This is a genomic window from Croceitalea rosinachiae, assembly GCF_031846445.1.
Taxonomy (GTDB): Bacteria; Bacteroidota; Bacteroidia; order Flavobacteriales; family Flavobacteriaceae; genus Croceitalea; species Croceitalea rosinachiae.
The window spans coordinates 230,686-288,356 of record NZ_JAVRHR010000002.1 but is presented as its reverse complement, the minus strand read 5'-3'; the positions used below and the strand labels follow the sequence as shown (position 1 = coordinate 288,356).

At 37.3% G+C, this 57,671-nt stretch carries 42 protein-coding genes and 1 pseudogene (2 of these 43 only partly in view); 31 read left to right on the top strand and 12 right to left on the bottom strand.

Features of this window, described 5'->3' with window-relative positions:
- Positions 1-1,510, bottom strand: partial view of a zinc-binding metallopeptidase family protein gene (locus RM706_RS09005; protein ID WP_311350727.1) — the 5' portion only. It extends 83 nt beyond the left edge of the window; the window shows 1,510 of its 1,593 coding nt (coding positions 1-1,510); the start codon lies at positions 1,508-1,510; its stop codon lies beyond the left edge, outside the window.
- Positions 1,511-1,806: 296 nt separating this feature from the next.
- Here RM706_RS09005 and purL point away from each other — a divergent pair, with 296 nt between their 5' ends.
- From purL to RM706_RS08960, 9 genes are all read left to right on the top strand, one after another.
- On the top strand, positions 1,807-5,478 hold the full coding sequence (gene purL, locus RM706_RS09000; protein ID WP_311350726.1) for a phosphoribosylformylglycinamidine synthase: 3,672 nt from the start codon (positions 1,807-1,809) through the stop codon (positions 5,476-5,478).
- A 30-nt stretch (positions 5,479-5,508) separates the two neighbouring features.
- Complete coding sequence (locus RM706_RS08995) at positions 5,509-6,165, top strand: DinB family protein (protein WP_311350725.1); 657 nt, start codon at positions 5,509-5,511, stop codon at positions 6,163-6,165.
- A 3-nt stretch (positions 6,166-6,168) separates the two neighbouring features.
- Complete coding sequence (locus RM706_RS08990; protein WP_311350724.1) at positions 6,169-6,624, top strand: GNAT family N-acetyltransferase; 456 nt, start codon at positions 6,169-6,171, stop codon at positions 6,622-6,624.
- A gap of 91 nt (positions 6,625-6,715) precedes the next feature.
- Positions 6,716-8,485 carry an AMP-dependent synthetase/ligase gene (locus RM706_RS08985; protein WP_311350723.1) on the top strand — a complete coding sequence of 590 codons (1,770 nt, stop codon included), beginning with the start codon at positions 6,716-6,718 and terminating at the stop codon, positions 8,483-8,485.
- A gap of 229 nt (positions 8,486-8,714) precedes the next feature.
- Complete coding sequence (locus tag RM706_RS08980; RefSeq protein WP_311350722.1) at positions 8,715-9,164, top strand: MarR family winged helix-turn-helix transcriptional regulator; 450 nt, start codon at positions 8,715-8,717, stop codon at positions 9,162-9,164.
- A 14-nt stretch (positions 9,165-9,178) separates the two neighbouring features.
- A complete protein-coding gene (locus RM706_RS08975; protein WP_311350721.1) occupies positions 9,179-11,584 on the top strand; it encodes a 3-hydroxyacyl-CoA dehydrogenase/enoyl-CoA hydratase family protein in 2,406 nt (801 codons plus the stop codon).
- A gap of 4 nt (positions 11,585-11,588) precedes the next feature.
- Positions 11,589-12,779 (top strand): acetyl-CoA C-acyltransferase, encoded by a 1,191-nt coding sequence (locus tag RM706_RS08970; RefSeq protein ID WP_311350720.1) that lies wholly within the window; start codon positions 11,589-11,591, stop codon positions 12,777-12,779.
- A gap of 24 nt (positions 12,780-12,803) precedes the next feature.
- Positions 12,804-14,615: an acyl-CoA dehydrogenase FadE gene (locus RM706_RS08965; protein ID WP_311350719.1), complete on the top strand. Its 1,812-nt coding sequence runs from the start codon at positions 12,804-12,806 to the stop codon at positions 14,613-14,615.
- A gap of 109 nt (positions 14,616-14,724) precedes the next feature.
- The gene (locus RM706_RS08960) at positions 14,725-16,164 is read left to right on the top strand and encodes a pyridoxal phosphate-dependent decarboxylase family protein (RefSeq protein WP_311350718.1); all 1,440 of its coding nucleotides are present in this window, start codon (positions 14,725-14,727) and stop codon (positions 16,162-16,164) included.
- 1 nt (position 16,165) lies between these two features.
- On the opposite strand, the gene RM706_RS08955 is transcribed toward RM706_RS08960, so the two are convergent.
- Positions 16,166-17,965, bottom strand: coding sequence for a glycoside hydrolase family 15 protein (locus tag RM706_RS08955; RefSeq protein ID WP_311350717.1), 1,800 nt, complete (start codon positions 17,963-17,965; stop codon positions 16,166-16,168).
- A 99-nt stretch (positions 17,966-18,064) separates the two neighbouring features.
- Here RM706_RS08955 and RM706_RS08950 point away from each other — a divergent pair, with 99 nt between their 5' ends.
- From RM706_RS08950 to RM706_RS08900, 11 genes are read left to right on the top strand one after another with little or no spacing between them, the layout of a single operon-like run.
- Complete coding sequence (locus tag RM706_RS08950; RefSeq protein WP_311350716.1) at positions 18,065-20,275, top strand: bifunctional alpha,alpha-trehalose-phosphate synthase (UDP-forming)/trehalose-phosphatase; 2,211 nt, start codon at positions 18,065-18,067, stop codon at positions 20,273-20,275.
- A 4-nt stretch (positions 20,276-20,279) separates the two neighbouring features.
- Complete coding sequence (locus RM706_RS08945) at positions 20,280-21,797, top strand: nuclear transport factor 2 family protein (RefSeq protein ID WP_311350715.1); 1,518 nt, start codon at positions 20,280-20,282, stop codon at positions 21,795-21,797.
- A 9-nt stretch (positions 21,798-21,806) separates the two neighbouring features.
- Positions 21,807-22,433, top strand: coding sequence for a TMEM175 family protein (locus RM706_RS08940; RefSeq protein WP_311350714.1), 627 nt, complete (start codon positions 21,807-21,809; stop codon positions 22,431-22,433).
- Positions 22,430-23,758 (top strand): M28 family peptidase, encoded by a 1,329-nt coding sequence (locus RM706_RS08935; protein ID WP_311350713.1) that lies wholly within the window; start codon positions 22,430-22,432, stop codon positions 23,756-23,758. The genes RM706_RS08940 and RM706_RS08935 overlap by 4 nt, the downstream gene beginning before the upstream one ends.
- 14 nt (positions 23,759-23,772) lie before the next feature.
- Positions 23,773-25,395, top strand: coding sequence for a M1 family metallopeptidase (locus RM706_RS08930; protein WP_311350712.1), 1,623 nt, complete (start codon positions 23,773-23,775; stop codon positions 25,393-25,395).
- The gene (locus RM706_RS08925; RefSeq protein WP_311350711.1) at positions 25,392-26,198 is read left to right on the top strand and encodes an arginase family protein; all 807 of its coding nucleotides are present in this window, start codon (positions 25,392-25,394) and stop codon (positions 26,196-26,198) included. The genes RM706_RS08930 and RM706_RS08925 overlap by 4 nt, the downstream gene beginning before the upstream one ends.
- Positions 26,195-26,977: a hypothetical protein gene (locus tag RM706_RS08920; protein ID WP_311350710.1), complete on the top strand. Its 783-nt coding sequence runs from the start codon at positions 26,195-26,197 to the stop codon at positions 26,975-26,977. The genes RM706_RS08925 and RM706_RS08920 overlap by 4 nt, the downstream gene beginning before the upstream one ends.
- On the top strand, positions 26,974-27,903 hold the full coding sequence (locus RM706_RS08915) for a carbon-nitrogen hydrolase family protein (RefSeq protein WP_311350709.1): 930 nt from the start codon (positions 26,974-26,976) through the stop codon (positions 27,901-27,903). Before RM706_RS08920 ends, RM706_RS08915 begins: the two co-directional genes overlap by 4 nt.
- Complete coding sequence (locus RM706_RS08910; RefSeq protein ID WP_311350708.1) at positions 27,903-28,430, top strand: GNAT family N-acetyltransferase; 528 nt, start codon at positions 27,903-27,905, stop codon at positions 28,428-28,430. The genes RM706_RS08915 and RM706_RS08910 overlap by 1 nt, the downstream gene beginning before the upstream one ends.
- Before the next feature lie 27 nt (positions 28,431-28,457).
- The gene (locus RM706_RS08905; RefSeq protein ID WP_311350707.1) at positions 28,458-29,498 is read left to right on the top strand and encodes a zinc-dependent alcohol dehydrogenase family protein; all 1,041 of its coding nucleotides are present in this window, start codon (positions 28,458-28,460) and stop codon (positions 29,496-29,498) included.
- A gap of 58 nt (positions 29,499-29,556) precedes the next feature.
- Positions 29,557-31,089, top strand: a complete 1,533-nt coding sequence (locus RM706_RS08900; protein ID WP_311350706.1) for a M20/M25/M40 family metallo-hydrolase — start codon at positions 29,557-29,559, stop codon at positions 31,087-31,089.
- A 25-nt stretch (positions 31,090-31,114) separates the two neighbouring features.
- Here RM706_RS08900 and RM706_RS08895 read toward each other — a convergent pair whose 3' ends face one another.
- The gene (locus RM706_RS08895; protein WP_311350705.1) at positions 31,115-34,507 is read right to left on the bottom strand and encodes a ThuA domain-containing protein; all 3,393 of its coding nucleotides are present in this window, start codon (positions 34,505-34,507) and stop codon (positions 31,115-31,117) included.
- Positions 34,508-34,609: 102 nt separating this feature from the next.
- On the opposite strand from RM706_RS08895, the gene RM706_RS08890 reads away from it, so the two are divergent.
- Positions 34,610-35,185, top strand: coding sequence for a YdeI/OmpD-associated family protein (locus tag RM706_RS08890; protein WP_311350704.1), 576 nt, complete (start codon positions 34,610-34,612; stop codon positions 35,183-35,185).
- Here the strand turns inward: RM706_RS08890 and RM706_RS08885 are convergent.
- The 3 genes from RM706_RS08885 to RM706_RS08875 all read right to left on the bottom strand — a co-directional run bounded on the left by RM706_RS08885 (position 35,182) and on the right by RM706_RS08875 (position 40,033).
- Positions 35,182-38,421 (bottom strand): S41 family peptidase, encoded by a 3,240-nt coding sequence (locus tag RM706_RS08885; RefSeq protein WP_311350703.1) that lies wholly within the window; start codon positions 38,419-38,421, stop codon positions 35,182-35,184. The genes RM706_RS08890 and RM706_RS08885 overlap by 4 nt on opposite strands.
- A gap of 64 nt (positions 38,422-38,485) precedes the next feature.
- Positions 38,486-39,736, bottom strand: coding sequence for an MFS transporter (locus tag RM706_RS08880; RefSeq protein WP_311350702.1), 1,251 nt, complete (start codon positions 39,734-39,736; stop codon positions 38,486-38,488).
- 6 nt (positions 39,737-39,742) lie between these two features.
- Complete coding sequence (locus RM706_RS08875) at positions 39,743-40,033, bottom strand: DUF1272 domain-containing protein (protein ID WP_311350701.1); 291 nt, start codon at positions 40,031-40,033, stop codon at positions 39,743-39,745.
- Positions 40,034-40,199: 166 nt separating this feature from the next.
- Here RM706_RS08875 and RM706_RS08870 point away from each other — a divergent pair, with 166 nt between their 5' ends.
- The 5 genes from RM706_RS08870 (at position 40,200) to RM706_RS08850 (ending at position 46,187) form a co-directional block, all read left to right on the top strand.
- On the top strand, positions 40,200-41,438 hold the full coding sequence (locus RM706_RS08870) for a metal-dependent hydrolase family protein (RefSeq protein ID WP_311350700.1): 1,239 nt from the start codon (positions 40,200-40,202) through the stop codon (positions 41,436-41,438).
- A 552-nt stretch (positions 41,439-41,990) separates the two neighbouring features.
- Positions 41,991-43,031 (top strand): helix-turn-helix domain-containing protein, encoded by a 1,041-nt coding sequence (locus tag RM706_RS08865; RefSeq protein WP_311350699.1) that lies wholly within the window; start codon positions 41,991-41,993, stop codon positions 43,029-43,031.
- A 111-nt stretch (positions 43,032-43,142) separates the two neighbouring features.
- Positions 43,143-43,922 (top strand): type 1 glutamine amidotransferase domain-containing protein, encoded by a 780-nt coding sequence (locus tag RM706_RS08860; RefSeq protein WP_311350698.1) that lies wholly within the window; start codon positions 43,143-43,145, stop codon positions 43,920-43,922.
- 26 nt (positions 43,923-43,948) lie between these two features.
- Positions 43,949-45,652, top strand: a complete 1,704-nt coding sequence (locus RM706_RS08855) for a serine hydrolase domain-containing protein (RefSeq protein WP_311350697.1) — start codon at positions 43,949-43,951, stop codon at positions 45,650-45,652.
- A gap of 103 nt (positions 45,653-45,755) precedes the next feature.
- Complete coding sequence (locus RM706_RS08850; protein WP_311350696.1) at positions 45,756-46,187, top strand: nuclear transport factor 2 family protein; 432 nt, start codon at positions 45,756-45,758, stop codon at positions 46,185-46,187.
- Between the two features lie 59 nt (positions 46,188-46,246).
- Here RM706_RS08850 and RM706_RS08845 read toward each other — a convergent pair whose 3' ends face one another.
- From RM706_RS08845 to RM706_RS08820, 6 genes and pseudogenes are all read right to left on the bottom strand, one after another.
- On the bottom strand, positions 46,247-47,311 hold the full coding sequence (locus RM706_RS08845) for a dipeptidase (RefSeq protein ID WP_311350695.1): 1,065 nt from the start codon (positions 47,309-47,311) through the stop codon (positions 46,247-46,249).
- Positions 47,312-47,320: 9 nt separating this feature from the next.
- Entirely contained in the window at positions 47,321-48,433 is a 1,113-nt protein-coding gene (locus RM706_RS08840; protein WP_311350694.1) for a D-TA family PLP-dependent enzyme, read from the bottom strand.
- 1 nt (position 48,434) lies between these two features.
- Positions 48,435-48,896, bottom strand: a complete 462-nt coding sequence (locus RM706_RS08835) for a RidA family protein (protein ID WP_311350693.1) — start codon at positions 48,894-48,896, stop codon at positions 48,435-48,437.
- 10 nt (positions 48,897-48,906) lie between these two features.
- Complete coding sequence (locus RM706_RS08830; protein WP_311350692.1) at positions 48,907-50,220, bottom strand: gluconate:H+ symporter; 1,314 nt, start codon at positions 50,218-50,220, stop codon at positions 48,907-48,909.
- 129 nt (positions 50,221-50,349) lie between these two features.
- Positions 50,350-50,529 (bottom strand): annotated as a pseudogene (locus tag RM706_RS08825) (GNAT family N-acetyltransferase); the annotation flags it as partial.
- A 405-nt stretch (positions 50,530-50,934) separates the two neighbouring features.
- Positions 50,935-51,468 carry a hypothetical protein gene (locus tag RM706_RS08820; RefSeq protein ID WP_311350691.1) on the bottom strand — a complete coding sequence of 178 codons (534 nt, stop codon included), beginning with the start codon at positions 51,466-51,468 and terminating at the stop codon, positions 50,935-50,937.
- Positions 51,469-51,642: 174 nt separating this feature from the next.
- Between RM706_RS08820 and RM706_RS08815 the strand changes: the two genes are divergently transcribed.
- The 5 genes from RM706_RS08815 to RM706_RS08795 all read left to right on the top strand — a co-directional run.
- Positions 51,643-54,864, top strand: a complete 3,222-nt coding sequence (locus RM706_RS08815; RefSeq protein ID WP_311350690.1) for a WD40/YVTN/BNR-like repeat-containing protein — start codon at positions 51,643-51,645, stop codon at positions 54,862-54,864.
- On the top strand, positions 54,864-55,559 hold the full coding sequence (locus tag RM706_RS08810) for a DUF2490 domain-containing protein (protein ID WP_311350689.1): 696 nt from the start codon (positions 54,864-54,866) through the stop codon (positions 55,557-55,559). The genes RM706_RS08815 and RM706_RS08810 overlap by 1 nt, the downstream gene beginning before the upstream one ends.
- The gene (locus RM706_RS08805; protein WP_311350688.1) at positions 55,559-56,779 is read left to right on the top strand and encodes a bifunctional alpha/beta hydrolase/OsmC family protein; all 1,221 of its coding nucleotides are present in this window, start codon (positions 55,559-55,561) and stop codon (positions 56,777-56,779) included. The genes RM706_RS08810 and RM706_RS08805 overlap by 1 nt, the downstream gene beginning before the upstream one ends.
- 322 nt (positions 56,780-57,101) lie before the next feature.
- Positions 57,102-57,587: a YdeI/OmpD-associated family protein gene (locus tag RM706_RS08800; RefSeq protein WP_311350687.1), complete on the top strand. Its 486-nt coding sequence runs from the start codon at positions 57,102-57,104 to the stop codon at positions 57,585-57,587.
- A gap of 75 nt (positions 57,588-57,662) precedes the next feature.
- Positions 57,663-57,671, top strand: partial view of a superoxide dismutase family protein gene (locus RM706_RS08795; RefSeq protein ID WP_311350686.1) — the start only. It continues 576 nt past the right edge of the window; only the first 9 of its 585 coding nucleotides appear in the window; its start codon is at positions 57,663-57,665; its stop codon lies beyond the right edge, outside the window.

The following is a 57,671-nucleotide window of genomic DNA, read 5'->3' as shown; positions in this document are numbered from 1 at the left end:
TCTCAAGCTCAACACGAAACTCATCTTGCTTGTCTTTATTCAAATAAATAGGAGGTAAATCGTCTGCAGTAATCATAGGTTCGTAGGTGTCATCTTTGCTTTGAACTTCATTAAAATACGTCCAAGCGTCTTTTAAAAGTTGTGGTTTTAAAAGAAAATCTAAGATGGTCATGGCTTCGGCCTTGGCTCCTGCGGTTACTCCTTTATGAGCAATCGGTGTCGCCATGGTAATTGCATTGCTCCAATGATGCCCCTGTAGACCGGGAATATTAGAAGGAAAACGCATGGTAACCGTCGGTATCTTCCATGATATATCACCAATATCATCTGATCCACCACTAACTGGTCTTACCATGGGCAAGCCAAGCTCCATTAACTCAGTTGCCAAGCCTTCGGTTTTTAAAGAATTTACTTCGGTCTGTACCGCTTTGGCCAATATTTGGTCCGATTCCGACCATTTGGGTAAACCTACTTTTTTAATATTCTCATACATGGTCTCGGCAATCACCTTGTTGAAATGTCGAGGCCAGGCCGCCCCTAATACCCTAGAAGTTACTTTTGTACCTGTCATTAGGGCAGCACCTTTCGCTATATCATTGGCTTCGGCATACATTTTCATGATGCCTTTGTATTTGATATCGCGAAAATAAAACCAGATGGCCGCTTTCGAGGGCACCACATTAGGTTGGTCTCCTGCATCAGTAAAAATGGAATGTGAGCGCTTTAAAGGATGTAAATGCTCTCGTTTGTAGTTCCACCCAATATTCATTAGTTCTGCTGCATCTAGGGCACTTCTGCCCCGCCAAGGAGCGCCCGCAGAATGAGCCGCCTCACCTTCGAACATATACTCAACTGAGATTAACCCTGTACCCCTTGTAGGCCCGTAAGAAACGCCTAGATTACTACTGACATGAGTAAAAATGCACATATCGATTTTGTCGAATAGTCCATCTCGTACGTACCAAGCTTTGGAACCTAACAACTCTTCTGCAATACCGGGCCAAACCAAAAGCGTACCTCCAATATTTTCGCGTTCCATAATTTTCTTCACTGCAAGTACAGCCGAAATATTTAATGGAATACCCGAGTTGTGTCCTTCGCCATGTCCTGGTGCTCCTTCGACCATTGGTTTATGATAGGCAACTCCCGGATATTGAGAAGCTTTGGGTATACAATCTACATCACTACCAATAGCAATTATCGGTCCATCACCATTGCTCCATTCTGCAAACCAAGCTGTGGGAATTCCGGAAATTGAATTTTCAATTTTGAAACCATTTGATTCTAAGATTCCTGTAAGATATTTGGAACTCTCTATCTCTTGAAAACCGAGTTCAGCAAAACTGAATACTTTATCCACCATTACTTGGGCCAGTTTTTTATCTGCTTCGACCAAAGCGGCCACTTCAGTTTTTAATTTTGCAATTTGTTTTTTGGAATACGCTTTTTGAGCAGTGACGTTGGTCACAAAACTCACTGTTATTAAAAAAAATATATTAAATGTTCTCATGCGGTTGGTCCTTAAATTAGCTGGCTTAAGATAACAACTTAATTTCAGTTACTCAATTGACTTTTAAATATTTACTAGAATTTTAATTAAGATGCACTAGAATTCGGAAATTCTTATTTAAACAAAATCATTTCAAAATAAATGCAATTGTTTCGTGAAATAGAAATTTCAAAGGGGATATTTAGAGATAGAAAACTATCAACAATATCGGTTAAAAACTGTTTTCAACACCTACTCCAAAAGCATTAAAAAATCGTAAATTTGTTTTTTCCAATTTTGTAAAGCAACAGGTTCATATGATTCATTTCTTCGGGGATATGGCAACAAGGGTTTTTGCCGTCCAAACTGCTCAAGAAATCACGACTGAAAACGAAAAAAAACTGACATGGTTGTTCGGCAACCAACCTAAAATAAACACGGCGTCTCTTGACGCCTTTTTTGTTGGCCCACGTGCGGCTATGGTCACCCCCTGGAGCACTAATGCTACAGAAATTACCCAAAATATGGGTATTGAAGGTATTATTAGAATTGAAGAATTTAAAGCGGTTTCAAAAGACTTTAACGAGTTTGACCCGATGCTCTCACAAAAATATAGTGGTCTTGGACAAGAAATTTACAAAATAGATGTAACCCCTGAGGCTATTTTGCCTATTGAAGATATTGCTGCTTACAATCAACAAGAAGGTTTAGCCCTGAGTGATGATGAAGTAACGTATTTAGAGAATCTATCCAAAAAACTTGGGCGTAAACTCACGGATTCTGAAGTGTTTGGTTTTAGTCAGGTCAATTCAGAACATTGTCGTCACAAAATTTTTAATGGTACTTTTGTAATTGATGGTCAAGAGATGCCTACCTCACTCTTTAAACTCATTAAAAAAACCTCAGCGGAGCATCCAAATAATATCGTTTCAGCATATAAAGACAATGTGGCGTTTGTAAAAGGGCCAAGAGTAGTTCAATTTGCCCCAAAAACTGCAGACAAACCTGACTTTTATCAAGAAGAGGAATTTGATTCTGTCTTGTCATTAAAAGCAGAAACACACAACTTTCCAACTACCGTAGAACCTTTCAACGGCGCGGCGACCGGTTCTGGTGGGGAAATAAGGGATAGGCTTGCTGGTGGCAAAGGGTCTTTGCCTTTAGCTGGTACTGCAGTGTATATGACCTCGTATTCACGATTAGAAGAAAATAGGGATTGGGAAAAAGCATTTCCAGCGCGGCCCTGGCTATACCAAACCCCAATGGATATTCTTATAAAGGCTTCTAACGGAGCTTCTGACTTTGGCAACAAGTTTGGTCAACCATTAATTGCAGGCTCTGTTCTAACTTTTGAACACCAAGAAGGTGAAAAAAACCTAGGCTACGACAAAGTAATCATGCAAGCTGGCGGTATTGGTTATGGCAAAGCAGAGCAAGCCATAAAAGATACCCCAAACAAAGGCGATAAAATTGTAATTCTTGGGGGCGATAACTATCGTATTGGTATGGGTGGTGCCGCGGTTTCAAGTGCGGATACAGGAGAGTTTGAATCTGCTATAGAATTAAATGCCGTACAGCGTTCTAATCCCGAAATGCAAAAACGTGCCGCCAATGCTATTCGTGGAATGGTAGAAAGCCATGATAATCCTATCGTGTCAATTCATGACCATGGGGCTGGCGGACATTTAAATTGTCTTTCTGAACTTGTTGAAGACACAGGTGGATATATCGATTTGGATAAATTGCCCGTTGGGGACCCCACACTATCGGCTAAAGAAATTATTGGTAATGAAAGCCAAGAACGAATGGGTTTGGTCATTGGTCAACAAGACACTTCACTTTTAAAGCGTATTGCAGATCGAGAGCGTTCCCCAATGTATGAGGTAGGTGATGTTACTGCCGAACAGCGCTTCACCTTTGAATCTAGTACTACAAAACAAAAACCAATGGATTTAGCCCTTTCGGATATGTTCGGAAGCTCACCTAAAACCATTATGGAAGACTCGACCATAGAAACCCAATATAAAGATGCGGAATATTCGTTGGAGTATTTTCATGAGTATCTAGAACAAGTTTTACAACTAGAGGCAGTAGCCTGTAAAGACTGGCTTACCAATAAGGTAGACCGTTGCGTAGGTGGTAAGGTTGCGAAGCAACAATGTACAGGTCCACTACAGCTCCCTTTGAACAATGTTGGAGTAATGGCGCTAGATTTTAAAGGAAAAGAAGGAATTGCAACCAGTATTGGCCACTCCCCTATCTCAGGATTAATAGATCCTGTAGCTGGCAGTAGAAATAGTATTGCAGAAGCTTTAACGAATTTGGTTTGGGCACCCTTGAAAGACGGACTGCTATCGGTTTCATTATCCGCAAATTGGATGTGGCCTTGTAAAAACCAAGGCGAAGATGCGCGCTTATACAAAGCCGTGGAGGCTATTTCAGAATTCGCTATTGCCTTGGGTATTAATGTACCTACTGGAAAGGATTCGCTATCCATGAAACAGAAATACAAAGACCAAGAGGTAATTGCTCCAGGGACGGTGGTGATTTCTGCTGCTGGTAATTGTAATGATATTACAAAAGTGGTGGAACCTGTGCTGCAAAAAGATGGCGGTGATATCTACTACATCAATTTATCAAAAGATGATTTTAAGCTAGGTGGTTCTTCTTTTGGACAGATTTTAAATAGTATTGGCAGCGAAGCCCCAAGCATTACTGATGCTGCTTATTTTAAATCAGCATTTAACGCGTTACAACAATTAAATATTGATGGTCAAATTATTGCCGGGCATGATATTGGTTCTGGTGGATTGATAACTACCTTATTGGAACTTTGCTTTGCTGATAACAATTTAGGAGCTGAACTAGATTTGACCGCCTTCGGTGAACAGGATACCCTTAAAGTGCTATTTGCTGAAAACATCGGAGTGGTTATTCAAACTAAAGATACCGATGCTGAAACGGCTATGGAAGCGAAAGGAATCGAATTCCATAAGTTAGGAAAAGTAATTTCTGAAGGAGAACTACGCCTTAAAAATCATGGTGTTGAAGTTGGTTTAAATATTGCCTCACTACGCGATATTTGGTATAAGACTTCGTACTTACTAGACAATAAGCAAACAGCCAATGGTTTGGCTAAAGATCGTTATGAGAACTATAAAGTACAGTCTTTAAAATATTCGTTTCCGAAAAACGTCAGTTCAAGTGATTTGTCTTCAGCAAATCGTATCGAGAACAGACCAAAAGCAGCTATTTTAAGAGAGAAAGGCAGTAACTCAGAACGAGAAATGGCCAATGCCATGTTTTTGGCAGGTTTTGATGTCAAAGACGTTCACATGACTGATTTAATTTCTGGTCGTGAAGACTTAAAGGATATTCAGTTTTTAGGGGCTGTAGGTGGTTTTTCAAATTCTGATGTTCTAGGTAGTGCCAAAGGCTGGGCAGGAGCCATAAAATACAATGAACATGCCAATAAAGTTATCAAAGACTTTTTTGCAAGACCTAATACCCTTTCCGTTGGCATCTGTAATGGATGTCAGTTGTTCATGGAGTTGGATTTAATTAATCCCGAACACCAAACCCATGGTAAAGTGACCTACAACGATTCAGGCAAGCATGAGAGTAATTTTACTTCTGTCAAAATTCAAAAGAACAACTCCATCATGCTTTCTTCATTAGAAGGAACGACTCTCGGGGTTTGGATATCGCATGGTGAGGGTAAATTCAGCTTACCAAATTCAGAAGACCAATTCGATATTGTAGCCAAATATGGTTATGAGGGATATCCAGCAAATCCAAATGGAAGTGATTTTAATACTGCAATGCTTTGTGATAAAACTGGGCGACATTTAGTGACTATGCCGCATATTGAACGCTCTATTTTTCCGTGGAACTGGGCGTACTATCCAAAGGAAAGAAGCAATGATAAAGTTTCGCCGTGGATAGAAGCTTTTGTGAATGCAAGACAGTGGGTGGAAGAGAATTCGTAACTTCAAGGATTTAACGAACAAACTAGAACCATGAACGAGCATACACCATCAGTCAATAGAAGAAATTTTATAAAAAAAACATCATTACTGACCCTCGGAGCGTTGGGCGCTACAGGAGTAATGGCAGCACCCCATTTGCAACCTTTACCGAAGTTTAGTCAAGATAGCGACGTAAACATTTTTGGGCCAAAAGAAGGCTATACACCGCAAATAGGGACTTTAGTATCTATGATGAATTGGATGCGTATGGTTATCCTTTCTCCTGTAAAAGATATGAGCGTGTCCGACCTTGATTATTTGGTAGATGATGATGCCAATAGTATCGGTGCAATGCTGATGCATTTAGCAGCTACCGAACGCTTCTATCAAATTCACACCTTTGAAAACAAATCTTGGGGAGATTGGTCAAAAGAAGATTCTAAAAAGTGGTCCGTCGCATCAGGGCTTGGAGAGAAGGCGCGTAACGAAATTAAAGGGAGGCCTTTTGACTATTACCTAGAAGAAATGACCCAGGTCAGAGACTTCACATTGGCGGAGTTTAAAAATCGTGACGACGATTGGTTAATGTCTATTGATGCAAACTTTCCATGGGGACCAACCAATAATTATTGCAAGTGGTTTCATGTATGTGAACATGAGTCAAACCACAATGGTCAGTTTAAGTTTATCAAGTCAAGAATAGCATAAACTGTGATTATTCGACCTGCAAAAAAAGAAGATGTTGCATCAATAGTTAAAATAATTGCCAATGACAAACTTGGTAGCAAACGTGAAGACTATAAAATTCCGCTACCATATACTTATTGCAAGGCTTTTGAAAATATTTCAAACGACCCTAATCAAGAATTGATTGTGATTGAAAGTAAAGATGGTAACATTATTGGAACACTTCAATTATCATTCATTCAATATTTGACTTATCAAGGTGGCATTAGAGCACAAATAGAAGCTGTAAGGGTTCATGAGGACTGTCGTGGAAAAGGCATTGGTCAAAAACTTTTTGAATGGGCCATTTCAAGAGCAAAAGAAAAAGGCGCTCATGTAGTTCAATTAACAACTGATAAGAAAAGACCAGATGCCTTAGCTTTTTATGAAAAACTGGGGTTCGCTGCATCACATGAAGGCATGAAACTCCATTTACTATGAGATTATTAATTATTTAGCCTCTTTTTTAGAAATGTCATTTTAAAATTCCACTTCCTTTCCTTATTTTGCAATTACCAAATAGAAACTTAATATGCAAACGGTAACCAGACTTTTTGATTTTCCATACTATCAAAAAGAAAACCATAATCTCGAAAAGGCCTTTACAACTAAGAAAAATGGTAAGTGGGTAAGTACCTCAACCCAAGAATATATTGACCAAGCCAATACAATAAGTCGCGGTTTATTGCGAATGGGTGTAAAACCTAATGATAAGGTGGCTATCATATCAATGACCAATCGAACGGAATGGAATATTTGTGATATTGGAATCTTACAAATTGGCGCCCAAAATGTACCTATTTATCCAACAATTTCTGAAGAAGATTATGAGTATGTGCTTAATCATTCAGAAGCTAAATATTGCTTTGTTTCATGTGATGAAGTATTGCAAAAAGTGTTGAGCATCAGCAGTAAACTAAAAAAACTAAAGGATGTATATTCATTTGATGACCTAAAAAATTGTAAGAATTGGACAGAAGTTTTAGAAAAAGGGAAAGACAATTCCAATCAAGAAGAGGTTGAAGACAGAAAGTTAAAGGTCAAACCCGAAGATTTGGCCACCTTAATATATACCTCTGGTACTACAGGAAGGCCAAAAGGAGTAATGCTTTCACATAATAACATTGTTTCAAATGTAATTGCAAGTAAACTAAGGGTTCCTTTCGAACCAGGAGCAAGTTCTCTAAGCTTTCTGCCTGTTTGTCACATTTTCGAACGCATGATTTTGTACTTATACCAGTACTGTGGAATCAACATTTACTTTGCAGAAGGTTTGGACAAAATCAGTGATAACCTTAAGGAGGTAAAACCAGATGTCATGACAGTTGTTCCTCGTCTTTTGGAAAAAGTATATGATTCCATAATTGCTAAGGGTACCGCTCTGGAAGGAATAAAGAAAAAAATATTCTTCTGGGCTGTTGAACTGGGACTAAAGTTTGAACCATATGGTGTCAATGGGTGGTGGTATGAGAAGCAGTTAGGGCTTGCACGAAAATTAATTTTCAGTAAATGGCAAGAAGGTTTAGGCGGTAATTTAACTACAATGGTTTCTGGTAGTGCAGCATTACAACCGCGATTAGGTCGGATATTTGGTGCCGCCGGGATTCCGGTCATGGAAGGTTATGGGTTAACGGAAACTTCACCCGTCATCTCAGTAAATCAGGAGCTAGGTGGTGGTTGGAAAATCGGTTCGGTTGGACGAATCATTAATGATGTTGAAATCAAAATAGCCGATGATGGTGAAATCTTATGCAAAGGTCCAAATGTTATGATGGGCTATTACAAAGATCCGGATAAAACATCAGAAGTATTAAAAGATGGCTACTTTCATACGGGAGATATTGGAGAAATTGATTCGGATGGATTTTTGAGAATCACCGATCGCAAAAAGGAAATGTTCAAAACTTCTGGTGGTAAATATGTCGCTCCGCAATTACTGGAGAATCGCTTTAAACAATCACGATTTATTGAACAATTAATGGTCGTCGGCGAAGGTGAAAAAATGCCAGCGGCATTAATACAGCCTAATTTTGAGTTTTTATATGATTGGGCAGAACGCCATAAGGTTACTCTTGGTGAAAACTCCGATATCGTAATCAATGAAAAAGTAATCGCCAGAATTCAAGAAGAGATTGATATTGCAAATTCAGACTTTGCCAAATGGGAAAAGGTAAAACAGTTCCGCTTGACGCCAGATGTATGGAGTATTGATGAAGGGCATTTGACACCTACAATGAAACTAAGAAGAAAAATAGTCAAAGAAAAGTATATCAATCTATACAATGATATTTACGGGTATTAATTGTTTTTGAAAAAATACTGCTTAAGAACTAAAAAAATACCAGAAGATACTTCTAGTCGGCTCTGTGTTCTATTCTAACTTATTTGTTCGTTCTTACAAATAGCATTATATCACATAAATCAGAATAAAGAAAATTCGTAAACAATAAGCTCGTTTTTAGAATTTGACATTGAATTTATTATGCATGCATAATAAATTTTCACTATCTTTGAAGACGAATTTTTGTTCTATGAAGGATTTGACCATTGACTACGCTTTAAGAGCTACATGGCAGGCAGTAATAAAAATGTACAATGAAGAAGCTAAGAACTATGGTCTCACCATGGCAATAGGATTTACTTTGTTGAGTATTGACCCAAAAAAAGGTACTCCTAGTACAGCTCTAGGTCCAAAAATGGGAATGGAATCTACCAGCCTTTCAAGAATTCTTAAGAGTATTGAAGAAAAAGGGTACATCGTTCGCAAACCTAATCCAAACGACGGGCGTGGAGTTTTGATTCATCTTACGCAACTTGGTTTAGATAAAAGAAAGGATTCTAAAGAGGTAGTATTGCGATTTAATGAGGCGGTAAAAGAAGATATTAATGAAAACGATTTAGTTGGTTTTTTCAAAACTATATCTGTCATTAATAAACTGATTTTAGAAAAAAATATTTATACAAAAACAACAACTAATTAATCCATAACATATTCATGAAGCGACACATCAATAAAGTTGCCGTAATTGGTTCGGGTATCATGGGAAGTGGTATAGCATGCCATTTTGCTAATATCGGTGTTGAAGTTTTATTACTTGATATCGTTCCTAGAGAATTGAACGAAAAAGAGAAAGCAAAGGGACTTACGCTAGAGGATAAAGTAGTCAGAAATCGTTTGGTGAATGATTCATTGACTGCTGCTTTAAAATCCAAGCCCTCCCCTATTTATCATCAAAAATTTGCTAGTCGGATCGCTACTGGTAATTTAGAAGACGATATCGCAAAAGTTGCAAAAGTAGATTGGATTATTGAGGTCGTTGTAGAACGATTAGATATTAAAAAAATAGTTTTTGAGAATCTAGAAAAACATAGAACTCCTGGAACACTAATTACCTCAAACACTTCAGGAATTCCTATCAATTTTATGAGTGAAGGAAGAAGTGACGATTTTCAAGAACACTTCTGCGGAACACACTTCTTTAACCCTGCGAGATACCTAAAGCTATTTGAAATTATTCCTGGACCAAAAACTGATACTTCTGTTCTAGAGTTTTTAAACGGATATGGAGAGCAATTTTTGGGCAAAACTTCGGTTGTAGCCAAAGACACTCCTGCTTTTATTGGCAATAGAATTGGAATTTTTAGTATTCAAAGTCTTTTTCATGCAGTAAAGGAAATGGGCATGACTGTGGAAGAGGTTGATAAACTAACTGGACCGGTTATTGGTCGTCCAAAGTCAGCCACTTTTAGAACGGTTGATGTGGTTGGCCTTGATACTCTGGTACATGTTGCCAATGGTATAGCAGAAAATTGTAAAGAAGACGAAAGACATGCTTTGTTTGCCCTACCTGATTTTATTTCCGCCATGATGGAAAACAAATGGTTAGGAAGCAAGACAGGACAGGGGTTCTATAAAAAATCTAAAGACACAAAGGGTAAGACTGAAATCTTGACCCTTGATTTAGATACAATGGACTATAGGTCTAAGAAAAGCGCCAAATTTGCTACCCTCGAACTAACAAAGACTATTGATAAGGTCGTAGATCGATTTTCCGTTTTAACTAGTGGTAAGGATAAAGCCGGCGAATTCTACAGAAAGAGTTTTGGTCAACTGTTTGCTTATGTTTCGCACCGTATACCTGAGATAACTGAAGAACTTTATAAAATAGATGATGCGATGAAAGCCGGGTTTGGATGGGAACATGGTCCTTTCCAAATTTGGGATGCTGTCGGTCTAGATAAAGGATTAGAATTTATAGCATCAGAAAATCAAGAGGCTGCTAAATGGGTCGCTGATATGAAAGTTGCAGGAGTTACCTCATTCTATTCAGTCAAAGATGGTGCAACCTATTTTTATGATATTCCTAAAAAGGAAATGGTAAAAATTCCTGGGCAGGATGCCTTTATCATTTTAGATAACATTAGAAAATCGAAAGAAGTTTTTAAAAACTCTGGTGTTGTAGTTGAAGACTTAGGAGATGGAATTTTAAATGTAGAATTCCAATCTAAAATGAATACTATTGGTGGTGACGTACTTGCAGGATTAAATAAGGCTATCGACCTAGCGGAGAAAGACTACCAAGGTTTAGTCGTTGGTAATCAAGCAGCCAATTTTTCTGTAGGAGCCAATATCGGAATGATTTTCATGATGGCGGTGGAACAAGAGTACGATGAGCTAAATATGTCCATTAAAATGTTCCAAGACACTATGATGCGCATGCGTTATTCATCTATTCCTACGGTATCAGCACCGCATGGTATGTGTTTAGGTGGAGGATGTGAGCTATCCCTTCATGCAGATAAAGTAGTGGCAGCAGCAGAAACTTATATAGGTCTCGTAGAATTTGGTGTTGGAGTAATTCCTGGTGGTGGTGGCTCTAAAGAATTTGCATTAAGAGCATCAGATTCTTTTAGAAAAGGAGATGTGGAACTAAATATTTTGCAAGAGTACTTTTTAACTATCGGGATGGCCAAAGTTTCTACTTCTGCATATGAAGCATTCGATTTAGGAATCTTACAAAAAGGAAAAGATATTGTTGTAGTCAACAAAGACCGGCAAATTGCTACTGCAAAAGCATATGCCAAACTAATGGCTGAAGCTGGATATACTAAGCCTCCAGCACGTAAAGATGTTAAGATACTTGGCAAACAAGCCTTAGGTATGTTCTTAGTTGGAACAGATGCGATGGAAGCTAGTAAATACATTAGTGAACACGATAAGAAAATTGCCAATAAACTGGCCTATGTTATGGCCGGGGGAGATTTATCTGAACCCAGTTATGTCTCTGAGCAATACTTATTAGATATTGAAAGAGAAGCTTTCTTATCACTTTGTACGGAGCGCAAAACTTTGGAACGAATTCAACATATGTTAAAAACTGGTAAACCTCTTAGAAATTAATATAATGAAAACAGCATATATAGTTAAAGGATATCGTACAGCAGTGGGTAAGTCCGGTAGAGGAGGCTTCCGTTTTAAAAGAGCTGATGAACTAGCTGCAGAAACTATCTCACATCTAGTTAATGAACTTCCAGATTTTGACAAAAAAAGAATTGATGATGTCATTGTAGGTAACGCCATGCCGGAAGGTTCGCAAGGTTTAAACATGGCCCGTTTGATTTCATTAATGGGATTAGATATTGTGGATGTACCAGGAGTAACAGTAAACAGATTTTGTTCTTCTGGCTTGGAAACAATCGGAATTGCCACAGCAAAAATACAAGCTGGAATGGCAGATTGTATTATAGCTGGCGGTGTCGAAAGTATGAGTTCTGTTCCAATGACCGGGTTTAAAACAGAATTAAATTATGACATTGTAAAATCTGGTCATGAAGATTATTATTGGGGAATGGGTAATACCGCAGAGGCTGTAGCGCAAGAATACAAAGTATCTAGGGAAGACCAAGATGAGTTTGCTTTCAACTCTCATATGAAAGCTTTAAAAGCATTAGCAGAAGACCGTTTTCAAGACCAAATAGTTCCTATTGAAGTAGAACAAACGTATGTAGATGGCAAAGGAAAAAAGGCATCAAAAAAATATACCGTGACCAAAGATGAAGGCCCAAGAGCCGGCACATCAATTGAGGCCTTGGCCAGATTAAGACCAGTCTTTGCCGCTAACGGTAGTGTAACAGCAGGAAACTCTTCTCAGACTAGTGATGGTGCCGCATTTGTAATGGTCATGAGCGAAGAAATGGTTAAGGAATTAAATCTAGAGCCAGTCGCACGGCTGGTTAATTATGCGGCGGCTGGAGTTCCGCCAAGGATAATGGGAATTGGTCCAGTTGCAGCAGTGCCTAAAGCATTAAAGCAAGCCGGATTAAAGCAAGACAATATAGAATTGATTGAATTAAATGAAGCTTTTGCTTCGCAATCATTGGCTGTAATTCGTGAATTGAAACTTAATCCAGATATCATTAATCCAAATGGTGGTGCCATTGCTTTAGGCCATCCCCTAGGTTGTACTGGAGCTAAATTATCCGTTCAATTGTTTGATGAAATGCGTAAACGAAACATGCAAGGGAAACATGGTATGGTGACCATGTGTGTTGGCACAGGACAAGGGGCGGCTGGAATATTTGAATTTTTAAAGTAAGAAAAAGAAATAAGAACTATAACCATGAGTACTGAAACGATAAAAAAAGAGATTTTACGTGGTGGCCAATTTCTGGTCAAAGAAGTTGATTGCGAAGAAATCTTCACCTTAGAAGACCTTAGTGAAGAACAAAATATGATGCGTGAAAGCACAAAGGAATTCGTAGATAGAAAATTATGGTCTCATTGGGAACGCTTTGAAAGTAAAGACTATGCCTATACGGAAGAATGTATGCGAGAAGCAGGGGAGCTAGGTCTTTTAAGCATTGCTGTACCCGAAAAGTATGAAGGCATGGGTATGGGTTTTGTTTCCACCATGTTGGTATGTGACTATATATCTGGAGCAACTGGTTCTTTTAGCACAGCTTTTGGAGCTCATACGGGTATAGGAACTATGCCTATAACTCTTTACGGAACTGAAGAACAAAAACAAAAATATGTGCCCAAATTAGCCTCTGGTGAATGGTTTGGAGCGTATTGCTTAACCGAGCCAGGTGCTGGCTCTGATGCCAACTCAGGTAAAACCAAAGCAGTTTTATCCGATGACGGCAAATACTACAGTATCACTGGGCAAAAAATGTGGATTTCCAATGCTGGTTTCTGTAATGTCTTTATTGTTTTTGCAAGAATAGGAAATGATAAAAATATAACAGGTTTTATAGTTGAAAATGACCCAAGTAATGGAATTACTTTAGGTGATGAAGAGAAAAAACTAGGTATTCATTCCTCATCGACCAGACAAGTATTTTTCAATGAAACTAAAGTTCCTGTTGAAAATATGCTATCTGAGCAAGGTAATGGCTTTAAAATAGCTATGAACGCTTTAAATGTTGGTCGTATCAAATTAGCAGCAGCTTGTTTAGAGGCGCAACGTCGTGTAATCAATGAAGCTACTAAATATGCCAACGAGCGTATTCAGTTTAAAACCCCAATCATGAATTTTGGCGCTATTAAAGCTAAAATAGCTGACATGACCACTAATGCTTATGTGGATGAAGCTGCGTGCTATCGCGCTGCCAAAAATATTGAGGACAGAATCGCCATGCGAGAAGCTGCTGGAAACACACATCAAGAAGCAGAACTTAAAGGGGTTGAAGAATATGCAATTGAGTGTTCTATTCTTAAAGTTGCAGTTTCAGAACATGTACAACAAACTACTGATGAAGGAATCCAAATTTTTGGCGGTATGGGTTTTAGTGCAGATACACCAATGGAATCTGCTTGGAGAGATGCACGTATTTCAAGAATTTACGAAGGAACCAATGAAATCAATAGAATGTTGGCAGTTGGCATGTTGGTCAAAAAAGCTATGAAAGGCCATGTAGATTTATTAGGTCCTGCCACTGCCGTGGGCGAAGAATTAATGGGAATACCATCTTTTGATTCTCCTGATTTTTCAGAACTGTTTGCTGAAGAAAAAGATCTAGTAAAGCGTCTTAAAAAAGTCTTTTTAATGGTTGCTGGGAGTGCAGTTCAAAAGTTTGGTCCTCAACTAGAAGAACACCAACAGCTATTAATGGCAGCTTCTGATATTTTAATTCAGGTGTATTTGGCGGAATCAACTATATTAAGAACCGAGAAAAATGCAAAACGATTTGGGGAAGAATCGCAGGCGACCCAAATAGCAATGTCAAAACTCTATCTATACAGAGCTACCGACATTGTTAATCAAAAAGGAAAAGAGGCTATAGTTTCCTTTGCTGAAGGTGATGAACAACGGATGATGCTCATGGGGCTAAAACGTTTCACGAAATACACAAACCAACCCAACGTTGTTGCACTGCGAACAGAAATCGCAGACAAAGTAGCAGCGGATAACGGGTATACCTTTGACTAATTCAAATAACGACTTCTAAAAGAAGTTTAATTTGAGAAACCGCTCCTAAATGGAGCGGTTTTTTTGTTTCCAACTTTGTCATGTATGACCAAGAGCCTAATTTTATAAAATGAGTGATAATCTTCTAAAAAATATTTACACTGCCGAAGAGTTTGAAAAAAATGCTACAAAACTCTTTAAAATGATTAAAAATCATCTTCAAAACACGACCACAGGAAAAGCTGACAGAACCCTAAACTGGAATGAGCCAGATAAAGAGCTTAATTTTTGGAAAGTGTTTTTAGAAAATGGTAAAAATGAAGATTTTTTCACAGAGATTTTAAAGCGGTCTACGCATACACACCACCCTAAATATGTAGGTCATCAAGTCTCTGCTTCTGCTCCTATTACTATTTTGACAGCAATGGTAAGTGCTTTACTAAATAATGGTATGGCTGTATATGAAATGGGCATGTCCCCATCAGCAATTGAAAAAGTAGTCACCGATAGTATATGTGAAAAGATTGGTTATACATCTGACTTTGGAGGTTTTCTGACTTCGGGTGGTACGCTTGCAAATTTAACGGCATTGTTATCTGCACGAAAAGCTAAGGTTTCTCATAATGTTTGGACTGAAGGATATTTAGAGCCTTTAGGCATTATGGTTTGCGAACAAGCTCATTATTGTATTGACCGTGCTGCTAAAATAATGGGATTGGGCGAAAAAGGGATTATCAAAGTTCCTTCGCAAGAAAGTTTTGCCATGGATATTAAAAAGTTGGAAGTTTCTTACAATGAAGCAAGAGCTAAAGGTATCAAGATATTCGCCATTGTCGGTAGTGCTCCATCTACAGCTACAGGCGCGTATGATGACTTACTTGCCATAGCCGATTTCGCAAAAGATAAAAATCTCTGGTTTCATGTAGATGGGGCCCATGGAGGAGCTGCCATATACTCAGAAAAATACAAACATCTTCTTAATGGTATTGCGCAATCAGATTCTGTGGTTATTGATGGTCATAAAATGATGCTCATGCCAACAATTACTACAGCGCTACTCTTTAAAAACAAAGTTCATGCCCAACATACCTTTAGCCAAAGAGCAGATTATTTACTACACGATACGGAAGAGGAAGATTGGATAAATAGTGGTAAAAAGACTTTTGAATGTACCAAAACCATGATGTGCATGCATTGGTATATTTTATTAAAATTTTACGGTGAAGAAGTGTTCGATGAGTTCGTGACCCGTCAATATGATTTAGCAAAGGACTTTGAAAACACGTTACAGACGGATCCTAATTTTGAGTTGGCGACATCTCCAATGTCAAATATTCTATGTTTTCGATATACTGACAGTTACCAAAATGACGAACGACTCAACCAACTAAATACAAGCATAAGACAAGAATTGCTAGAGGAAGGGGAATTCTATCTAGTTCAAACAAAACTTCGCAATATTCATTATCTAAGAACCAGTCTTATGAATCCATTTACAACCGTGGATCACCTCAACTTGCTTGTAAACAGAATAAAAGAAAAGGCCGAATTGTTACTAAACAAAAATTAGTTTAGCTAATAGATTCCAATATTTTCTCCTCGCTCTGCTTACGTGAGAAGTTAATAGCACATTCAATCAACGCCAAATGTGAGTACGCTTGCGGAAAATTCCCCAACAAACGTTTAGTCTTAAAGTCTATATCTTCACTAAACAGCCCTAAATGATTGCTATAACTTAATAATTGTTCGAAATGCGCCAAAGCTTTATCCTCTTCTCCAATTTTAAATAGTGCATTTATAAACCAAAAAGTGCAAATGGTAAATGATGATGATGGTAATCCGAAATCATCTTCATTTTTATACCTGTAGAGAAGGCCATCATTACTTAAGTCTTTTTCAATAGCTTTTACTGTACTCACAAATTTTGGATCGCGAGCATCGACAAAACCATAAGACTCCATTAATAATACTGATGCATCCAAATCATAGGAACCATAAGACTGTACAAAGGCATTAACATCCTCATTCCAGGCATTTTCATGAATATCTGCCTTAATCTCTTGCTCAATTGCTGTCCACTGCTCTATCTTTCGATGCTTACCAAATATTCTTGCTACCTTAATTGCACGGTCAATGGCAACCCAGCAAAGTACCTTTGAGAAAGTAAAGTGACGATCTTCGCCTCTGAACTCCCAAATACCTTTATCTGGTTCTTGCCAATGTTTGTTAACTATCCAAACAATACCCTTAGTAATACTCCAAAGTTCCTCCCCATTTTCTATATCATTACTAAACTTATGCAACTGTTCATAGATCACATCCATTAAAATTCCATAAATATCATTTTGCTTTTGCTTGTAAGCAGCATTTCCTGTTCTTACAGGCTTTGAACCTTTATAGCCATCTAAATGCTCTAAAGTCTGTTCAGTAAGCTTCTTCTCTTTATTGATACCATACATGATTTGAAGCTTCTCATCCTTATCGGGCATTAAGTCAATGATGAACTGCAGATATCGTTTGGCAGAATTTTTATGGCCTAATTCTGAGACAACCTTAATTACCATGGAGGCATCACGTATCCAACAGAAACGATAATCCCAATTTCTTACTTCTCCTATAGTTTCCGGTAAAGATGTAGTGGGAGCTGCAAGTACCGCACCTGTTTTATCATAAGTCAACATTTTTAAGGTCAATGCGCTTCTAATAATCTCTGGATTAAACTTTTTATAAGTCGGGGTTCTATCTACCCAATCTAACCAGTAAATCTTGGTTCGCTCTAATTCAAGAGACATTTTCTCCGTACTGGGCTTTAAAATCTTTTCATTATAACAAACCAAAAAATACCCATCTTCTTTCAAAGTAATCTCTTCACCATTAATAACATGGTTTTTATTAAATGAAGTGTATAAAAATAGTGTGTCGAACTTTTCTTTATCGGTCAAACTGACAATAAAGTTATTTTTGACATGATGTCCTGTTTCTCCTTTAGCATACTCCAACTTTGGGTCATAAAGCACAGAAAATTTAGGTGCTCCAGAAATGTGTTTTACATACCTAACTATTTCAGGTGGAGCATTGTATTTACCTGTTAGTTTATGATATCTTGGCATGAAATCATGTAGTTCAAAAATATTTTCACCATCTGAGTATCTGGTTACTAAGATGGCCGTATTTACATGATACTTTTGAGTGATTTCGTAATTATATTTGGTAATGATTTCAAAGCTTCCCCCTTTTTTATCATCCAATAGTTTTGCAAAGACCGATGTCGAATCAAATTGAGGCAAACAACACCAATCCAATGATCCTGTGTTAGAAATTAAAGCTGCACTTCGGCAGTTTCCAATTATTCCGTAATTTAGGTTATCCATAGTGGGATTCTTATTTTCTGGTGGTTATTGTAGGTTTTTTCTTTCTTATTAATCGAAAAAACACCACTTTTATTACATTTTTAGTTCTAAAATTTATTTATGAGTAAAACTATAATTATTTCTAATAGGCTACCAGTACAATTGCAAATAAGTGATGGTGGATTATCAGCGATTCCAAGTGTAGGTGGTTTGGCGACAGGAATGAAATCTGTACACAGCGGCAGTGAAAGTCTCTGGATTGGATGGTCAGGGCTTACAGATGAAGATATTCCAGATGGGTTGTCTGAGACTATTGACAGTGCCCTTAAACAACATGGATGCTCAAAAGTAAAACTCACAAAAGATGATGTAGATGGGTTTTATTTTGGTTTTAGCAATCGAACAGTCTGGCCGTTATTTCACTATTTCTTGGAATACTCTGAGTTTGAGCTCGATTTTTGGAATAGTTACAAAGCTGTAAATCAAAAATTTGCAGATGCAATTTTGGAGGAAGCTGGCGACGATGATATCATTTGGGTACATGACTACCAACTAATGCTAGTACCTCAAATGGTCAAAGAAAAAAGACCAAATGCCACTATAGGTTTCTTTTTACATATACCTTTTCCATCATATGAAATTTTCAGAACCCTACCATGGCGTGAAGAAGTACTTGAGGGACTTCTAGGTGCGGATTTAATAGGATTTCATACCTACGACTACGAAAGACATTTTTTAAGTTCGGTACGAAGGTTATTAGGCCTTGATGTAAGTTTTAATGACATTTATCTTGAAAATAGGGTCATAAAGGTAGATTCCTTTCCAATGGGGATTGATTATAATAAGTTTCATGAAGCGGCAAAAAAGAGTAGTGCACTAAAAGGAAAACAACGTTCAGATCTTCAAATTAAGTTAGATGAGCATAAAAAATCGGCGCCAGATACTAAGTTGATTGTTTCTATTGACCGACTAGATTATAGTAAAGGCATCGCAAAACGCATCAATGCATTTGAATACTTTTTAAATAAATATCCCGAATATAAAGAAAAGGTTCGTCTTATCATTCTTGCTGTACCATCACGTTCTAACGTTCCACAATATATGTTGCTAAAACGTGAAATAGATGAGTTAGTAGGCCGTATAAATGGAGAACTCTCAACCGTGAATTGGACGCCTATCTGGTATTTTTATAGGTCACTTCCTTTTGAAAATTTGATTGACTTATATACCTCTAGTGATATTGCTTGGTTAACCCCATTACGTGACGGTATGAATTTAGTTGCCAAAGAATATGTTGCTACTAGGACCGATAAAACGGGGGTGCTCATTTTAAGTGAAATGGCGGGTTCCGCCTACGAAATGAATGAAGCATTGCTCATCAACCCAAATAATTTTGAAGAACAGGCGGATACTTTGAAACAGGCTATTACTATGCCTAAAGAGGAGCAAATGGCTCGAAATATGTTCTTGCAAAACCGTTTAAAGCGCTACAATGTTGAAGTCTGGGCCAATGAGTTTATGAATTCCTTGAAGTCACAAAAACAGGGAATCGGAACTTATGTGTCTCAAAAAATGAACAACAATATTTTAGAATCGGTCTCGGTTAAATACCGTTCAGCTAAAAAAAGACTGTTGTTTCTAGATTACGATGGTACACTTGCTGGCTTTCACAAAGACCCACAAAAAGCATCGCCAGACGATGAACTATATCAATTATTAGATCAACTTCATCAACAAGAAGGGACAACCCTCTTTTTAATTAGTGGCCGTGACAAAGAAACCTTTAGCCGATGGTTCTTGCCAAAAAAATATAATATGATTGTAGAACACGGTGTATGGATTTCAAAAGATGGAGAAGAATTTAAGCTCTTGGAAAAAGTAAATGGCGATTGGATGGAGAAAATTCAACCAGTTTTGGAATCTTTTGTTGATCGTACCCCTGGATCTTTTATTGAAGAAAAAAATTATTCTTTAGCTTGGCACTATCGCAATACTGATCCCGATTTTGGAAATAAACGCGCAACTGAGCTAAATACAGTACTGACAAGTTTAATCGGTAATGATGACATAAGCGTACTCAATGGAAATAAAGTGATGGAAGTGAAAAGTAGCAATGTTAATAAAGGAAGAGCATCTGTGCGTATTTTGAGTGAGGACGATTATGATTTTGTTTTTGCCATCGGTGATGATTGGACGGATGAATTTATGTTTCAAGAGTTACCAGAAAGCACAATAACCGTTAAAGTTGGATTACAAAAAACCCAAGCAAAATACCATGTAGAGGGTACAAAAAAAGTTCGAGAATTATTAAAACATTTTATAAATCTATAATAAATTGAAACCATATATTCCTATTCTAATTTCTCTAGCGAGCTATCAACTTGTTTTTTCTCAGGCTGATACCGAAATTTTCCTCTTTGATTTAGCTGTTGCCAATGACACTGTGATTCTATCTAACAAGATTAATATTTCAAATAATGAAGGTTATGACAATCAACCATCATTTTATGATAATAACACGGTACTATTTTCATCAACAAGAAATGGCCAAACCGATATCAGAAAATATGATATTGCGTCTGGCGAGACTACTTGGTTGACCGATACAAAAGTTGGCAGCGAATATTCGCCTACCAGAATTCCGAATAGTAATAACATTTCCGCTGTTCGTTTAGACACAACAGGGCTTCAGTTACTCTATGCTTATGATATTGACAGAGTAACGTCAAAACCTATTTTAAAAGATGCCAAAGTAGGTTATCATCTATGGTATAATGAAAACATATTGGTCAATACCGTTCTTATCGAAAATAGGATGGATTTAGTTGTCAGCAATCTAAAGGAAAATACCAATTATACTTTTCAGAAGAATGTTGGTCGTTGTTTGCAACAAATTCCTGGTTCAGAAAATATCAGTTTTGTGCAGAGGGAAGAAAATCAAAATTTAATTAAAACCATAAATCCGATTTCTGGAAAAACTGATTCTATAACTACTATTTACAATACATCGGACTATGCATGGCATCCATTAGGATTTGCAGTTATCGGGATGGACAATACCCTAATGATATTTGATGCTGAAGAAAAAAATCAGTGGGCTTCTCTATACAGGTATGAAGACAAAAACATTCAAAAAATTTCAAGATTAGCCATTTCTCCTAAAGGGGATAAAATTGCAATAGTTTCTGAAGTATCCCCTGAACAAATTGTTCAAAAACAAGTAGATTCATACAATGCACATGATTTAGACACCTTTGTCAACTGTTATTCCGAAGATGTATGGGTAGGTAGATTTCCGAGAGATACTTTTTACATAGGTAGAAAAAAAATGTTCGAGAATTATCAATCCTACCTCAAAAGTGTGGAATCAACAGAAGTAAAAGTTACTTCACGTATTGTAATTGGAAATAAGGTAATTGATCAAGAACTTGCTAATGACAATGGTAAACAAAGCCACCAAGTGGCTATTTACGAAGTAGAGCAGGGTCTAATCAGTAGTATGAATTTCATTTTTGAAAAAAAAGTTGATAACCCCGAGCCTATAGTGCAAAAGCAATTAGAAGCCTATAATGCGAGAGATATAGATGCCTTTCTAAAAACATATAGTGATCATGTTGAACTCTACAATTATCCTAACCAACAAACTTCAAAAGGGCAGATTTCGATGCGCAAACGCTATCATGGCTTTTTTGAATCTACACCCGACTTGCATTGTGAAATAAAGAATAGAATAATCATTGGAAACAAAGTTATTGATGAAGAATACCTTACCGTAAAAGGGCAAAATTTTTCAGCGGTGGCTATTTACGAAGTAGAAAATGGTAAAATTGCCAAAGTCACTTTTATTCAATAATTTTCTTTTGTGAAATTTCCTCATAATATTTCTAGAATTGAAGCTTTCAGTGATGCTGTATTTGCTTTCGCAGCTACCCTTTTGGTAGTTTCGGTAGGTAGTGAAGTAGATACATCTGTACTGAACATTGATTGGATGGTATTCTTGAGTTTTGGGGTTAGTTTTTTTGTTCTAGTAGCATTATGGTCATTACATTATAATTTTTTTAGACGAACAGATTATATAGACAATTGGATAATTGCAATCAACGCTATCTTACTATTCGTAGTGCTCTATTATGTTTTTCCCTTAAAATCATTGATAAACTCATGGACAGGCGGGCTCGCACTTAATTCTGATGACTTTTCTTCTCTTTTTCAATTGTACAGCCTAGGTTTTGTTTTGATTTTTCTTTGCTTAACATTAATGTATTTCAGAGCATATACTAAAACCAAAAAACTTGAAAACTCAATTATACTATTGTTTTACGTAAGGCACTTTAGCATTTATGTCTTTGTTTCTTTATTATCCATACTAATTGCAAAGCTTAAGGTAGGTTTAAACTTTGCCTTGCCAGGAATTATTTACGCCCTTTTAGGTCCATTATGTTATATACATGGAGTACATTTTGAAAAAAAATATAATCGAACAACATGAAAAAACTTTTATTACTCGCTCTATTTTCTTTCTCATTTTCATTTTCTCAAAGCGATTCAAGAATTTATGATATTATCAATGCTGTTTCTGCCGAACGAATTGAAAATGACATTACCACATTAGCCAATTTTGGAACACGACATACATTAAGTGATACGACTTCTCAAACCAAAGGAATCGGTGCGGCCCGACGTTGGATTAAAAGTGAATTTGATAAAATATCATCTGAATGTTCAGATTGCCTTGAAGTTTTTTATCAAAAAGATTTAGTAAAAAAAGGTACTAATCAGCGTATTGTAAATGATGTTTGGGTGGTAAACGTGGTTGCCATTAAGAGGGGAACTAAGCATCCTAATCGGTTTATCATCATGAGTGGCGATATTGATTCAAGGGTGAGCGACCCAACAGATTTTACCTCTGATTCACCTGGCGCAAATGATAATGCAAGTGGTATGGCCGGCACTATTGAAGCAGCTCGTGTGCTTTCAAAGTATGATTTTGAGAACAGTATCATTTTCGTTGGCCTATCGGGTGAAGAACAAGGGCTTTTTGGCGGCAAAGGATTGGCTGCTTATGCCAAAGAAAAAGGTTGGGATATCGTTGGTATTCTCAATAATGATATGATTGGCAATATTAAAGGTGTTGATGGAGTTATGAGCAACCGAGATTTTCGAATATTCTCAGAGCCCGTACCTGTCACTGAAACTGAACAAGAACGAACTGCGAGGCGTTTTTATGGAGGGGAAGTTGATGGTATTTCAAGACAATTAGCTCGTTACGTACATAAAACAGTCAAAACATATATGCCTGAAATGAATCCGACTATGATTTACAGGCTAGATCGTTTTGGTCGTGGTGGTCATCATCGACCATTTAATGATGCTGGCTATGCTGGAATTCGAATTATGGAATCACACGAAAATTATACACAACAACACCAAGATATTCGAGTAGAAGATGGAATTGCTTATGGCGACGTGTTAGAACATGTTAATTTTGAATATGCAAAAAAACTTACTGCTGTTAATGCAATTAACTTAGCATCAATTGCTTGGGCTCCTCCTGCTCCAGAAAAAGTAGAGATCGGTGGTATTGTGAGACCGGCCGCAAAATTTAAGTGGAGCCCAGTTGACGGAGCTATCGGTTATAAAATTTATTGGCGTGATACGACATCTCCTACATGGGATAATTATAAATTTGTAAGAAATACCAACAGTTTTACGTTAGATGGTATTGTAATTGATAACTATTTTTTCGGAGTTGCAGCTATAGGAAAAGATGGACATGAAAGCCCTGTCGTTTTTCCAAATGCAATTTTTAGATAAACCAATCTATTTTTATGAAGAACTTACTAGTAGTAGTATTTAGTTTTTGTACCGTATTTCTGTATTCGCAAGGTGATTTAAGTTATACCAAAGAAGATTTTTTGAGAGGCAGTATCACACCTGAACGTGAATGGTGGGATTTAAACTACTATCATCTAGATATTGAAGTAGACCCTGATCAAAAGCATATTTCTGGTAAAAACACAATTCGTTATAAAGTTTTAAAAGAGCATGATTTAATGCAAATCGATTTGCAGCCTCCGATGCAAATTGAAAAGGTAGTAAGTGAAGGTCAAGAGCTCTCGTTTAAAAGTAGTGGTAATGTACATCTTATATTACTCAGTAAAAAACAAATAAAAGGTGAGTATAATGAATTGATGATTTACTATTCAGGAAATCCTAAAGAAGCCATTCGCGCACCGTGGGATGGAGGTTTTTCATGGAAAAAAGATAACAATGGTAAACATTTTATTGCCACATCTTGTCAAGGCTTAGGGGCTAGTGTTTGGTGGCCAAACAAAGACCATATGTATGATGAAGTTGATAGTATGGCCATTAGTGTAAAAGTTCCTAAAAACTTAATGAATGTGTCTAATGGTCGATTACGCTCAATTGATGAAGATACCTCAACTAAAACGTATCATTGGTTTGTGAACAGCCCAATAAACAATTATGGTGTCAATGTGAATATTGCTGATTACACTCATTTTGGTGAAAAATACCAAGGCGAAAATGGCGAACTCGATTTAGACTACTATGTTCTTCCTGAAAATTTAGAGAAAGCCAAAAATCAATTCAAACAAACCGCAATGATGATGGAAGCCTTTGAACACTGGTTTGGGCCTTACCCATTTTATGAAGATGGTTTTAAGCTAGTTGAGGTGCCTTATTTGGGAATGGAGCACCAAAGCTCAGTCACCTATGGCAACCAGTATCAGAATGGATATTTAGGGCGTGATCTTTCAGGTACGAACTGGGGGCTCAAATTTGATTTTATTATCATTCATGAAGCTGGCCATGAATGGTTTGCCAATAGTATAACCTATAAAGATATTGCTGATATGTGGATTCATGAAGGCTTTACCGCCTATTCAGAAAATCTGTACTTAGATTATCATTTTGGGAAAGAAGCTTCAGCAGATTATGTAATCGGTACAAGAAAAAATATCAAAAACGATATACCCATTATAGGTCGTTACAACCTAAACAAGAAAGGATCTGGTGATATGTACTATAAAGGAGCTAATATCTTACATACGCTTAGGCAATTATTAGAAGATGATGAAAAATGGAGAAAAGTTCTAAGGGATATGAATAAAACCTTTTATCACCAAACCGTCACTACTGCTCAAATAGAAAACTACCTCTCAAAAGAAACTGGAATTGATTTAACTGAATTTTTCGAGCAGTATTTGAGAACAGTTATGATACCCACCTTAGAATATAAAATTGAAGGCGAAAAATTGAAATACCGCTACACCAACATTATTGAAAACTTTGACATGCCTGTACAGGTTAAAATTGGTGATAAAAATCAATGGCTTTTCCCAACTGCTGACTGGAAAACTGAAAAAGTTAATAGTCCCAATATTATTATTGATCGTGATTTTTATATAGAATCTAAACTTTTAGAGTGAAAATATACTTTCCGCAATGGCAAGGGTCAGGTAAAGGAACGCCAATTGAACCAGGGGCCAAGGCAGTTTTAGAATATCTCAAAGATGAGAGTTTTGTCAAAGTTCCATTGTCTAAACTGCCTGCTGGAGAAAAGGGAAAGCAACGCTATCATATCAACAACTTTGATGCACTGTTCGAACAATTAAAATATTTAAAAAAAACCATTGCATCTTCAAATCCAGATACCCTAAAAATCATTGGTGGAGATTGCGGTTTAGAAATAGTGCCAGTTTCCTTTCTGAATAAAAAATATTCAAATTTTGGTGTAATTTGGTTCGATGCCCATGCCGATATCAATCGCCCTTGTGATTCAGCAAGCTGCAATTTTCATGGCATGCCTTTAAGAACACTTTTAGGTGAGGGAGAAACCAGAATGCATTCCTTGTTAAGTTCTACAATAGATGCATCACAAATACATTATATAGGACTTAGAGATGTAGACCCTGCAGAACAAACTCGCATTAATGAAGGAAATATTTACGCTCCAAAAGAAACAAATATTCAAGAGCTGGTTCAATTGTTGCATAAAAAAAATATTGAACACCTTTATCTACATTTTGATTTTGATTGCCTAGAACCTACAGAATACCCTCAGACGTATTATAATGTCGCCGGAGGGTTAAAAGTCAAAGAAGCAGAACAATGTATTAAGACTCTAAAAAAGGAATTTAAAATCGTAGGAAGCAGCGCATTAGAATCCATAACAACAAGTCAAAAAGAATTAAGACCAATTACAGGAATCATAAATTTATTAATGATATGAGAACTACAATACTACTGGCAATTTTATTCTTTGTCCTTGGATGTACGGAAAAGCCAAATAGTGCGAAAACAAAACCAAAGAATGAAGTTTTGGTCTTGGGTACCATTCATGGCGGCCATTTGACCCATAGCATTTACAATATTGATTATTTAAATCGATTGATTAAAGAAATAAAACCCGATTTCATACTAGCTGAAATACCACCGGACAGAATGGAGGCTGCCATGCAAGGCTTCAAGAAAGATGATAGCATTTCTGAACCCAGGGTAATGCGTTTTCCAGAATATGTAGATGTTATTTTTCCACTAACCAAAGAATTGGGTTTCGAAATTATACCCACTGCTGGTTGGACCAAACCAATGGCCGATGAACGCAGTGCAAAACTTAAGGCTATTAGTAAAGATTCTTCTAGATTATCTGATTGGGTAGCTTACTTAGCAGCCAACAAACACTCCGATTCCATTTATAAAGCAACCGGTAAAAAGAATGACCCATACTTTATACATACTACAACCTATGATAGTATTCAAGACATTGCTTTACAGACTTATAATAGATTGTTCAATGTTGAATTAGGTTTAGGCGGATGGGAAAATATCAATATCGCACATTATTGGAACATTGAAAAAGCTCTAGAAAAATATCGATATCAAGGTAAACGTTTTTTAATAGTCTACGGTGCTGGGCATAAAGGTTGGTTCTTACGCCAACTTCATAAAAGAGATGATATTACTTTATTGGAAATGAAGCCATTTTTAGAAAAAATTGACAAAAAATGATTGTAAAAGTTGGTGTCGTACAAGACAGTCCTGTTTTTTTTGACAAAAAACGGACTTTGGACAAAATGGAGATACTTATCAAAAAACATGCAAAAGATGGGTGTGACCTACTCGTATTTCCAGAATCATTTATTCCCGGTTACCCAAGAGGTTTCGATTTTGGAGCTAAAATAGGTAGTCGCACTAGAGAAGGTAAATCATTGTATGCGGAGTATTACAAGAACAGTATGTCCATAAGAGGAGAAGGTATGAAAAGGCTTATGCAATTATCTCATACCTACTCGTTATATCTGGTAGTAGGCTTTACCGAAAAGTGTGAAAATAACGGTAGTTTATATTGTAGCATGGTGTATATCTCACCTAAAGATGGGCTAATGGGCGTACATAGAAAAATTAAGCCTACGGGTACCGAACGTGTCATTTGGGCTGAAGCGGACGGAACGTCATTAGTGACTTTCGATACTAAAATTGGAAAGTTAGGTGGACTTATTTGTTGGGAAAACTATATGCCTGCGGCGAGAATGGCCATGTATCAAAAAGGAGTTGAAATCTATATCGCCCCTACCGCAGATTCACGGGAAGAATGGACAGCAACAATGAAACATATTGCTTTAGAAGGAAGATGTTTTGTTTTAGGTAGTAATCAATACTTTACCAAATCAATGTATCCAGAAAAATATCAAAAACTCGTGCTAGATGAACCTGAAAACATGTGCTCGGGTGGTAGTATTATAGTTTCCCCTAAAGGAAGAGTTTTGGCAGGTCCTTTATTCAATGAATCAGGAGTCTTAACAGCCGATATAGATTTAGATGAAATCATACATGCCAAAATGGATTTTGACACCAATGGACATTACACTAGAAATGATATTTTTAGGTTCCATGTAAATAACCAACCAGAGATTAAAAAAGAAAGTGTGGGCTAATGATTGATCTACAACCAACTTTAGAAAACGATTTGGTCTTAATAAGACCCTTATTGGTTGAAGACTTTGAAAATCTTTACAAGGTAGCAAAAGATGCCAAAATATGGGAATTGCACCAAAACCCAAACCGTTATGAGTTACAAGTCTTCAGACAATTCTTTAAAGATGCAATTAATTCAAAAGGAGCTCTGGTTATCATTGATAAGGCCACAAGTAAGATTATTGGAAGTTCTCGTTTCAAGCAAACTGAAAACTCAAATCAAGCTGTGGAGATTGGATGGACATTTCTTTCTAGAAGTTATTGGGGCGGTGTTTATAACAAGTCGTTCAAAGGACTAATGATTACCCATGCTTTTGAATATTTTGATTATGTTCTTTTTCATGTAGATGAAAACAATTTTCGTTCACAAAAAGCTGTGAAGAAATTAGGAGGCACCTTGATTGATAGACAAGGAACATTGGCATACCTTCATACACCAAAAAAAAGTGGTCTAACTTTTATATTGGGCAAAAAAGAGGTGACCTAACAATAATTAATTTAAACAATAGGACTTATGAGAGCTGCAGTCTTTGAAAAATTTCAAGGCAATATCACCATTCAAAATGTACCAGATCCAAGTCCAAAAAAAGATGGAGTTGTCCTTAAAGTTACCGCAACAGGACTCTGCAGAAGTGATTGGCATGGTTGGATGGGGCATGATGCTGATATCAAATTGCCACATGTACCTGGTCATGAACTTGTTGGTACCATTGTTTCTAAAGGCGAAAATGTAAAAAAATTTAAGATTGGTGAACGGGTAACCGTACCTTTCGTTTGCGGATGTGGTAACTGTGAAGAATGTAAAACAAATAATCAACAGGTTTGTAATTACCAATCGCAACCCGGTTTTACCCATTGGGGTTCTTTTGCCGAATTTGTTGCTTTAGACTATGCCGATATTAATTTAGTCAAATTACCGAATGAAATATCTGATATTACTGCCGCTACACTTGGCTGTAGGTTTATTACATCCTATAGGGCTGTGGTGGCTCAAGGTAAGGTGACTGAAAATCAATATGTGGCAATACATGGTTGTGGAGGTGTCGGACTTTCTGCTATCATGATTGCAAAATCGTTAGGAGCAAAAGTTATTGGAATAGATATTAATCGAGATAATCTAAATTTGGCAAAAGAATTTGGCGCTATAGCTACCATAAATGCCACCCAAGTGGAAAATGTGTCAAAAGCGGTAAAGGAAATTTCCAATGGAGGAGTGCATGTATCCATTGATGCTTTGGGTAGCTCAGAAACCTGTTTTAATTCTATTGCCAACTTAAAGAAGAGGGGACGCCATATACAGGTAGGTTTAGTGACCGGCAATCATGTAAATCCAAAAATTCCAATGGACTTGGTAATTGCAAATGAACTAGAAATTGTGGGTAGTCATGGTATGCAAGCCCATAAATACCCTGAAATTCTTAATTCTATTATCGATGGAAGATTACAACCTGATAAGCTTATAAAAGACACTATTTCACTACATACGGCTACAACAATTTTACCACAGATGAACGAATTCAAGCATCATGGCGTATTAATTATTAACTCCTTTTAAAGCTCATTATACAAGTTAAGTTGACTATGCTTAAATTTATAGCTCATCAATATTGCTTATGAATTTCTATAGACCTATTAAATTTAAGATAACCTTCTTAACGATACTAATTTCTTTTGCCGCAGGCAATGCTCAAAAACTAAATCAGATTCAGTTAGATTCATTGTCTAAAAAGTATGCAAAATCTTCATTACCGCTGCTCAAAGAACTTTTGAGCATTCCCAATGATGCTTTTTATGCGGCTGATATTGAAAAAAATATCAAATGGTGCGAATCCGCTTTTGGTAAAAGAGGCTTTACCACAACCCGGATCGAAACGGAGACAGTTCCGTTACTACTTGCAGAAAGAAATCATAAAAAGGCAACAAAAACAGTGTTGATTTACCTGCAGATAGACGGTCAACCTGTTGATTCTACAAGGTGGTTTCAAAAAAGTGCCTACACCCCAGCCCTCAAAAAAAAGAACGCAAAAGATGATTGGGAGGAGGTAGCATGGATAGACATGAAGGGTTTTGAAGATGATTGGCGTGTTTTTGCTCGTTCTGCTAGTGATGCCAAAGGACCAGTTGCTATGTTCTTAACCGCACTGGATGCAACTGAAGAACTTAAGATTAGTCCGAATTATAACATCAAAGTTATTATGGATTTTGAGGAGGAATTGGGTTCCCCTCAATTACCTAAGGCCGTGATTGAAAACAAGGATCTTTTAACTGCTGATATGCTTATCATTTTTGATGGTCCAAGACATATTACCAATAGACCTACGCTTACTTTTGGAGCAAGGGGAATTGCCACCTTACAATTGACTACGTATGGACCATCAGTTCCACAACATAGCGGACATTTCGGCAACTATGCCCCTAACCCTGCATTGCGTCTTTCAAAATTGCTCGCTTCGATGAAAGATGATGATGGAAGGGTCACCATCGAGGGTTTTTACGACGGTATTGCTATTGATGAGGCTACTGAAAAAGTATTAAAAGCTGTTCCTGATAATGAAAGGCAAATTCAAGAAAGATTACAAATCGCTGCAACCGATAAGGTAGGCAACTACTATCAAGAGGCCATTCAATATCCATCATTAAATATTCGCGGCATGCAATCAGGTTGGATCAATGAAAAAGTAAGAACTATAATTCCGGGTTGGGCAAGGGCAGAAATCGATGTGCGATTGGTATTGGAATCGGACCCCACACGTTTGTTGAATCTGATCAAAGAACATATTGAAAATGAAGGATATCTAGTGCTTGACCGAGAGCCCACTAAAAACGAAAGGCTTGAATATGCCAAAATAGCAACTATAACTTCAGAAATATCTTATCAAAGTTTTAGAACAGATTTTGATTCCGAGGCTGGCCTTTGGTTGACCAAAGCCCTTAAAAATGCTTTTGGTGAAGACCCTATCAGAATTAGAATGAGCGGTGGCTCTATTCCTATCTCTCCTTTTGTAACCACTTTAAATATTCCTGCGGTTACTGTACCAACAGTAAATAGAGATAATAATCAACATAGTCCGAACGAAAATTTGCGTTTGGGCAACTATCGCGAAGGCATTCAAACCATGATAGCAATTCTAAATGAAAAGCTTTAATCCTAATTTTATCTAAAGTATAGTTTTAATTAAATGTGGCATTGACCAAAGCCACCATACTAGGTTCTTTGCCTTCTTCAGCGGCATAGCTGATATAAATATTCGTTTTTCTATTAATCTGTGTTGAAAGTGGAATTACCCCTGCACCCCCTGGTTGACCAACTTGGGGCTGTGGCATTGAACCTCGTCCGATTAAAGGGCCATTGGCATCATTTAAATGAATTTCAAAATTATAGGCTAGTTTTGGAGCATCCTGCCAACCAATAGCTAATACCACAGCCTTTACACCTGTCAAATCAATATTTTCAATTAAAAGCCCCCCATTAGTCTCATTTAGTAATTGCAAGTCCATACCACCAAACTGAACGGCCATCATACCATCAGTTACGGTGCCCTTAGGAAACGTAACTGTATTGCTTGAGAGCGCAACAGATTTAGTTCCTGTTAGCGGAGGTGCCGTATCCAGTCCTGAATCCGTATAACTAGCTGTGATTACCATCATTTGACCGGGGTTTGATTCTGCCTTAATTTTACCTTTGATAGGTAAAGATTCTTTTTTTAGGGCATGGTCTCCCAAGGAAGTTATATAAAGTGCAATTTGCCTTGATTCATCTGTAGTAATTTTTGGATGGGCGGGCATCATAACCTCTCCCCAAACTCCTTCTCCGCCAACGACAATTTTCTCCTGTAAATATGCCATATTGCCTTTTTGGCCATTATATTTATTGGCAATATCTGTGTAAGTGGGCCCTATAGAAGCTTCGCCAGGTTTATGACATGTTTTGCAATCCATAGCTTGTGTAAGTGCCTTGCCAATTTCGATTTCAGAAACTTGTTGGTGACCCAGAGACATAGAAGCTTTATCCATTCCTTCTAAATAATCTACGCTTACGAATATATTCTCTTCATTTATATCTTGATTGTCATCAGGGTCACTAACAGTTATATCGTAAGCAACATCTTGACCTGGAACATAGAAAGACGTATTACCTCCGTCCAAATCAATGCTTATTTTTGGCCTACTATTTCCAGCCACAATGGACATTGCATTGCTCTGCGTACTTTCACCACCGCTATCGATTATAGTAACCATTACCTTATATGCTCCCGGTTCTTCATAAGACCATGTTAGTTCTGGTTCAGTAGTTTCCTTGGTCTCTCCATTTCCTAAATCCCAAACATAAGTCATCTCATCTTTTTCCCTATCACGAGCTTCTACCGAAGCGTTTATAGTTAAAGGCAAGGTGCCCGAAGTTCTATCGACGATTAAATTATCAATTAACGGAGGTCGATTTCCTCCATTAAACTTTATATAACTTAGGCCGGAGTCCTCATTCTGTGAAAACCACCCGCTACCATATTCCAACAAATAAATTTTGCCATTGGGGCCAATCTCCATGTCGATCAGACTATTTACCTTAATATCTGATGCAAATGGCTCCATTTTCGAAAAACTACCGTCACCGTTTAAATGAATGGCCATCATCCATCCTCTCATCCATTCATAGATGATTACTTTACCATCGTAATAACTCGGTAATTTATCGGTACCATAGTATAGATCTGAATAATAGGTGGGGCCAGCCATGGCGTTGCGCCCTCCTGAACCTACCTGCGGAAAATCTTGGGTTTCTGAATATGGATAAAAAGCATATGCCGGCATTGCCTTGGGCAGCTCGGTCAAACCTGTATTATTTCTCGAATTGTTTATTGGCTTATCGGGATTAAAAGCGCTTCCTGATTCCCCTGTTTTATAATTATAGGCAACATATGGCTTGTTATCACCTATAAATAAAGGCCAGCCAAAATTTCCTGCTTCTCGAGCTTGGTTCATCTCATCATACCCCCGCGGCCCCCGTGTTTGCAAACTATCAACTCGAGCATCTGGACCCACATCACCCCAATAAACATAACCCTTTTTGACATCTACCGATATACGATATGGATTGCGATGTCCCATAGTATAAATCTCCGATCGAGTCTTTTCCGTTCCAACTGGAAAAAGATTCCCCTCTGGAATATCGTAACTGCCATCTTCATTTACCTTAATACGAAGAATTTTACCTCTTAAATCATTAGTGTTTCCAGATGATCTTCTGGCATCAAACTGCTCATGACCAGGGGTGTCATTAAGGGGTGCATAACCGCTATTTACATATTTCTCCCCTTCTTCATTAAATGGCGTGCTATTGTCTCCTGTGGATAAGTATAAAAGATTACCAGGACCAAAAGCTATAGATCCACCTGTGTGGCAGCATATCTCTCTTTGACTTTCAACCTCAAGAATTATCTGCTCGCTACCCATATCGAACTTTCCATTCTCAAACTTAAATCTTGACAATCTATTGACTTCAAGATTTCCGGTCGGAGCATAGTACGTATATATCCAATTATTACTTTCGAAATCAGGGTCTTTTTGAAGCCCCATTAGGCCTTCTTCTACATTTACCCCTTGCGCTTTCAAGGTTTTGTGATACACATCTAGCTTAGCAATTTCATTTAATTCTTTAGTGCCATCGCTATATAAAAGTATTTCTCCCCTACGTTGTGCAATCAATACATCATTATTAGGAAGCACTGTCATTTCCGTAGGCTCAAAAAATCCCCCACCAACCAATTCCACTTTAGAAAAACGGTCATTCTCCGGAGGAATCTGAGATCTTACTTTATCATGATTCAACTCAAGGTTATCTCCAATCGCATATTGAATTCCTCCTAGGATATGTTTTAGAAACATTTCATCTTTGAAACTTTCATCAGTATGTCCTGCTCCAGTATAAAAGGCTCGACCTCCATCAAACTCGTGATACCAAGCGATAGGGTGAAAATCACCATTTTCCCCTCCTTCATAAGTAGATTCATCAACAGTCATTAAAACATTTACATCTGGGTTGATATTCTTATAGTTATATAACTCATCCGAACGATTCCAAATCGAATCAGTAAAATGCTTTGTAGCAATAAAATTATTATCACTAATAACAAAATTTGCATTTGGTGTGCCAGAAGGATGGCTCAAAAACTGCGCTCCGACCAACTTATTGTACCAGCCCCAATCATATTCCGTATCCGCAGCAGCATGAATACCCATATAGCCACCGCCCGCTTGTATATATCTTTCAAAGGCGGCTTCTTGATAATGATTAAGTACATTCATTGTAGTGCTCAAAAAGATAATTGCCGAATACTGTTTCAAATTCTCTTCATTAAAGAGTTCTGCATTGATAGTAGTATCGACAGCAAATCCATTCTCTTTTCCTAATTCTTGAATTGCAGCTATACCAGCGGGAATAGATGCATGCTTAAAACCCATTGTTTTAGAAAACACCAATACTTTCGGAGTTCCTGCTCTTTTATTTTCACAAGAAGCAAAAAATACTATTGATATAATAAGAGTGATACGGACAATTGATTTCATAAACATATCGATTTTTGATATTTATAAAATTACGATTACCAAAAATCAATACCTAATAGAAATATTTCATATGATTGTATTTTCAAATCGTAATTCATCATAATGGGGGAGATTCAATCTTATTATTTTAAAAATGAAAAGGAATGGAGATATTGGTTAGACAAAAACCATAATCAATCTGAAGGCATATATCTGATTTTCTATAAAATAGAACACCCTATGCCCAGTATGCGCTGGGAAGAGGCCGTGAGAGTTGCTCTTTGTTATGGTTGGATAGATAGCACGGTAAAAAGCCTGGGCGATGGAAAACGTCGTCAATATTTCTGCCCAAGAAACCCAAAAAGCGTTTGGAGCAAAGTAAATAAAGACCATTTAATAGAACTTAAAACAGCAAGATTACTACATGAAAGTGGAATAAAGGCAATCAAAATTGCCAAAGAAAATGGTTCATGGACGGCTTTAGATGATGTTGAAAACGGAATTATTCCTGATGACTTACAAAAGGAATTCGATACGAACGAAAAGGCCCATAGCAACTATCTAAGTTTTACTAAAGGACAACGTAAGAGCTATCTCTACTGGCTAAATCAAGCAAAAAGGACTGAAACTCGTAAAAAAAGAATAACAGAAATAGTATCCTTATGTAAAAAAGGGGTGAAATCTAGAAACACCCGTTAGTTCACATCTTTTAATAATTCTTCAATAGAACGCTCTAATTGTTGGTCTATGCCCTTATCAATCACATCGGGCATATTTTTTACTCTAATCATCGGTTCTGTCTGATTATTTTCCATCCATTCTCCAGCTTTGTTTTTGGCACTTACGGGTACCACACCCCATCGCCCTCCATCTGGCAATCGCTCCCATCCAGCAAAACTACAGGTGCCTGGCACTGGCATCCCGACTGTTTTTCCAATTTTCAAATCGGTGTATCCACTAGCAAAACAATGACCATCACTATACATGGATTCATTAAAGATTGCCAAAGTTGGTTTGGTCCACCGTGAAGTTGGCTCACCTCCTACTTGTCGGTCTTCCGTTTCATAAGTAATAAAAGATTCTCCAGTAAAGAACATGGCCAAATCTGCTACTAAATCGCCTCCGCCATTGAAACGAGTGTCAACAATTACAGCCTTCTTGTCAGAAAATTTACCTAGCATCTGCTCATAAATGTTACGATAAGGACCATCACTCATACCTGGAATATGAACATAACCCAATTGACCATTACTCTTTTCCGCAACCTCTTTCTCATTGATTTTCACCCAACGTTTGTACAGAAGACTATTCTCTTGCCCCAAGGTGATAGGCTTTACGGTCACTTGTTGTTGGTTTTGCCCGGAAGCATCTACAATATCAAGTAGTGTAAAATCACCAGCTATACGGTTTAAGTACGAAGCGACATCGGTATTAGCTTCAATGGCAACTCCATTGATTTTTTGAATGATACTTCCTATAGGAATTTTAAACGCTGCTTTGTCTAAAGGGCCTCCTTTGATTATCTCCGCAATTTTGATACCATCCGCTTGATGGGCATAATCCATGAAAATTCCAAGACTAGCAGTGGCATCTCCGTTTTGTATGTTACCGTTATAACGCCCACCGGCATGACTTACATTCAATTCGCCCAATAGTTCAGAAATCATCTCTGCAAATTCATACGAGTTTCCTAGATGTGGTATATATTCTTCATATTCACTTCGCAGCATTTCCCAATCCTTACCATGAAAATTGGAATGATAGAAAATGGCATTGGTGCGCAACCAAACATGCTCAAACATATGCTGACGCTCGGCATCAGTATCAAGCTGCATTTCGGATTTCATTTTTATAGGTTCTTTTTTGGCTCCTCCTAAATCAACTTTAGAAATGCTTCCATCACTTAATAAAAATAAATTCTCTTGTTTACTATCCCATTGCAAACTCGCTCGTCGCGCACCCAAACCAATTAACAATTTGGTCTTTTTCGTTCTTATCTCGGTTTCCCATAGGTTGAGATTTTTCTCAAAGCGGGCTAGATAATATAGCTTTTCGCCATCTTTTGATAGTACCGCGTCACCTAAATTAGAAGAATGAATAGTCAATCTAGCCTTCCGTTCATTCAAGTCTTCAAAATCAAATTGTAGCGGTTTAGCTTTTGGCTTATCTGCGTCTTTAGATTTTTTGTCCCTTTTCTTTGCTTTGGTATCCTCCTCTTTCTCTTCATCGGCATCCGGTTTCTCATCAAGAAGTTTCATCAAATCAAAATCTTCCTTACTCATATTATACTTATCCCAACTTTCGTGGGTCAAGAACATACTGTAAATATCTGCTTGTGTTCTGCCGCTAGTCGCATAACTCTTGAGTCCATCACGATTACTGAACCATAATAATTGTTTACCCTCGTTCACCCATTTAGGATAGAAATCATAGTACCCACTTTGCGTAAGGTTTATCTTTTTGGAACCATCTGCCGCCAATAAAAGAATTTCACCATTACTCAATGATTTTCCCCAACCGGTCAAAAGCCATTTGCTATCAGGACTCCAAGTAAAATATTTATCCCCATCACGCATATGGTATAATTCATCAGGAGTCATTAAAGTTTTCTCCTCTTTGGTATTGAGATCTAATACTTTGAGCGTGCGTCTATCTTCAATATAGGCCACAAGGTTACCGTCAGGAGAAAATTCAGGCAAGTAACAATCCACATCTTTTTGCAATAATACTTCTTCTTGAAGTAAGGTAGCTGCGAAAAAATACGGTTCAGAACTTCTTCTTTTGGTAGTTTTAAAAATTTGCCATCGCCCATCTCTTTCACTGGCATATGCTATTCCATTGCCATCTGAAGTAAACCTTATAAACCTTTCTTGTTCTGGAGTATTTGTAATTCTTTTGGTTAATCCACCCTCAACGGCAGTAACAAAAACTTCACCTCTTGCAATAAATGCAATTTCTTTTCCATTAGATGAAACGGCCATTTCGGTTACACCTGAGTTAATAGAAATATATTGGTCTGAATTGGCGCCATCTTGGGTTCTAATTATAATATTAACTTTTTGAGGCGACGCACCATCAGTCAGGGTATAAATTTCACCGTCATGGCTGAATGCCATCGTTCCATTTCCATAAGACAAAAACCGAACAGGATGGGTTTTTAAATTGGTCAATTGTACATTTTGAGAAGGATTATCTAGTGCAAACTTATGTACGTTGAAAGTGCCACTTTCCTCACTCAAATAATACACATTTTTTTCATCATTGGACAATAAAGGATTCCTGTCTTCACCTTTAAAATTAGAAAGCATGGTATGCTTATCATTGGTAACATCATACAACCAGATATCCCTAGTAATAGCAGAAACATGATGCTTTCTAAACTCATTTTCATAACCCTTTTTATCGTGGTACAGCAAAAACGTTCCATCCGAATTTACTTGAACATCTTGAGCAGGTACAGTCAATACCTGGTTAACCTTACCGGCATTTGAAGCTACTTCATATAGCTCGGGCTGAGAGCGGTTTGGATATTGTCGATGCTTTACATCATCTTGGCGAAGCCCACCAAATAAAACAGTTTCGTCGTTTTTCGAGAATGTATAAGGTACCTCATCATTGCTATGAAAAGTTAGGCGTTTGGCCTCTCCGCCCAAAGCATCCATTATAAATACATCAAAATTACCATAGCGGTCAGAGGCAAAAGCAATTCGCTTGCCATCTTTACTCCAAACGGCTTTATAATCGTGAGCCTTATGATACGTTAATTGGTTTGCAGTTCCGCCTGAAGCAGCTACGCTAAACAGATTGCCTTTATAAGTAAAAACAATGGTTGTTCCATCAGGAGAAATTGCTGGATACCTAGCCCACTTTGGATTGGTTTGGGCACTTAAAAAGCTTAAAAATAACAATGAGATTAAAAACGTGAAACGCTTCATGAACAATTAGTTTGATTAAAGAAAGATAGTAAAAAGTGTCTTCTGTTAAACTAAGTTTTAAGGCTTATTTAACCGTTTCAAAAAGTCTATAATAAATAAAAGCCGCTACGGCACCAACGAAAGAAAATCCGGTCAACATCCAAAAAACATATTGATACCCTTGTTCTCCAGGGTAGGCGTCTAAAAAATAACCATACGCAGGACCAGCAAAAATATCTGGAGTATATCCCACTAAAGAAATGAGTCCTACCGCAGTACCCGTAAGCACAAGCGGAATTTTCCCTTTTTTCATCACTCCAAAATATAAGGCTCTAGCTGCATAAACTCCCATAGCAATCAATACAACAGCAATAAGAAATAATACCGCAGTTGAAGGAACTATCAATCCAGAACTGAATAAAACACCAGCTACAATACATAACACTAAACTGAGAAAAAGCCAAAAAGTTATTTTAAACCGGTCTACCAAGAATCCTACTAAAATACCTGTAGCGGGTCTTAAAAATTGTAAAAATGTACCAACTTGAGCAGCTTCAACCTGATCATAAAGCATTACTTCATTGGCAAATTGAGAGACAACATCGGTTATCTTATAGCCAACATAGGCACACAAAATAATAATCATCAATAGCCAAACCGATGGCAGCCTTAAAACCGATTTAATTTCTGTAAATGAAATACGCTCAATAAGAATATCTTTTTCTATCTCCCCTACTTTCATAAAAATCCATACCAAAAGACCTATTATCGAAATGATTATAATTGCTGCATAAATAACAAACGAAAAGGCCTCCTGACTTTCTTTCAATGAGGCGTCACTAACTTGGTTGCCCATTATAAGTGAAAAGATAAATACCCCAAGCAAACCAAATAAAAATCCGGTCAGTCCTCTGCCGCCATCTAGAAATCCAAAAGCCTTCCCTTGAGATGCATCACCGCCCCAAACCCGTGTTGCTTTTATCATTGGTGCCCAAAATAAAAAGATGGTCGTAAAGCCCCAATAACCATATAAAATCTGTAAGGCGATTAAACTTGGATATGACGCAAATAATAGCCCACCCAAAGCAGTCAGCCATAGGGCAATTGCAATCAACTTTCTGGGTGGGAATTTGTCCGCTAACGGACCACCGAATAGATAAGAAGGTACCGCGACCAAACCATAAATAGAAAAACAAAGACCGATTTGAACATTAGTTAGTGCAAAAACTTCCAATACCGTTGGCCTAAAAATACGAGGTAGTACAAATGGTAGTATAAAAACGGCCTCACCAGATAAAATTAAAAGTACAAGATAATACCAACTCGGTTGTTTCATAAATAGTTATCTATCCTTGGGATTGATATTAATATTAGTCTCTTTCAATTCTTGGAACTTTATTAAGTCTACGGGCTTATATAGTTTTTCAGCTTTGGGCGGATGCTTAGTTAATTGCCCTTTTGGTCTAACAGGTCTTTTTTCAAAACCGCCTCCACAATTAGGGCATACATTTGCTAATATAGAATCCACACAGTTCTTACAAAAAGTACATTCGTAGGTGCAAATCATGGCTTCTTGACTATCTGGCGGTAACGCTTTATCGCAATTCTCACAAGTGGGTCTTAGTTCAAGCATCCATAATATTTACCTCCTAAAGGTAATCATAAACCAAACCTATCAAAATTTAAGGACTGTTTTACTTATCTTTAGTCGGCTAATTTGAATACTGATTTCGGTCTTTAAAATATGAATTCTTGACACTTAAATTACTTTTGTATTCTACCATAAATACCAATTAAACATGAGAACAATCTTTGTCTTTTTTTGTGCAACAATTACCTTAACAGCTCAAACGCTTTTAAAGCCTGACCGTGTTTTCGACGGAATAGAAATGCATGAAAAATGGGTGGTCTTTGTTGTCGGCAATCAAATTGAATATTCGGGTTCTGGAACAGAATTTAAAACCCCTAATGATGCCAAAATTATTAGCCTTAATGGAATGACCCTCATGCCTGGTTTAATAGAAGGGCATTCGCACCTTTTGCTACACCCCTATAATGAAACGGAATGGAATGATCAGGTATTAAAAGAATCTCCAGTTGAACGTGCTATTCGTGGTAGTATAGCAGCAAAACAGTCTTTATTATCAGGAGTTACCAGTATGCGTGATTTGGGTGCCGAAGGAGCAGGATATACCGATGTATATTTAAAAAAGACCATTGATAATGGGCTTATTGAAGGCCCACGCCTAAAAGTAGCGGGGCCTGCGATTGTGGCTACAGGTGCTTATGGCCCTAAAGGCTTTCATGATGGTGTTACGGTTCCCTTGGGCGCTGAACCCGTTAGTGGTGTTGATGAGGCTATACGAGCGGTACGCCGTCAATTGGGCAACGGTGCTAATTTTATAAAGATTTATGCTGATTACCGTTGGGGCAAAGGCGAACCTTCCCAGCCTACCTTTTTACAAGAAGAGTTGGATGTTATGGTAAAAACGGCACGCTCTGCGGGGCGCTATGCCGTGGCTCATGCCAGTACGCCAGAAGGTATGCGAAGAGCAATTATGGCAGGTGTGGAAACCATTGAACATGGTGACGGTGGAACGAAGGAAATCTTTGAGCTCATGAAGGAAAAAGGAGTCGCTCTCTGCCCTACTGTTGCTGCTGGTGCAGCCATTGAACGCTATAAAGGTTGGCGAAAAGGCATTGATCTTGATACTGACCGTATCACCAAAAAGAAAGCCTCTTTTAAGCTTGCCCTTGAAACGGGGGTTCATATCGTTTTTGGTGGTGATGTTGGGGTGTTTCCCCATGGCGAAAACTATCAAGAATTAGAGTTAATGGTAGAATATGGTATGCAACCTTTACAAGTGTTACGGTCCGCTACCGCTAAAAATGCGAAATACCTACACTTTGAACACCTAGGGCAGCTCAAAAAAGGGTATTTGGCAGACATCATCGCAGTAAAAGGCAACCCCATTAAAGATATCACTAAAATGAGAGAAGTAGGTTTTGTAATGAAAGACGGTGTGGTAATTAAATAAGCATTTTGTTTTTGGTAGTTGCGAATTACAAATCGCTAACTTGTGAGTTTTAAGTAGAATTCTAGTTTCTTAATTGGAATAGCACATCCATGAATTCAATATTTGGTGCTTTTATAATTTCATGGGCTTCTGGTACGCTTTTAGCTAAATCAGAATATTGAACAGATTTAAGTGATTCAGCAGCAGAATCTCAAACACAAATTCTGCCTATTGCCCTACTGGATCCGTTTTAGCATAATACTTTTCAAATGTGTCATTTTTTCCAAGCCTGCTCTACAATCGGGTTATACATTTTATAAAGTAGATTCGATTTATCTCTTAAAAAACACATACCTAGATGGTATCGAATCATAACGTATCATTCGTTTCACGATAAAAATTCATCGCAATTTTAAGGGATAGTCCTAATTTAAGCATTTGTAAAATTTGTTAGTCAAAAATCTCCAAAAAGTATTGGTGTTAAAAAACCAAGAACAACCAACTACTAGATAATTTTTAATTTTACTTTTCGAATGCTTTTTTGCTACATTTATATAAATCTCTAACGAAATCATGAACGTCTCTGGTGAACTACTTTTCTTTTTTAGTGCCTTAGGTGTTTTCAATGCCCTATTAATCAGTTTCTATTTTTTCTTTTTTAAAAAGCCAAAAAATAGCTCCAATTTCTTTTTAGGATTTTTGCTTTTAATGCTTGCGATTAGGGTTGGCAAGTCAGTATTTTATTATTTCAACCCCGAGTTAGCACAAATATTTATCAAGTTTGGATTGGCAGCTTGCATATTAATAGGCCCTTCCCTTTATTTTTATATTAAATCTATAGCCCATACAGATATTATATCTGGTTTTTGGATAGTACATTTTTTAGTACTGACTGTCTTATCTATCTTAATCGGTTTTTTATTTCCTGAAACACATAATCCATGCATCATAAGTGACATTACTTGGATTGCAATAATCTATAAAATCTGGCTAGGCTATATCATTGCTTCTGGCTGGCTCATAAGAAGCAGTATCAACAAAGTTTTTAGAAAGAATGAGAAACTGTCCGGCCTAGATTTTTGGATGTTGAGTATTTTTATGGGAAACTTTATCATTTGGATAGCCTATACTACCATCTCATATACCTCATATATAGTTGGTGCGCTATCGTTTTCATTTATTTTCTACTTACTTTTTCTATTAATTTATTTTCGAAAAACTAAAGGGGCAATTTTTGATAAATCCCTTAAATATTCCAACAAAAAAATAGAAGCTGCTGAAGCCCAAAATTTATCAAAACAATTAAGTAATTTAATGGAAAGGGAGAAAATGTACACTGATTCAAACCTCAAACTCTCTGATGTTGCCAATAAAATGAATATTTTACCTCATACTCTTTCACAATTTATTAATGATAACTTAGGAAAGAGTTTTACTCTATTGATAAATGAGTATCGTGTTCAAGAAGCTAAAAATTTAATTAGATTTAACACGAATACTAAATTGGAAGCCATAGGCTATGATTGTGGGTTCAATTCAAAGTCGACTTTCTATTCGGCTTTCAAAAAAATAACCAATACCACTCCAGCCAAATTCAAAGAAAGTAATTCCTAAAAATTCCTTAAATCTGTTCTCAATTTATAAATCCGTACTCCTGATTTATAAGTAAAATATACTTTCATTTTGATTCTATATAATATTGAATCTGAATCTAAAAAGATAAAAATGAAAAGTGTCATTTACTTCACTATAACTGCCCTTTCTCTGCTAATAGGGTGTAAGCACACTAACAAAACCTCTCCCTTTGAAAGTGAGGCTATTGAGCGGTCAGAACGAATTTTATTTATCGTTTCAAATGCACATTATTATGGAAATACGAATATTAATACATCCAATCATTTTTCGGAAATAGTGCATGCTTACGAGGTATTTAGAAAAGCAGACTATGCTATTGATTTTGTAAGTCCAGAAGGCGGTGCAGTTCCTATAGGCTATATAAATACTTCCGATTCATTGCAAAAAAAATATCTCTATAACAATTCGTTCATGGATGACCTAGAAACTACAAGAAAACCAAGCGAAATAAAAGCTTCTGATTATAAGGCGGTCTATTATGGTGGTGGTGGTGCAGCCATGTTTGGAGTACCAGAAAACGAATCCATTCAAAGAATCGTAATGGAACTTTACGAGCGACACAATGGAATCGTTTCTGCTATTTGTCATGGTACAGCTGGCATCGTAAATCTCAAAACTAAGAATGATGTTTATTTATTTTCAGGAAAAAAAGTAAATGGCTTCCCAGATACCTTTGAGAACATGGAAGCTCAGTATTATAAAACGTTCCCCTTTTCCATACAACAGATAATTATAGAACGTGGAGGGGATTTTCAATTTTCTGAAGAAGGTTGGGATGGCTTTTATCAATCTGACGGGCGTTTAATTACCGGTCAAGATCCATCAGCAGCTGCTATCGTTGCAAAAAATGTCATTGAAAAATTACAATAAATATAAATCATCAAAAAATGAATAATATGAAAAATATATTTACATTATTTCTATCATTTATCTATATAACTTCTTTTTCACAAGAAGTTCAAAAAAGAGATGTTACAGCAGAACAGATAGACGCTATTTTTTCGCAATGGGATACTCAGACCAAACCCGGAATAGCTGTAGGTATTTTGAACGATGGGGAAATTGTCTATACAAAAGGCTATGGTCTAGCAAATTTAGAGCATCAGATTCCAATAAGCTCGAAAACAAGGTTTCATATTGGTGATATTGCTAAGGAATTCACCGTTTATGCACTTTTACTTTTGGAACAGCGTGGTGAATTTTCATTACAAGACGATATTCGTAAATACCTCCCAAAATTAAAATCTTTTCCATACCCCATCAGTATACAACAATTAATACATCATACAAGTGGGTTAAACAATTTAGAGGTTTCCAAAGCGCTTGCTGGATGGCGGACTGAAGATGTTTTTACTAAAGAACAAGCGTACGCCCTAATACTGAGCCAAGCAAAATCTTTATCTATTAATAAAAATGTACAGCGCTTTTCTGATGCAGGTTTTATGATTCTTGAAGATCTTATTGCTGAGGTCGGGAAAGTGCCATATGCAGATTTTGTAACCAAACATATTTTTGAGCCACTTGAAATGAAGAATTCAATATTTGACACTGAGGGAGCGGTAATTTCCAGTAAAGCGCAGGGTTACTTTGCCCAAAAAGATGGTTTTGTAAATACTACAATGAATCAAACTCATACTATATTATCTGATGTATATACCACTGTTGGAGATATGTGCCTTTGGGCGAAAGAGCTTGAAAACCCTAAAATAGGCACCGAAGAAATGACTTCAAAATTCGACGCACTTTCTACAGTTAATAGTAGTCAAATAAAGGAAACCAACACTGCACTTTATACTGGAGCCCATAGGTATTGGAATTTTAGAGGAGCAAAAAAAATGTATCATACAGAGGTGGCCGGCGGATATGCCAGTAAATTGATTCGTTATCCTGATTATGCACTTGCTGTTGTTATTATGGGTAATGATGGGGCTTACAACGGGTATGCAGGTACAGGGGCTAGTGCCCTTTATATTGAAGACTTTTTAGACCCAGTACCAGATGAATCCGAAAAAATTGTATCTGAAAAGCTATCAAAAAAACTACTTGAGTTATTTGAAGGCGACTATTGGGGTATAGATAATCACACAACACGAAAAATCTATGTCGCAAACGATACCTTAAGGTATTCAAGGAGTAAAGGAAATGAAAGTGCCCTACTTCCATTATCAAAAAATTCTTTTAAGATGATCACATGGAACGAGGTGGTAGTAAATTTTGATTCTAAATCCAATTCTAAGACCATGTCGGTGAAAGTTGGAGATAATACCACAAAGTTTATTGCATACGAAACCGATGCAAGTTGGACCAAAGATTTAAGCGTATTTACCGGAAAGTATCACGCAAAAGCTTTGAACACTTCATATTTGCTGGTTCTGGAAGAAGGGAAGCTGGTACTTAATCACTCAAGATTAGAACCAGTTCAGTTAGCTCCAAGAATAAAAAATGTATTCACCGGAAATCAAAGACATTTTACTTCATTAGAATTTAAAAATGGTACAAATGGTAATATCACGGGGTTTAAGCTATCCACCCGTGGAGTTGCAGATATTTGGTTTCAAAAAGAAAACAGTTCAAACGACACTTTTATGAAAACCAAATAAGGTTGCTATTTTTAGTTTAGTGACACAACCAGTAATTTAATTTACCCTTCTATTGAATATTATTAGCAAATAAGAATTATAAGTTAATCTAACATAAATAACAATGAATAAAATCATCTTTATATTCCTAATTTTAATTGGTATCCAAAATATTAAGGGACAATCTGATTTAGAGTCTATCGCCCAAACATTAACCGATTATATTGAGGGATCAACAAATGGTCAGCCAGATCGACTTAAAACTGCATTTCACAAAGATTTAAATCTATACTATGTAAAGAAAAATGATAGTCTAGGCATCTGGTCTGGAGAGTCTTATATACAAGATACAAAGGAGGGGCAACCAACTGGCGAAGATGGGAAAATCATTTCAATAGATTATGAAAACGACATAGCGATAGCGAAAGTAGAAATTTCACATCCTAAAAGCAGAAGCACCTATATAGATTATTTTATGTTGTTAAAAATTCAAAAAAAGTGGACTATTGTTCATAAAGCATATACACAGAGAACTTCAAACAAGGTCTATGAATAGTGTTTTTATTCTATTAATACTAGATGTCTTTTCTAACAGAAACTTATAGAATAAAAACACTATTCCCACACCCTTCTTAAAAATTCAATAAAGTTTTGGTGCATAATATCATCTATAGCCTCTTTGGTATAACCTCTTTTCGTTAACAATTGTGGCACTTTTTGTAAGTCGGCAATGGTATCTAGGTCAGCTGGGCTCTGTTCTTTCCCGAACGCACCATCTAAATCGGTGCCAACTCCCACATGTTTTGCATTACCTGCCAATTGGCAGATATGGTCAATATGATCGACCATCTGTTCTAAGCTTACCCCCATAGCCTCTGGTGTCGATTTACCTCGCACCCAATGGGGTACCATCATCCATGCATCTAAGGCAACCCCTATTACGGCCTTTCTAGAAATCAGTTCTTTGAGCTGTTCATCCGAAAATTGCCTATTATGATCGACCAAAGACCTACAATTGTTATGGCTTGCCCATACGGCTCCATCGTAAACTTTCATGGTCTCCCAAAAACTAAGGTCGCATAAATGTGTGGCATCTAAAATGAGATTCAGTTCTTCTATCTTTTTTAAAAGCGCTCTACCCTTTACACCTATTCCACCAACAGAATCCGTACCGTGTGCATAGGTGCCGGGGCCATAATGAGCAGGACCAATGGCACGCAAACCGCCTTCATACGATTTTTCTAAATGGTCTACGCTTACTATGGAGTCGGCACCTTCTAAGCTCAAAATATATCCTAAAGGAGTATTAAGAGAATCGTTTTCCCAGTTTTGTAAATGGTCATTGAGCGATTGTAGATTATGAATCTGTATCATTTCTCCAGCGGCCTCCATACTTTGGTACCAAGCCAGTTGCCCTTGGGTTTGTGCCCAAGCTTGTTCTGGAGAATTCCACCCTGGCAGGGTACTGCTCTTTTTTACATAACGTGCAATCTGTGTTGCCACGCACAATCCAATATTCCCTTTTCGTAGTTCAGGCAAACACACGGTATTCAATCCTCGATCAGGTTTGTCGGTCAATGCCTGTTCACTTTCCCTGATTTCATCAATTGGCCACCTTAAATCACGGTTCCACTCCAAGGCATTCATCGCGAGATCTAAATGGGCATCAAAAATGAACATGGCTGTATATTAAATGGTGATTTTATTATTTCGAGCAGCAACTGTCCAAACTTCAGTACTTTTATGCTCTGTAATTGCCGTGACTTCATGGTATTTTGCTACCGTCGGACAAATATGATAGGGTACGGCATATAACACATCACCTACGCTATAATCATCACTGTTCTTTGTTGTGACCACCAAATGCTCTTCGCTCTGCCCTATCTGTTCAAAATCGGTGTCTTCTAAAAATTGCACTCTCGGTAAAGGCATTTCTGGCGCAACCGATTTGTGTCCTAAATCTAAACACAAATACCCTTTTTTAGGTTTACTAATTACTCGAGTCATTAAAACGGCAGCTGGCAAAAATTTTAAATCAGGAAAAAGGGAACTGTATCTATAATCCCATAGCAACGAAGTGCCTGGTGATACTTGAACGTGCTTTCTTTTTGAATGTATTGGAAAAGAAGGGGTGCCGCCTGCAACAATATTTTTTACTTCTAATCCTATGCCTTCCAATTGCTTTTTTAAATGGGTCACTGTTTCAAAAGCATTATTACAAACGTGAGTACGAGTGGCGATATCCGAATTGCGAATGTGACCATCATATACATGAAGTCCTTCAATAATTATATTCACATTAGCGGCCATTTCTTGGTACAAAGCAACGGCCTTATCATTTGGTAAAACACCGGTCCGATGCATACCATTATTAATATCCAACCACAAAGAAACGGCTTGCTTACTTTCTGCTGCTATAGTTGTTATTTCATTTATTAGTTTGGAATTGTCCACAATAGTGGAAAAGTGCGTTTCTGGATAAGCGGCCATTAAATAAAAAAACCTGAAAATGTTGGGTCCTGTAGGTTGCATGGCCAAGAGCACATCTTTTGCTCCCGAAGCCGCTAAAAGTTCGGCTTCAGCGATTGTGGCACATTTAAACTTATCAATACCATGTTCTAATTGCATGGCAATGACTTCTGCCATCTTATGGGTTTTGATATGTGGTCGTAGGGATGTTGCACCGCCAGCTATCTCGAGCATTAACTTAATATTCGCTTTTATCCTATCAGGATATACCAATAAGGAAGGTGAGATAATGGTTTCTGAATCGTTTATAGCGTACCAAGCAGCTTTTTTCATATCAATGTAGTTCAAACATGGCCTCAATTTCCACAGGTATATTACCAGGTAACATCATACCCACTGCGCTGCGCACGCCAATGCCATTCTCCCTTCCAAATACCTCAGCAAACAATTCACTAAAACCGTTAATGACCAAAGGATGTTCTTTAAAATCTGGGGTGCAGTTGACCATTCCCAAAACTTTTACCACCCTTTTAATCTTATCCACACTTCCAAAATGTGCCTGAATCGTAGACAGCATCGTAAGTCCCACTTGTCTTGCCGCAAGTTTTGCTGCAGCCAGTTCCATATCATCTCCCACACGGCCCACAATTAATGAGGTATCATTTTGAACAGGTCCCTGCCCTGATACATACAAAAAATTATCGACTACCAGAATAGGCCTATACACTCCTGCAGGAGGCGGAGGCGGAGGTAATTCTAAACCCAATTCTTCAATTTTCTTTGATGGTGTTTTCATACAGTACGTATTATAACATTGCATTTAAAACTAAGGCGCCTAACAAGCCCATGATTCCAACTAAAGTTTCCATTACGGTCCAGGTTCTTAGCGTGTCTTTTATGGAGAGGTTGAAGTACTCTTTAAAAAGCCAGAACCCTGAATCATTAACATGCGAAAGCATTAAACTACCTGAACCAATTGCCAAAACCATAAGCTCGGTCTGCACTCCTGTCGCAGTTGCCAACGGCAATACAATTCCTGCTGCCGTTAGGCCAGCTACCGTAGCAGAACCTACACATACGCGAATGGCAGTAGCGATCAACCAAGCTAAAATTAAAGGAGAAACACTGGAGTCTTTAAGCAAATCAGCAATGTATCCACTAACACCACTATCAACCAAAATCTCCTTTAAGGCGCCTGCCCCGGCAATAATCAATAGAATCATCGTTATACTCGCCACAGATTTTGAAAGTGAGTCCATAACTTCTTTCATTTGCTTGCCCTGTGATAAACCGAGAGTGTATATTGCCACTAAAACAGCTATCAACATAGCTATGACAGGATTACCCAAAAACATAAATATTTGTTTTACGAGTCCTTCGGGAATAAATTGCTCTGCTATGATAGCAAAAATGATTAAAATAATTGGCAAAAGTGCTGTAAAAACACTTTTTGAAAGCCCAGGTAAGTTCTCTGGTGCAATTTCTCCGGTACTATAAAATTCAGCCAAGGGTTTCGCTTCAATCTTTTTTATGGTTCTAGCGAATAAAGGCCCCGCAACGATTATCGCAGGGATTGCAATAATAATTCCGTACAATAATGTTTTACCAATATCAGCATTGAACATGGCTGCTATTGCCGTTGGTGCTGGGTGCGGTGGTAAATAACCATGTGTAACGGATAACGAAGTTAGCATGGGCAATCCAACATAAAGCAAAGGTAATTTTGTAGAAACCGCTATCGTAAACACTAATGGAATTAAGATTACGAAACCCACAGAATAAAACATAGGGATACCCACTATAAAACCAGTAAGTACCACGGCCCATTGCACATATTTAATACCAAAAGCCGAAACCAATTTAGTGGTTATCTGTTGTGCTGCACCACTGTCAGCAACTAATTTACCCAGCATAGCCCCTAGGCCTAAAATCAATACTAGAAAGCCCAAGGTATTACCAATACCCGATTGTATTGATTTTACAAGGGTTTCAAGTTCCATCCCCTGAAAAATCCCAACAAAAATACATACGAGGATAAAAGATAAAAAAGCGTTTAATTTTACTTTGGCAATGAGAAAAAATAGGATGAGAATTCCTAAAGCAATAATAACAAGTGGCATAGTTTAACTTAATAGTTGGTTGATGACTTTGATAGTCATATTTCTGTCAGGTTCCTAAAGTATCAAAATTTTATGAAAGGGTTAAAAAATGATGGAAGTAATCACGATGCCCTAACTAAATGTTTGAAATTAAAGCGACAACTCATAAATTCGAGAATCCTCACCCGAAAGATGATATCCTTGCCCTAAATAACTGAACCCGTACTTTTCGTAATAACCAATATGGTCGGTACATAAATAGATATGATGGAAACCTCCTGCTTTGGCATCGCTCTTAGCTTTATTCATAAGTAAAGCTCCGTAAGCGTTACCGCGATGTTCCTATTCAATATATAGTGCGCATATCCAGGGATAAAAATCTCCCCTACTAATAAAATCATTTGTTATGAGTCCGGCACAACCAATAATTTCATCATTGTTCATTAATACATACTATTGCGGTAATGGGTTCAAAGAAGTAATACTATGACTAATACTATCCTCATAAATAATGGGCAATACACTACTCCAACTTTTTTGGAAATAGACTATCGTCCTATTTTTAATACTTGGATTCTCTCGTACCGATTCAATTCGCATTTTATAATTTACCAAAATAGCTATGCTAATATTTACAAAGGTCATCAAATAAAATAACTTTTGCGCCCCATCACAATCGCTGATCCTAAAGTATTAGAGAATGAGTTATTCGTAATTTTCGTAACAAAGTAATCGTTATTTAGTTTTTGGTTTTAATAGTTTTTTAATCCGGCCCGCAAGTTGATAGAACAGAAAAAATAGAAAGCATAAGATACTGCCAAAACCAATGGGTATAATAGCTCCAAAAGTAAAAGAAGCGCCCAAAACCCAACCCAAATAATATTCTGATTTATATAATGGAAAAATAAAAGCCATAATAAAAATGACCCCCATAATGTAATCGACTATCATAATTTCATTCATAAAACAAACCGAGATTGTTAAAGCAAATAATAATCCTGCCAAGAATCGCAGGGCCACTAGTTTTAAAGATTCTTTACCTTCTGATCTGTTCACACGTCTATATATTCTGAACAGTAAATAGTAGATGAATATAGGTAGTACAATACCTCCCAACCAATTGGGTATGCCGGGCATGTCTTGATTATGAAATAAATAATGTGTGGGAATACCCCCATGAAAATAATCCCAACCGATATCAATCCATACTAAAATGGTTACTAGTACTGTGATTAAAATACGAAGCCTTTGATTGAGTTGTTCTTTCATGGTCTTAATTTGATTGATATAGCAATGAGACGCAGGTCTATCCTAATTGTTACTTATTTAAAGGAAAAATTACCCGGAATCTTGATGTTCTTTTCTATAGTCTGTTAACACCCTTTTATGATTTCTCTCTGCCCATTTCTTTATCTTTATGCGACAAATTCCAACTAATCAAAAATGAAAAAATTACTTTCTTTTTTGGTGCTTTTAGCATCAACTTCTCTAATTGCCCAAGAATTTACGATGGACCTTGTTCAAGACCTCAAACCCCGAAACATTGGGCCTGGCGGAATGAGCGGTCGAGTAACGGCTATTGATGTAGTAACTGCCAGTCCTGACGTAATGTATGTGGGCACAGCCTCTGGAGGGTTGTGGAAATCAACTTCTGGCGGCATAAAATGGGATCCCATTTTTGATAAAGAGCTAACCGCATCCATCGGTGCAGTAGCCATTCAACAGTCTAACCCCTCGGTAATTTGGGTAGGTACCGGCGAAGGTAATCCACGTAATAGTTTAAATGGTGGCTTTGGGGTTTACAAATCATTAGATGGTGGTAAAACCTGGAAGTCTATGGGATTAGAAAAAACAAGGCATATTCACCGCGTAATCATTGACCCAACGGAGCCAAATACGGTTTATGTAGGCGCAATAGGTTCGCCCTGGGGAGAGCATCCAGAACGCGGTGTTTTTAAGACGACCGATGGAGGAGAGACTTGGAATAAAATTTTGTTCGTCAATAACAAAACTGGTGTTGGCGATATGGTGATGGATTTTAGTAATCCAAACAAACTTATCGTTGGAATGTGGGAACACAAACGTGATCCATGGTTCTTTAAATCAGGTGGTTCGGGCAGTGGTTTATATATGACACATGACGGTGGTGATAATTGGAAAAAGCTCTCTGAAGAGGACGGGTTGCCAAAAGGACATTTAGGACGAATAGGCATAGGAATCGCCAAAAACAAACCAAACATTGTTTATGCATTAATTGAAGCTAAAAAGAATGCACTATACAAATCTGAGGATGGAGGGTTCAAATGGAAAAAAATCAATGATAAAAGTGATATTGGAAATCGCCCTTTTTATTATTCTGATATTCATGTAGATCCAGAAAATGAAAATCGTGTATTTTCAGTATTTACTTACGTCAATTCTTCTGAAGATGGAGGTAAGAATTTCTCGCAATTAATGCCTGCTTATGGTGTAGATAATGGAGTTCATCCAGACCACCATGCTTGGTGGATTCATCCTGAAAACGGTCAATTTATGATAGATGGTAATGATGGAGGTATGAACATCACAAAAGATGGTGGTAAAACTTGGCGATTTGTTGGCAATATACCGATTGCCCAATTCTATCATATTAATGTAGATAATGAATATCCCTATAATGTCTATGGCGGTATGCAAGACAATGGTTCTTGGAGAGGTCCTGCTTATGTATGGCGCGTGCAAGGCATTCGAAATGATTATTGGCAAGAAATTGCTTTTGGTGATGGCTTTGATGTGGTCCCAGATTTAGATGATAATCAGTTTGGTTATGCCATGAGTCAGCAGGGTTTCGTAAGGCGATACGATTGGAAAACGGGTAACGATTATGTGGTACGTCCTACTCCACCAGATGCAGAAACTAAGCTTCGTTTCAACTGGAATGCTGGTATAGGCCAAGACCCTTATGACAATAGTACGGTTTACTTTGGAAGTCAGTTTGTGCATAAATCAACGAACAAAGGTTTAACCTGGGAGGTTATTTCTCCAGACTTAACTACGAATGACCCAGAGAAACAAAAACAAAGTGAAAGTGGTGGTTTAACTATGGATGCCACCGGTGCTGAAAACCACTGTACGATTCTGGTCGTTGAACCTTCTCCGGTAGAAAAAGATATGCTTTGGGTGGGAACGGATGATGGTCGCGTTCATTTTACCCAAAATGGAGGTTCTAGTTGGGTAGATGTGACCAAAAATATTAAAGGATTACCAGCAGGAAGCTGGATTCCTCAAATAAAAGCCTCAAAAAGGAATCAAGGAGAAGCGCTATTAGTAGCCAATGATTATCGAAGGTTTAATTACATTCCATATGTATATCGCACCAGGGATTATGGTAAAACCTGGGCACGTATAGTTGATGCAGATGATGTGGAAAGTTATACTCTGGCGATTGTCGAGGATAAAGAAAACCCTAATCTTATGTTTTTGGGTACCGATGATGGACTTTATATTTCATTTGATGCGGGAAGTAATTGGCAAAAATGGACAGAAGGCTATCCAACGGTTTCTACTAAAGACCTAATCATTCACCCAAGAGAAAATGATTTAGTCATTGGTACGTTTGGCCGTGCTGCATGGGTAATGGATGATATTCGTCCGCTTAGAGCACTTACGGCGGATAAATCAATTCTGCAAAAAGACATCTCATTATTTGAAAGTCCTACAGCCTATCAAGCTGCTTATCAACAGGCAAGTGGAAGTCGATTTGGTGCTGATGCCATTTACAATGGCGAGAATAGAGAACGCGGTGCTATGATTACCTATTATCTTAAAGAAGGCAAGAAGGAAGATATAGATAAAAGTAAAAAAGAAGAAGCATCAAATGAAGAGACCTCTACAACTGAGGATCAAAAAGAATTGACAGGGGTTCAGAAGAAAGATTCTGTTCAATTTGATTTTTATGATGGTGAGAGATTGATTCGTACCCTTAAATATAAAACTCCTGAAAAAGCTGGTTTCCACAGAATCTATTGGAGAATGGACGAGAAAGGTCCAAACAGACCTGCTCGTAAAATCAGTAAAAACATACAAGAAAGAGGGGGTACCAATGTAAAACCTGGAACTTATAAGGTAAAAGTGAGCTTTGGCGAATCTTCAGATTCTACCAATATTACTGTAAAAACGGATCCAAGATTAAACGTCCCTTTGGCTTCTATAAATGAAATTTACACACATAGCAAAAAACTGGAAGGATATACACAAAAGGCCGCGGATGCAGTAAAACAATTGGTTGAAAGTAAAGATTTAGCCAGTAAGTACGTCAAAGAAATGAAGGTTTTAGATAAAAATAAGTTTAAAGACCAAATAAAGGCTTCAAAGAATATTATTAAGTCAATTGATTCTCTAATTGTTATTTATATTGGAAAAGAGGATAAAAGACAAGGAATTACTCGTAATCCTGAAATTAATGTAGTGCAGCGTATTGGCAATGCGCGTTTTTATGTTACCACTCGGAAATCTGGGGTTACGAAAACAGAAAAAGATTTAATCAAATATGCAGAAGTTGATTTGAAGAATGCTTTGAACAAAACGAATTCTTTTTTTGATGAAAAATGGAAGCCTTATCGCGAATCAATCCAAAATTTAGATTTGTCCCCATTTAAGGAAACAAAAACATTCACCCTAGATTAATGAAGAAACTAGTAAGTATACTTTTCTTTACTACGCTATGCTTAAATGCGCAAACACCTGGTGAAGATGACACTGGTATTTGGTATATGTATTTTGGTACCAATAAAATTTCAGAACGTTTTAGTCTACATACTGAAGCTCAATTCAGATATTATGAAACAAGTTCTAATTTTAATCAGTTATTACTACGTACAGGATTAAATTATCACATTGATTCAAATGCCATTGCGACCTTAGGGTATGGTTTTATCGATACTGATCCTTCTTTTAGGAGTGATGAAATTTTGGTGAACAATATAACGGAGCATCGAATTTTTGAGCAATTTATTTTAAAAAACAAGGTCTGGGAATTACTCTTTGAACATCGATATAGGTTAGAACAGCGCTTTCTGACCGTTGAAAATAAGAATAGCCCATTCTATGAAAAAAGTACAGAACACCGCGCTCGCTATCGTATTCAAATGACACTGCCCTTGACAAATACTTTTTTCTTGAATTTTTATGATGAATTGTTCATTAACCTTCAAGATAATCTGTTTGGGCAAAATCGACTATATGGTGCAGTTGGAGCTCATATCACTGGTAACAGCAGTATTCAATTAGGATGGCTTAGAAATCAATTTTCCAGTGCGGTTTTTAATCGTTTTCAGATAGGTTTTTTCTTTAATCCCGACTTAAGGAGAAAGTCAAAATAATGAACCTTCAAAAAGTCTCCTTCTCCAATAAAGATGGTCAAAATCTGATTGGTCGATTAGAATTACCCGCAGATAGAACTGCACATAATTATGCGCTATTCGCTCATTGCTTTACCTGCACTAAGAATTTGTCAGCAGTAAAAAACATCAGTAAAGCATTAACCTCAAATGGTTTTGCGGTGTTGCGTTTTGACTTTACAGGTCTCGGCGAAAGTGACGGAGATTTTTCGGATACTAATTTCTCGGGAAATGTGGCAGATTTAGTTGCGGCGGCAAATTTTTTAAAAGAAAACTACGAACCCCCTTCTCTACTCATAGGGCATTCTTTGGGCGGAGCAGCTGTTATTTTTGCTGCTACTGAAATTGCTTCTGTAGATGCTGTAGCAACTATTGGAGCTCCATCTGACCCAAAACATGTCAAGCATTTGTTCAAAAGTGGTTTGGAAGAAATCAAGTCCAATGGCGAAGCCGTGGTCAATTTAAGTGGACGTGATTTTAAGATTAAAAAGCAGTTTGTTGATGATTTAGAAACTAAATCGCTTCCTGATACTGCCAAGACACTTAGAAAACCTTTGCTTATTATGCATTCCCCTCAAGATGATACTGTAGGAATCAAAAACGCCGAAGAAATATACATGGCGGCACACCATCCAAAAAGCTTTATCTCTTTGGACGGTGCAGACCATCTTTTGTTCAATAAAAAAGACTCTACCTATGTTGGAGAAGTTATTTCTGGGTGGGCAAAAAGATATCTGCCAATTAATGAGCGTACAGAAGGTCAATTGAAAACAAACCATCAAGTAGTTGCAAGTTTAGATGCTATCGATGGATTCACCACTCAATTAAAAGTAGGCAACCACTATCTGATTGCTGATGAACCCCAAAGTTTTGGTGGCAACGATTATGGACCTTCACCATACGAACTTGTTTCAGCTGGGTTGTCGGCATGCACTGTAATGACCATTCAAATGTATGCCAAAAGAAAAGGTTGGGTCGTCGATAACGTTGAAGTACATACATCATACAGTAAGTCACATGCCGAAGACTGTGAAAATTGCGAGGATAATACAGCTAAAATTGACACTTTTAATCGTGAAATAAAGTTTACAGGAGATTTGGATGACAAGCAAATACAACGGCTTCTACAAATAGCTGATAAATGTCCTGTTCACAAAACATTACATAGCGAAACTCAAGTAATTACGACTTTGGTCAACTAAAATCTCATATGTAATATATCGAAATACTGTATTTCTAGTTCTATAACGCGTTTATGAAGCGAACTCAAAGCACTTGTGTATTCTTTTGGACCTATTTCCCCAAGCTGTTTCATTTGACGTAAATGATTATAGCTTTTGCTAAATAACCGCCGTTGTTTACAATAAGAAAGAAAATCTAAGTATTTTGACGGTTGGTAGACCAACATAATGGTTCATGTTTATGGTTAGTATCTAATTTGGGGGAAATCAGATAAAATATTAACGCTTAATTACCGATTATCGTATTTTTTATACCTTTTATCGTGTTTTTAAAATAGCAATCATGTTAAAAAGTCCTGTTTTTGAGATTTCAGTAACCGGAGATTATCATTCACTAATCCTTTCTCAAAAAATTGTTGAGCCTTTTATAAAAAAGAAATTTAAACGCGTAAGAGCAGTAGCAAAATTTGAAGGAAGGGAATTGACCTTTCATGCGGCCATTCAAAAAATACATGGACAGTATTGTATGATGTTTGGTAAACGATACCAAAAAGAACTTGGCATATTTCCAAATGATATTTTTAAACTGCAATTTTTTGAAGATACTTCAAAATATGGGGTTGAAGTTCCAGAAGAATTTGAAGCAGTTATGCTAAGTGATTATGATGCCTATCAGATTTTTGAATCCCTAACTGATGGTCGAAAAAGAGGTCTTATTTACACCATTACCAGGTATAAAAACTCTCAAACCAAAATTGATAAGACCTTATTACTTTGCGAGAATCTAAAAAGAGGTATAAGAGATCCAAAAGAATTATTTAAATCTTAGTTCTCAAGTAAACTAGTGCATATGTTGACACCAGCTCAAATATTCAGTAACTTAGACCAAATAAAAACACTAAAAATGAAAAAA

Coding starts and splice junctions, on each gene's coding strand:
- RM706_RS08965 (WP_311350719.1), top strand. CDS start 12,804: ATGAGTACTGAAACGATAAAAAAAGAGATTTTACGTGGTGGCCAATTT.
- RM706_RS08860 (WP_311350698.1), top strand. CDS start 43,143: ATGAAAAGTGTCATTTACTTCACTATAACTGCCCTTTCTCTGCTAATA.
- purL (WP_311350726.1), top strand. CDS start 1,807: ATGATTCATTTCTTCGGGGATATGGCAACAAGGGTTTTTGCCGTCCAA.
- RM706_RS08880 (WP_311350702.1), bottom strand. CDS start 39,736: ATGAAACAACCGAGTTGGTATTATCTTGTACTTTTAATTTTATCTGGT.
- RM706_RS08805 (WP_311350688.1), top strand. CDS start 55,559: ATGAACCTTCAAAAAGTCTCCTTCTCCAATAAAGATGGTCAAAATCTG.
- RM706_RS08870 (WP_311350700.1), top strand. CDS start 40,200: ATGAGAACAATCTTTGTCTTTTTTTGTGCAACAATTACCTTAACAGCT.
- RM706_RS08985 (WP_311350723.1), top strand. CDS start 6,716: ATGCAAACGGTAACCAGACTTTTTGATTTTCCATACTATCAAAAAGAA.
- RM706_RS08960 (WP_311350718.1), top strand. CDS start 14,725: ATGAGTGATAATCTTCTAAAAAATATTTACACTGCCGAAGAGTTTGAA.
- RM706_RS08890 (WP_311350704.1), top strand. CDS start 34,610: ATGGGGGAGATTCAATCTTATTATTTTAAAAATGAAAAGGAATGGAGA.
- RM706_RS08840 (WP_311350694.1), bottom strand. CDS start 48,433: ATGAAAAAAGCTGCTTGGTACGCTATAAACGATTCAGAAACCATTATC.
- RM706_RS08905 (WP_311350707.1), top strand. CDS start 28,458: ATGAGAGCTGCAGTCTTTGAAAAATTTCAAGGCAATATCACCATTCAA.
- RM706_RS08855 (WP_311350697.1), top strand. CDS start 43,949: ATGAAAAATATATTTACATTATTTCTATCATTTATCTATATAACTTCT.
- RM706_RS08935 (WP_311350713.1), top strand. CDS start 22,430: ATGAAAAAACTTTTATTACTCGCTCTATTTTCTTTCTCATTTTCATTT.
- RM706_RS08835 (WP_311350693.1), bottom strand. CDS start 48,896: ATGAAAACACCATCAAAGAAAATTGAAGAATTGGGTTTAGAATTACCT.
- RM706_RS08970 (WP_311350720.1), top strand. CDS start 11,589: ATGAAAACAGCATATATAGTTAAAGGATATCGTACAGCAGTGGGTAAG.
- RM706_RS08955 (WP_311350717.1), bottom strand. CDS start 17,965: ATGGATAACCTAAATTACGGAATAATTGGAAACTGCCGAAGTGCAGCT.
- RM706_RS08815 (WP_311350690.1), top strand. CDS start 51,643: ATGAAAAAATTACTTTCTTTTTTGGTGCTTTTAGCATCAACTTCTCTA.
- RM706_RS08995 (WP_311350725.1), top strand. CDS start 5,509: ATGAACGAGCATACACCATCAGTCAATAGAAGAAATTTTATAAAAAAA.
- RM706_RS08800 (WP_311350687.1), top strand. CDS start 57,102: ATGTTAAAAAGTCCTGTTTTTGAGATTTCAGTAACCGGAGATTATCAT.
- RM706_RS08895 (WP_311350705.1), bottom strand. CDS start 34,507: ATGAAATCAATTGTCCGTATCACTCTTATTATATCAATAGTATTTTTT.
- RM706_RS08980 (WP_311350722.1), top strand. CDS start 8,715: ATGAAGGATTTGACCATTGACTACGCTTTAAGAGCTACATGGCAGGCA.
- RM706_RS08950 (WP_311350716.1), top strand. CDS start 18,065: ATGAGTAAAACTATAATTATTTCTAATAGGCTACCAGTACAATTGCAA.
- RM706_RS08900 (WP_311350706.1), top strand. CDS start 29,557: ATGAATTTCTATAGACCTATTAAATTTAAGATAACCTTCTTAACGATA.
- RM706_RS08885 (WP_311350703.1), bottom strand. CDS start 38,421: ATGAAGCGTTTCACGTTTTTAATCTCATTGTTATTTTTAAGCTTTTTA.
- RM706_RS08820 (WP_311350691.1), bottom strand. CDS start 51,468: ATGAAAGAACAACTCAATCAAAGGCTTCGTATTTTAATCACAGTACTA.
- RM706_RS08845 (WP_311350695.1), bottom strand. CDS start 47,311: ATGTTCATTTTTGATGCCCATTTAGATCTCGCGATGAATGCCTTGGAG.
- RM706_RS08910 (WP_311350708.1), top strand. CDS start 27,903: ATGATTGATCTACAACCAACTTTAGAAAACGATTTGGTCTTAATAAGA.
- RM706_RS08850 (WP_311350696.1), top strand. CDS start 45,756: ATGAATAAAATCATCTTTATATTCCTAATTTTAATTGGTATCCAAAAT.
- RM706_RS08830 (WP_311350692.1), bottom strand. CDS start 50,220: ATGCCACTTGTTATTATTGCTTTAGGAATTCTCATCCTATTTTTTCTC.
- RM706_RS08975 (WP_311350721.1), top strand. CDS start 9,179: ATGAAGCGACACATCAATAAAGTTGCCGTAATTGGTTCGGGTATCATG.
- RM706_RS08930 (WP_311350712.1), top strand. CDS start 23,773: ATGAAGAACTTACTAGTAGTAGTATTTAGTTTTTGTACCGTATTTCTG.
- RM706_RS08865 (WP_311350699.1), top strand. CDS start 41,991: ATGAACGTCTCTGGTGAACTACTTTTCTTTTTTAGTGCCTTAGGTGTT.
- RM706_RS08810 (WP_311350689.1), top strand. CDS start 54,864: ATGAAGAAACTAGTAAGTATACTTTTCTTTACTACGCTATGCTTAAAT.
- RM706_RS08875 (WP_311350701.1), bottom strand. CDS start 40,033: ATGCTTGAACTAAGACCCACTTGTGAGAATTGCGATAAAGCGTTACCG.
- RM706_RS08920 (WP_311350710.1), top strand. CDS start 26,195: ATGAGAACTACAATACTACTGGCAATTTTATTCTTTGTCCTTGGATGT.
- RM706_RS08915 (WP_311350709.1), top strand. CDS start 26,974: ATGATTGTAAAAGTTGGTGTCGTACAAGACAGTCCTGTTTTTTTTGAC.